Annotated in this window: 51 protein-coding genes and 8 tRNA genes (1 of these 59 cut by a window edge); 18 read left to right on the top strand and 41 right to left on the bottom strand. The window is 73.2% G+C overall.

Annotated elements, in window-relative coordinates; genetic code table 11:
- The 4 genes in view from ruvX to ACFZBX_RS16490 are tightly spaced (at most 16 nt apart) and all read right to left on the bottom strand, a layout consistent with a single transcriptional unit that may run on beyond the window.
- Positions 1-200 carry the 5' portion of a Holliday junction resolvase RuvX gene (gene ruvX / locus ACFZBX_RS16505; protein WP_344325577.1) on the bottom strand. Its footprint begins 280 nt before the window's first position, so the window shows 200 of its 480 coding nt (coding positions 1-200); it begins with the start codon at positions 198-200; its stop codon lies beyond the left edge, outside the window.
- A gap of 16 nt (positions 201-216) precedes the next feature.
- Entirely contained in the window at positions 217-2886 is a 2670-nt protein-coding gene (gene alaS, locus ACFZBX_RS16500) for an alanine--tRNA ligase (protein WP_391534433.1), read from the bottom strand.
- Positions 2886-3329, bottom strand: coding sequence for a DUF6167 family protein (locus ACFZBX_RS16495; protein ID WP_391534432.1), 444 nt, complete (start codon positions 3327-3329; stop codon positions 2886-2888). The genes alaS and ACFZBX_RS16495 overlap by 1 nt, the downstream gene beginning before the upstream one ends.
- A gap of 4 nt (positions 3330-3333) precedes the next feature.
- Positions 3334-3810: a DUF948 domain-containing protein gene (locus tag ACFZBX_RS16490; RefSeq protein ID WP_391534431.1), complete on the bottom strand. Its 477-nt coding sequence runs from the start codon at positions 3808-3810 to the stop codon at positions 3334-3336.
- 248 nt (positions 3811-4058) lie between these two features.
- On the opposite strand from ACFZBX_RS16490, the gene ACFZBX_RS16485 reads away from it, so the two are divergent.
- Both ACFZBX_RS16485 and ACFZBX_RS16480 read left to right on the top strand, forming a co-directional pair.
- Positions 4059-6290 (top strand): ATP-binding protein, encoded by a 2232-nt coding sequence (locus ACFZBX_RS16485; protein ID WP_391534430.1) that lies wholly within the window; start codon positions 4059-4061, stop codon positions 6288-6290.
- Between the two features lie 108 nt (positions 6291-6398).
- A complete protein-coding gene (locus ACFZBX_RS16480) occupies positions 6399-6692 on the top strand; it encodes a tetratricopeptide repeat protein (RefSeq protein ID WP_391534496.1) in 294 nt (97 codons plus the stop codon).
- Between the two features lie 94 nt (positions 6693-6786).
- Here ACFZBX_RS16480 and rpsD read toward each other — a convergent pair whose 3' ends face one another.
- From rpsD to ppk2, 4 genes are all read right to left on the bottom strand, one after another.
- Positions 6787-7401, bottom strand: coding sequence for a 30S ribosomal protein S4 (gene rpsD, locus ACFZBX_RS16475; RefSeq protein WP_350570297.1), 615 nt, complete (start codon positions 7399-7401; stop codon positions 6787-6789).
- A gap of 308 nt (positions 7402-7709) precedes the next feature.
- The gene (locus ACFZBX_RS16470) at positions 7710-9107 is read right to left on the bottom strand and encodes a replication-associated recombination protein A (protein ID WP_391534429.1); all 1398 of its coding nucleotides are present in this window, start codon (positions 9105-9107) and stop codon (positions 7710-7712) included.
- 188 nt (positions 9108-9295) lie between these two features.
- Positions 9296-9907 carry a hypothetical protein gene (locus tag ACFZBX_RS16465; RefSeq protein WP_391534428.1) on the bottom strand — a complete coding sequence of 204 codons (612 nt, stop codon included), beginning with the start codon at positions 9905-9907 and terminating at the stop codon, positions 9296-9298.
- 160 nt (positions 9908-10067) lie between these two features.
- Positions 10068-10853, bottom strand: a complete 786-nt coding sequence (gene ppk2, locus ACFZBX_RS16460; protein ID WP_391534495.1) for a polyphosphate kinase 2 — start codon at positions 10851-10853, stop codon at positions 10068-10070.
- A gap of 273 nt (positions 10854-11126) precedes the next feature.
- On the opposite strand from ppk2, the gene ACFZBX_RS16455 reads away from it, so the two are divergent.
- Positions 11127-12062, top strand: coding sequence for a LysR family transcriptional regulator (locus ACFZBX_RS16455; protein WP_391534427.1), 936 nt, complete (start codon positions 11127-11129; stop codon positions 12060-12062).
- A gap of 39 nt (positions 12063-12101) precedes the next feature.
- Here ACFZBX_RS16455 and ACFZBX_RS16450 read toward each other — a convergent pair whose 3' ends face one another.
- The 4 genes from ACFZBX_RS16450 to ACFZBX_RS16435 all read right to left on the bottom strand — a co-directional run bounded on the left by ACFZBX_RS16450 (position 12102) and on the right by ACFZBX_RS16435 (position 16479).
- Positions 12102-12608, bottom strand: a complete 507-nt coding sequence (locus ACFZBX_RS16450) for a GNAT family N-acetyltransferase (protein ID WP_391534426.1) — start codon at positions 12606-12608, stop codon at positions 12102-12104.
- A 102-nt stretch (positions 12609-12710) separates the two neighbouring features.
- The gene (gene aspS / locus ACFZBX_RS16445) at positions 12711-14501 is read right to left on the bottom strand and encodes an aspartate--tRNA ligase (protein ID WP_391534425.1); all 1791 of its coding nucleotides are present in this window, start codon (positions 14499-14501) and stop codon (positions 12711-12713) included.
- Positions 14498-15760, bottom strand: coding sequence for a histidine--tRNA ligase (hisS, locus tag ACFZBX_RS16440; RefSeq protein WP_391534424.1), 1263 nt, complete (start codon positions 15758-15760; stop codon positions 14498-14500). Before hisS ends, aspS begins: the two co-directional genes overlap by 4 nt.
- A gap of 11 nt (positions 15761-15771) precedes the next feature.
- On the bottom strand, positions 15772-16479 hold the full coding sequence (locus ACFZBX_RS16435; RefSeq protein ID WP_391534423.1) for an MBL fold metallo-hydrolase: 708 nt from the start codon (positions 16477-16479) through the stop codon (positions 15772-15774).
- A gap of 280 nt (positions 16480-16759) precedes the next feature.
- Between ACFZBX_RS16435 and ACFZBX_RS16430 the strand changes: the two genes are divergently transcribed.
- Together ACFZBX_RS16430 and ACFZBX_RS16425 are read left to right on the top strand one after the other, a co-directional pair.
- Entirely contained in the window at positions 16760-17590 is an 831-nt protein-coding gene (locus ACFZBX_RS16430; RefSeq protein WP_391534422.1) for a peptidylprolyl isomerase, read from the top strand.
- 262 nt (positions 17591-17852) lie between these two features.
- Positions 17853-19082 (top strand): DUF349 domain-containing protein, encoded by a 1230-nt coding sequence (locus tag ACFZBX_RS16425; protein ID WP_391534421.1) that lies wholly within the window; start codon positions 17853-17855, stop codon positions 19080-19082.
- A gap of 84 nt (positions 19083-19166) precedes the next feature.
- Here ACFZBX_RS16425 and ACFZBX_RS16420 read toward each other — a convergent pair whose 3' ends face one another.
- The 16 genes from ACFZBX_RS16420 to pgsA form a co-directional block, all read right to left on the bottom strand.
- Entirely contained in the window at positions 19167-21608 is a 2442-nt protein-coding gene (locus tag ACFZBX_RS16420) for a RelA/SpoT family protein (protein WP_391534420.1), read from the bottom strand.
- A gap of 209 nt (positions 21609-21817) precedes the next feature.
- Positions 21818-22369 (bottom strand): adenine phosphoribosyltransferase, encoded by a 552-nt coding sequence (locus tag ACFZBX_RS16415; RefSeq protein ID WP_391534419.1) that lies wholly within the window; start codon positions 22367-22369, stop codon positions 21818-21820.
- Positions 22370-22393: 24 nt separating this feature from the next.
- Complete coding sequence (gene secF, locus ACFZBX_RS16410; protein WP_391534418.1) at positions 22394-23506, bottom strand: protein translocase subunit SecF; 1113 nt, start codon at positions 23504-23506, stop codon at positions 22394-22396.
- A 4-nt stretch (positions 23507-23510) separates the two neighbouring features.
- Positions 23511-25319: a protein translocase subunit SecD gene (secD, locus tag ACFZBX_RS16405; protein ID WP_391534417.1), complete on the bottom strand. Its 1809-nt coding sequence runs from the start codon at positions 25317-25319 to the stop codon at positions 23511-23513.
- Positions 25320-25462: 143 nt separating this feature from the next.
- Positions 25463-25882 carry a preprotein translocase subunit YajC gene (yajC, locus tag ACFZBX_RS16400; protein ID WP_391534416.1) on the bottom strand — a complete coding sequence of 140 codons (420 nt, stop codon included), beginning with the start codon at positions 25880-25882 and terminating at the stop codon, positions 25463-25465.
- Between the two features lie 272 nt (positions 25883-26154).
- Positions 26155-27249, bottom strand: coding sequence for a Holliday junction branch migration DNA helicase RuvB (gene ruvB / locus ACFZBX_RS16395; protein ID WP_391534415.1), 1095 nt, complete (start codon positions 27247-27249; stop codon positions 26155-26157).
- 100 nt (positions 27250-27349) lie between these two features.
- Positions 27350-27961 (bottom strand): Holliday junction branch migration protein RuvA, encoded by a 612-nt coding sequence (ruvA, locus tag ACFZBX_RS16390; RefSeq protein WP_391534414.1) that lies wholly within the window; start codon positions 27959-27961, stop codon positions 27350-27352.
- Entirely contained in the window at positions 27958-28506 is a 549-nt protein-coding gene (ruvC, locus tag ACFZBX_RS16385) for a crossover junction endodeoxyribonuclease RuvC (RefSeq protein WP_391534494.1), read from the bottom strand. Before ruvC ends, ruvA begins: the two co-directional genes overlap by 4 nt.
- A 125-nt stretch (positions 28507-28631) precedes the next feature.
- Positions 28632-29390 (bottom strand): YebC/PmpR family DNA-binding transcriptional regulator, encoded by a 759-nt coding sequence (locus ACFZBX_RS16380; RefSeq protein ID WP_391534413.1) that lies wholly within the window; start codon positions 29388-29390, stop codon positions 28632-28634.
- Between the two features lie 92 nt (positions 29391-29482).
- Positions 29483-30100, bottom strand: coding sequence for a pyridoxal 5'-phosphate synthase glutaminase subunit PdxT (gene pdxT, locus ACFZBX_RS16375; RefSeq protein ID WP_391534412.1), 618 nt, complete (start codon positions 30098-30100; stop codon positions 29483-29485).
- A gap of 88 nt (positions 30101-30188) precedes the next feature.
- The gene (gene pdxS / locus ACFZBX_RS16370; protein ID WP_391534411.1) at positions 30189-31100 is read right to left on the bottom strand and encodes a pyridoxal 5'-phosphate synthase lyase subunit PdxS; all 912 of its coding nucleotides are present in this window, start codon (positions 31098-31100) and stop codon (positions 30189-30191) included.
- A gap of 161 nt (positions 31101-31261) precedes the next feature.
- Complete coding sequence (locus ACFZBX_RS16365) at positions 31262-31762, bottom strand: hypothetical protein (RefSeq protein ID WP_391534493.1); 501 nt, start codon at positions 31760-31762, stop codon at positions 31262-31264.
- Positions 31763-31836: 74 nt separating this feature from the next.
- Positions 31837-32205, bottom strand: coding sequence for a 5-carboxymethyl-2-hydroxymuconate Delta-isomerase (locus ACFZBX_RS16360; protein WP_391534410.1), 369 nt, complete (start codon positions 32203-32205; stop codon positions 31837-31839).
- A 74-nt stretch (positions 32206-32279) separates the two neighbouring features.
- A complete protein-coding gene (locus tag ACFZBX_RS16355) occupies positions 32280-33461 on the bottom strand; it encodes a glycosyltransferase family 4 protein (protein ID WP_380758124.1) in 1182 nt (393 codons plus the stop codon).
- A gap of 95 nt (positions 33462-33556) precedes the next feature.
- Positions 33557-34579, bottom strand: a complete 1023-nt coding sequence (locus ACFZBX_RS16350) for a phosphatidylinositol mannoside acyltransferase (RefSeq protein WP_391534409.1) — start codon at positions 34577-34579, stop codon at positions 33557-33559.
- A gap of 17 nt (positions 34580-34596) precedes the next feature.
- Positions 34597-35244, bottom strand: a complete 648-nt coding sequence (gene pgsA, locus ACFZBX_RS16345) for a phosphatidylinositol phosphate synthase (RefSeq protein ID WP_391534408.1) — start codon at positions 35242-35244, stop codon at positions 34597-34599.
- A gap of 215 nt (positions 35245-35459) precedes the next feature.
- Here pgsA and ACFZBX_RS16340 point away from each other — a divergent pair, with 215 nt between their 5' ends.
- Positions 35460-37517 carry an elongation factor G-like protein EF-G2 gene (locus ACFZBX_RS16340; protein WP_391534407.1) on the top strand — a complete coding sequence of 686 codons (2058 nt, stop codon included), beginning with the start codon at positions 35460-35462 and terminating at the stop codon, positions 37515-37517.
- Positions 37518-37528: 11 nt separating this feature from the next.
- On the opposite strand, the gene ACFZBX_RS16335 is transcribed toward ACFZBX_RS16340, so the two are convergent.
- Positions 37529-37954, bottom strand: coding sequence for a thiol-disulfide oxidoreductase DCC family protein (locus ACFZBX_RS16335; protein WP_391534406.1), 426 nt, complete (start codon positions 37952-37954; stop codon positions 37529-37531).
- A gap of 209 nt (positions 37955-38163) precedes the next feature.
- Here ACFZBX_RS16335 and ACFZBX_RS16330 point away from each other — a divergent pair, with 209 nt between their 5' ends.
- A complete protein-coding gene (locus ACFZBX_RS16330; RefSeq protein ID WP_391534405.1) occupies positions 38164-39807 on the top strand; it encodes a hypothetical protein in 1644 nt (547 codons plus the stop codon).
- A gap of 56 nt (positions 39808-39863) precedes the next feature.
- Here the strand turns inward: ACFZBX_RS16330 and ACFZBX_RS16325 are convergent, their stop codons facing one another.
- The 4 genes from ACFZBX_RS16325 to ACFZBX_RS16310 all read right to left on the bottom strand — a co-directional run bounded on the left by ACFZBX_RS16325 (position 39864) and on the right by ACFZBX_RS16310 (position 44349).
- The gene (locus ACFZBX_RS16325; protein WP_380758139.1) at positions 39864-40424 is read right to left on the bottom strand and encodes an HIT family protein; all 561 of its coding nucleotides are present in this window, start codon (positions 40422-40424) and stop codon (positions 39864-39866) included.
- 81 nt (positions 40425-40505) lie between these two features.
- Positions 40506-42485: a threonine--tRNA ligase gene (gene thrS / locus ACFZBX_RS16320; RefSeq protein ID WP_391534404.1), complete on the bottom strand. Its 1980-nt coding sequence runs from the start codon at positions 42483-42485 to the stop codon at positions 40506-40508.
- A 90-nt stretch (positions 42486-42575) separates the two neighbouring features.
- Positions 42576-43763, bottom strand: coding sequence for a hypothetical protein (locus tag ACFZBX_RS16315; RefSeq protein ID WP_391534403.1), 1188 nt, complete (start codon positions 43761-43763; stop codon positions 42576-42578).
- 31 nt (positions 43764-43794) lie between these two features.
- Positions 43795-44349, bottom strand: a complete 555-nt coding sequence (locus tag ACFZBX_RS16310) for a DUF4365 domain-containing protein (RefSeq protein WP_391534402.1) — start codon at positions 44347-44349, stop codon at positions 43795-43797.
- Between the two features lie 153 nt (positions 44350-44502).
- Between ACFZBX_RS16310 and ACFZBX_RS16305 the strand changes: the two genes are divergently transcribed.
- Entirely contained in the window at positions 44503-45270 is a 768-nt protein-coding gene (locus tag ACFZBX_RS16305; protein WP_391534401.1) for an exonuclease domain-containing protein, read from the top strand.
- A 65-nt stretch (positions 45271-45335) separates the two neighbouring features.
- Here ACFZBX_RS16305 and ACFZBX_RS16300 read toward each other — a convergent pair.
- The 3 genes from ACFZBX_RS16300 to ACFZBX_RS16290 all read right to left on the bottom strand — a co-directional run bounded on the left by ACFZBX_RS16300 (position 45336) and on the right by ACFZBX_RS16290 (position 46319).
- Positions 45336-45407, bottom strand: a tRNA-Val gene (locus ACFZBX_RS16300).
- Between the two features lie 205 nt (positions 45408-45612).
- Positions 45613-45684, bottom strand: a tRNA-Val gene (locus tag ACFZBX_RS16295).
- Positions 45685-45785: 101 nt separating this feature from the next.
- Positions 45786-46319, bottom strand: coding sequence for a TIGR02611 family protein (locus tag ACFZBX_RS16290; RefSeq protein WP_391534400.1), 534 nt, complete (start codon positions 46317-46319; stop codon positions 45786-45788).
- A 194-nt stretch (positions 46320-46513) separates the two neighbouring features.
- Here ACFZBX_RS16290 and ACFZBX_RS16285 point away from each other — a divergent pair, with 194 nt between their 5' ends.
- Positions 46514-46927 (top strand): SsgA family sporulation/cell division regulator, encoded by a 414-nt coding sequence (locus ACFZBX_RS16285; RefSeq protein ID WP_030056266.1) that lies wholly within the window; start codon positions 46514-46516, stop codon positions 46925-46927.
- A gap of 380 nt (positions 46928-47307) precedes the next feature.
- Positions 47308-47877, top strand: coding sequence for a CGNR zinc finger domain-containing protein (locus ACFZBX_RS16280; protein WP_391534399.1), 570 nt, complete (start codon positions 47308-47310; stop codon positions 47875-47877).
- Between the two features lie 37 nt (positions 47878-47914).
- On the opposite strand, the gene ACFZBX_RS16275 is transcribed toward ACFZBX_RS16280, so the two are convergent.
- The gene (locus ACFZBX_RS16275; protein ID WP_391534398.1) at positions 47915-48454 is read right to left on the bottom strand and encodes a hypothetical protein; all 540 of its coding nucleotides are present in this window, start codon (positions 48452-48454) and stop codon (positions 47915-47917) included.
- Between the two features lie 155 nt (positions 48455-48609).
- Between ACFZBX_RS16275 and ACFZBX_RS16270 the strand changes: the two genes are divergently transcribed.
- On the top strand, positions 48610-49110 hold the full coding sequence (locus ACFZBX_RS16270) for a DsbA family protein (protein WP_391534397.1): 501 nt from the start codon (positions 48610-48612) through the stop codon (positions 49108-49110).
- Positions 49111-49141: 31 nt separating this feature from the next.
- Here the strand turns inward: ACFZBX_RS16270 and ACFZBX_RS16265 are convergent, their stop codons facing one another.
- The 3 genes from ACFZBX_RS16265 to ACFZBX_RS16255 all read right to left on the bottom strand — a co-directional run bounded on the left by ACFZBX_RS16265 (position 49142) and on the right by ACFZBX_RS16255 (position 52050).
- Positions 49142-49984, bottom strand: a complete 843-nt coding sequence (locus ACFZBX_RS16265) for a GNAT family N-acetyltransferase (protein WP_391534396.1) — start codon at positions 49982-49984, stop codon at positions 49142-49144.
- A 97-nt stretch (positions 49985-50081) separates the two neighbouring features.
- Positions 50082-50912: an aminotransferase class IV gene (locus ACFZBX_RS16260; protein WP_391534395.1), complete on the bottom strand. Its 831-nt coding sequence runs from the start codon at positions 50910-50912 to the stop codon at positions 50082-50084.
- Positions 50913-50988: 76 nt separating this feature from the next.
- The gene (locus ACFZBX_RS16255; protein WP_391534394.1) at positions 50989-52050 is read right to left on the bottom strand and encodes a chorismate-binding protein; all 1062 of its coding nucleotides are present in this window, start codon (positions 52048-52050) and stop codon (positions 50989-50991) included.
- A 291-nt stretch (positions 52051-52341) separates the two neighbouring features.
- Between ACFZBX_RS16255 and ACFZBX_RS16250 the strand changes: the two genes are divergently transcribed.
- The 6 genes from ACFZBX_RS16250 to ACFZBX_RS16225 all read left to right on the top strand — a co-directional run bounded on the left by ACFZBX_RS16250 (position 52342) and on the right by ACFZBX_RS16225 (position 52972).
- A tRNA-Gly gene (locus ACFZBX_RS16250) sits at positions 52342-52414 on the top strand.
- 40 nt (positions 52415-52454) lie between these two features.
- Positions 52455-52528 (top strand) — tRNA-Cys (locus tag ACFZBX_RS16245).
- A 34-nt stretch (positions 52529-52562) separates the two neighbouring features.
- Positions 52563-52637 (top strand) — tRNA-Val (locus tag ACFZBX_RS16240).
- A gap of 27 nt (positions 52638-52664) precedes the next feature.
- Positions 52665-52736: transfer RNA gene (locus ACFZBX_RS16235), tRNA-Val, on the top strand.
- A gap of 51 nt (positions 52737-52787) precedes the next feature.
- Positions 52788-52859: transfer RNA gene (locus ACFZBX_RS16230), tRNA-Val, on the top strand.
- A 41-nt stretch (positions 52860-52900) separates the two neighbouring features.
- Positions 52901-52972: transfer RNA gene (locus ACFZBX_RS16225), tRNA-Val, on the top strand.
- Positions 52973-53234: 262 nt separating this feature from the next.
- Here the strand turns inward: ACFZBX_RS16225 and ACFZBX_RS16220 are convergent.
- Positions 53235-53435 (bottom strand): hypothetical protein, encoded by a 201-nt coding sequence (locus ACFZBX_RS16220; RefSeq protein ID WP_380764566.1) that lies wholly within the window; start codon positions 53433-53435, stop codon positions 53235-53237.
- Between the two features lie 432 nt (positions 53436-53867).
- Between ACFZBX_RS16220 and ACFZBX_RS16215 the strand changes: the two genes are divergently transcribed.
- Positions 53868-56072: a protein kinase gene (locus ACFZBX_RS16215; protein WP_391534393.1), complete on the top strand. Its 2205-nt coding sequence runs from the start codon at positions 53868-53870 to the stop codon at positions 56070-56072.
- The last annotated feature ends 490 nt before the right edge of the window (positions 56073-56562 follow it).

The raw sequence follows: 56562 nt of genomic DNA, 5'->3' as shown, positions 1-56562 counted from the left end.
AGCCCGACGATCACCTCGATCGCGCCGTACTCCTCGACGATCGCGGCGATCCGGGCCTGCGACTTCACACCGGCCGGAACGGTCTCCACCGGGGTGGCGAGCACCCCGTCGGGGTCACAGGACGCGACCCCGATCCGGGCGTCCCCGACGTCGACGGCGATCCGCCGCCCGCGCCGGAAGGGCTTCTCCTCGAACTCCATCAGAACCCGGGCCCCATCAGGAGGCGCGCTCCGCGACCAGGCCGCGCACCGCGGCGACGGCCGCGTCGATCGCGGCCGGGTTGGTGCCGCCGCCCTGGGCGACGTCGTCCTTGCCGCCACCGCCGCCGCCGAGGGTCTTGGCGGCGGTGCGGACCAGCTCGCCGGCCTTGATGCCGCGGCCGCGGGCGTCCTCGTTGGTGGCGATCACGGTCAGCGGGCGGTCGCCCGCCACGGTGAAGGTGGCGACCACGGCCGGGCGGGAGCCGAGGCGCCCGCGCACGTCCAGGACCAGCTTGCGCAGCTCGTCGGCGCCGGTGCCGTCGGCGACCCGGGCGGCCACCACGGCGATGCCGTGCACGTCCTCGGCCGAGTCGGCCAGGCCCGCGGCGGCCGCGAGCACCTTCTCGGCGCGGAAGCGCTCGATCTCCTTCTCGGCGTCCTTGAGCTTGGCGAGCATGCCGGAGATCTTCTCCGGCAGCTCCTCCGGGCGGCCCTTGACCAGCTCGGTCAGCTGGGCGACCACGGTGTGCTCACGGGCCAGGAAGCGGTACGCGTCGGCGCCGACCAGGGCCTCCACGCGGCGCACGCCGGAGCCGATCGAGGACTCGCCGAGCAGCTTCACCAGGCCCAGCTGGGCGGTGTTGCCGACGTGCGTGCCACCGCACAGCTCCTTGGAGAAGTCGCCGATGGTCACGACCCGGACCTCGTCGCCGTACTTCTCGCCGAACATCGCGATGGCGCCGGCCTTGCGGGCCTGGTCCATCGTCATGACCTCGGCGGTGACCTCCAGCTCACGGGTCAGCACGTCGTTGATCTTCTGCTCGACGTCGGTCAGCACGCTGCCGGGCACGGCGGCGGGCGAGCCGAAGTCGAAGCGGAAGCGGCCCGGGGCGTTCTCCGAACCGGCCTGGGCGGCCGTCGGGCCGAGCGCGTCGCGCAGCGCCTGGTGGGTCAGGTGGGTGGCCGAGTGGGCGCGGGCGATCGCCCGGCGGCGCTCCACGTCGATGGTGGCGTACGCGGAGGAGCCGAGCACGACCTCGCCGAACAGCACGCCGCCGGAGTGCACGATCACGCCCGGGACGGGCTGCTGCACGTCGCGGATCTCGACCACCGCGCCGGAGTCCAGCCGGATCCGGCCGTGGTCGGCGAGCTGGCCGCCGCCCTCGGCGTAGAACGGGGTGCGGTCGAGGATCAGCTCGACCTCGTCGCCCTCGGTGGCGGCCGGCGCCGGGACGCCGTTCACCAGCAGGCCGACCACGGTGGCCTCGCCCTCGGTGAGGGTGTAGCCGGTGAAGACGCTGGCGCCCGACTTGTCGGCGACCTCGCGGTACGCGGCGACATCGGCGTGGCCCATCTTCTTGGCCTTGGCGTCCGCCTTGGCGCGGTCCCGCTGCTCCTGCATCAGGCGGCGGAAGCCGGCCTCGTCGACCTGGAGGCCCTGCTCCTCGGCCATCTCCAGGGTCAGGTCGATCGGGAAGCCGTAGGTGTCGTGCAGCTTGAAGGCCTGGTCGCCGGAGAGCACCGCGCCGCCGGCCTGCTTGGTCTCGGTGACCGCGGCGTCCAGCAGGTTGGTGCCGGCCTTCAGGGTCTGCAGGAAGGCCGCCTCCTCGCCGACGACGACCGTCTCGATGCGCTTGCGGTCGGTCTCCAGCTCCGGGTACTGCGGGGCCATCGCCTTGATCGCGATGTCGGTGAGGTCCTTGGCGACCACCCCGGTGGCGCCCAGCAGGCGCATGTTGCGGATGGCGCGGCGCAGGATGCGGCGCAGCACGTAGCCGCGGCCCTCGTTGCCGGGGGTGACGCCGTCGCCGATCAGCATCAGCGCGGTGCGGATGTGGTCGGTGACCACGCGCAGCGAGACGTCGGCCTTGTGGTCGGCGCCGTAGGTGTGACCGGTCAGCTCTGCGGCCCGGTCCAGGATCATCCGGCTGGTGTCGATCTCGAAGAGGTTGTCGACGCCCTGGAGGATGGCGGCCAGGCGCTCCAGGCCGAGGCCGGTGTCGATGTTCTTGCTCGGCAGGTCGCCGAGGATCTCGAAACCGTCCTTGCCGTCGCCGTGGCCGCGCTCGTACTGCATGAAGACCAGGTTCCAGATCTCCAGGTAGCGCTCGCCGTTGACGGCCGGGCCGCCCTCCTCGCCGTACGCGGGGCCGCGGTCGTAGTTGATCTCCGAGCACGGGCCGCACGGGCCGGGGACGCCCATCGACCAGAAGTTGTCCTTCATGCCGAGGCGCTGGATCCGCTCGGCGGGCACGCCGATGACCTCGCGCCAGATCTGCTCGGCCTCGTCGTCGTCCTGGTAGACGGTGATCCAGAGCTTCTCCTTCTCCAGGCCGTAGCCACCGTCCGCGACGGGCGTGGTGAGCAGCTCCCACGCGAACTTGATGGCTCCTTCCTTGAAGTAGTCACCGAAGGAGAAGTTGCCGCACATCTGGAAGAAGGAGCCGTGCCGGGTGGTCTTCCCGACCTCCTCGATGTCCAGGGTGCGCACGCACTTCTGGACGCTGGTGGCGCGCGAGAACTGCGGCTTGACCTCGCCCAGGAAGTACGGCTTGAACGGGACCATGCCGGCGTTGACGAGCAGCAGGGTGGGGTCGTCGGCGACCAGGGACGCCGACGGAACGACGGTGTGGCCGCGCTCCTCGAAGAAGCGCAGCCAGCGGCGGCGGATCTCTGCCGACTCCATTAGTGGTCCTTCCGGTTGGTGCCGCCCCGCGGCGGAAGCGCGCGCCGGGGCGTTTTCTCGATGGCTTGGGGGGTGGTGCGGGCGTCGTCGGGCGACGACGCGCGGGCGCTGCTGGACGGAGGCAGGGCGGCGGCCGGGCTCCCGGGCGCCGCCGAGATAGCTCGGTACTGGGGCTCGCCGCGCAGGACCCCGCGGCGGCGCGGCTCGACGACGGCGGTGCCGTCCAGTCCGAGGTCCTCGCGCAGCTGCCCCTCGCGCTCGTCCATCCCGGCCCGCACGTCCTGGGCGAACTGCTTGGCCAGGTCGCCCAGGTGGAGGGCGCCGCGGGCGGCGGTGCCGGAGAGGCTGTCCGGGGTGAGCCGGTGCACGGCCTCGTTGGCCTTGTTCATGGCCCAGACGGTGGCTCCGGCGCCGACCGCCATCCAGAAGATGCGTCGCACCATGCCGTCAGCCCCTCACCGCGCGCCGGACCCGGGAGAGCAGACCGCTCCTGGGCGCGGTCGCGGCCCGCACCTCGGCCCGGATCAACCGGGCCAGCTCCTCGCGCTCGGCGGGCTGGGCCGGCAGCGACACGCCGCCCTGCTGCTTGGCGACGGCCTTGCGCACGCCGTAGCTGAACGCCGCGACCTTGACCAGCGGGCCGCCCAGGGTGGCCGCGACGGTGGAGGAGAGCGCGTTGGCGTTGGCCGCCGCGTCCTGCACATTGGCGGTGATCTCGTCCACCCGCTCCAGCTGCTCGTTGGCGCTGCGCACGGCGGCGCCGGCGTCAGTCAGCAGCGGGACGGCCTGCTCGGTGACGGCGGAGACCAGGACGGTGGCCTCCTTGAGCACCCGCGACAGCCGGACCAGCACGACGGCGAGCAGGGTGACCAGGACCGCCCAGAACACGGCGACGAGCAGGCCGGCCAGCTCTCCCACGGACACCTTTGCGCGCTCCCTCGCCTTGCGTTCCCTCAGGGCATACACGCCCTAGGGAACCCTATCGCGACCGCACGGACTTTCCGGACCGGGTTTCCCGCGCGGGGCGCGCGGCGATCCGACCGGGTGTGCGATGCGCGCGCGTAACCTACCCGCCGGTCACCTCGTTCTGCCAGGCAGGCCGCCACCCACGCGGCCCAGACGGACGGACGCCCGGGCCGGCCTGGCCCGGGCCTCGAAGCGGGGAGCAGGGTTTGGACGGGGAATCGACACCACGGCCGGACCGGCCGGTGCCGGGGCGGCTCCCGGCGGAGGTCACCAGCTTCGTCGGCCGGCGGCGGGAGCTGACCGAACTGGCCCTGCTGCTGGCCGGGCACCGGCTGGTGACGGTCACCGGCCCCGGCGGCGTCGGCAAGAGCCGGCTGGCGCTGCGGGCGGCGGCCCGGGCCGCGGGGGCGTTCCCGGACGGCGGCTGGCTGGTCGAGCTGGCGCCGGTGCGGGACGGGCGGCTGCTCGGGCACGCCGTGCTGGAGGCGCTGCGGCTGACCGACGGCACCGCGCGGGCCCCGCTCGAGGTGCTGGCCGAGCAGCTGGCCGGGCGCCGGCTGCTGCTGGTGCTGGACGGCTGCGAGCACCTGGCGGAGGCCTGCGCCGAGCTGGCCGTGGCGCTGCTGCGGGCCGTGCCGGGGCTGCGGGTGCTGGCCACCAGCCGGGTGGCGCTGCGCACGGCCGGCGAGCACCTGCTGACCCTGGCCCCGCTGTCGGCCGGGCCCGTGGAACCCGACGGCCCGACGGCCGTCCTGCCGGACGCGGTGCGGCTGTTCGCCGACCGGGCCCGGGCGGTGCTGCCGTCCTTCGAGGTCACCGCCGCGAACGCCGGGGCGATCGCCCGGCTGTGCCGCCGGCTGGACGGCATCCCGCTGGCCGTGGAGCTGGCCGCCGGGCGGCTGCGGGCGCTGTCGGTGGAACAGATCGGCGCCCGGCTGGACGACCGGTTCCGGCTGCTGACCGGCGGCGACCCGGCGGCCCTGCCGCGCCACCGGACGCTGCGCACGGCCATCGGCTGGAGCCATGAGCTCTGCACAATGCAGGAACGTTTACTCTGGGCCCGCCTCGCCGTCTTCGCCGGCGACTTCGACCTGGACGCGGCCGAGTACGTCTGCACCGGCGAGGGCGTCGACCCGGACGAACTGCTCGACCACCTCACCGAACTCGTCGCCAAGTCCGTCGTCCTGCGCGTGGGGGCACCTCCCGGCCGCCAGGCCGACGGAGAGTCCCCCCACGGCGTGCGGTTCCGGCTGCTGGACACCGTCCGCGAGTACGGGCTGCAGTGGCTGCGGGCGGGCGGCGAGGAGCCCCGGCTGCTGCGCCGGCACCGGGACTGGTACCTGGGCGTGGCCACCTGGGGCGAGGTCGAATGGTTCGGCCCCCGCCAGGCGGAGACCGCCGAACGCACCGCGCTGGCGCACGCCGACCTGCGGGCCGCCCTGGAGTTCAGCCTGGCCGAGCCCGGCGAGGAGCAGATCGCCCTGCTGATGGCCGGCACCCTCTGGTTCTACTGGGTCGGCTGCGGCCACCTCGGCGAGGGCCGGTACTGGCTGGAGCGGGCGCTGGCACTCGACGCCGAACCCACCGAGGCCCGCGCCAAGGCCCTCTGGGTGACCGGCTACACCGCCACCCTCCAGGGCGACCTGGCGGCCGCCCGGCCCGCCCTGGAGGAGTGCCGCCACCAGGCGCTCACCACCGGCGACGACCGGGCGCTGGCCTACGCCGTGCACCGGCAGGGCTGCGCCGCGCTGATCGACGACGAGCCGGCCCGCGCCACCGAACTGTTCGAGGAGGCGCTCTGGCACTACCGCGCCGTCGGCGAGCTCAACAGCAACGTGCTGATGGCGATGTTCGAACTCGCCCTCGCCCACCTCTTCCAGGGCGACCGGGAGAGCGGCGGGCTCTGGCTCGGCCAGGTCCGCGAGCTGTGCGAGGAGCACGGCGAGCAGTGGGCGTACGCGTACGGGCTCTACGCGCTGGCGTACTCGCACTGGCTGAACGGCGAGATCCGCCCGGCCCGGACGCTGGCCCGGGAGAGCGTGCGGCTCAACCACCTCTTCAACGACCTACTGGGGATCGTGCTGGCGATCGACCTGCTGGCGCTGCTGGAGACCGAGCCGGCCGGCCCCGGGCAGCCGGGCGACCTGCGCGAGGCCCGGGTGCTGCAGGGCGCCGCGCACCGGATCTGGCGCGCGGTCGGCAAGCCGTTCTTCGGCTCCCGCACCTTCAACGGCCCGCACCGGGCCTGCGAGGAGCGCGCCGTCGCCGGGCTGACCGAGCAGGAGTTCACCGACTTCTTCGCCACCGGCACCCGGCTCGGCCTGGACGCCGCCGTGCACCGGGCGCTGGGCGGCGACGGCCGCCCGGACGGTCCGGGCCGCAGGCCCGGACCCGGACCGCTGCCGCCGGCGCCCCGGCCCTCCCCCGTGGGGCGCTGAGGGGCGCCGGGCGGGGCCGGGAATAGTTGAATCTTGTCCATTGCTGGAGCGGGCGGAACCACCGTACGGAAGGAGCCCACCGTGGCCAACATCGCCGACGAGTACCGCATGGCGAACTTCTACTTCGAGTCCAAGGCGTACACCGACGCCGCCCGGATGCTCGAAGGCGTGCTCGCCGAGGAGCCGGCCAACCTGTCGGTCCGGCTGCTGCTGGCCCGCAGCTACTTCCACTCCGCCCAGCTGCGCAAGGCCGAGGCCGAGCTGCGCCGGGTCCTGGAGGCCGACCCGACCGAGGACTACGCCCGCCTGATGCTCGGCCGCACCCTGGAGCGCCAGGGCCGCGCCGAGGAGGCCCGCCCGCACCTGCGGCTCGCCTCCGCCATGACCGGCGAGTCGTACTGACCCCGCTCCACCGGAGCCGGGAAAAGGGGCGAGCCCCCGTCGCCACGAGGGCGACGGGGGCTCGCTGGGTACCGCAGGTGATACCGCTCGCGGGTCAGCGCGAGTAGTACTCGACGACGAGCTGCTCGTCGCAGATCACCGGGACCTCCTTGCGCTGCGGCGCGCGGTCCAGGCGGAAGGCCAGGGCCTTCAGGTTGACCTCGAGGTACTTCGGGGTCTGGCCCTCGCCCGCGTTGCCACCCTCACGGGCGACCTGGAACGGGACCTTCTCCTTGCTGCGCTCGCGGACGGTGACCACGAAGCCCGGCTTCATCTGGTACGACGGCTTGTTGACCTTGCCGCCGTTGACCTCGATGTGGCCGTGGACGACCATCTGACGGGCCTGGTAGATGGTGCGGGCGATGCCCGAACGCAGGACCAGGGCGTCGAGGCGGGTCTCCAGCTCGGCGACGAGCGCCTCACCGGTCTTGCCCTCGGCCTTCTTCGCGCGGTCGAACGCGCGCGCCATCTGCTTCTCGCTCAGGTCGTACTGAGCGCGCAGACGCTGCTTCTCGACCAGACGGACCTTGTAGTCCGAGTTCTGCTTGCGACCACGGCCGTGCTGGCCGGGCGGGTACGGGCGGGCCTCGAAGTACTTGACGGACTTCGGGGTCAGCGGCACGCCGAGCGCACGCGCGATCTTGACCTTGGGACGCTTCTGGTTCGCCATGAACCAAACCTTCCTTGCTTACGAATACGGCTTCACCAGGTGTTGACGGAGGTCGCATGTCGCGGCCCGGAGAAAACCCCACCGCCCGGGGGCAGTGCGATCAGCCGCTCTCCGGAGCCGGGCACGAGATGTGCTTGTCACACGGATCGAACCGGAAACCGGGTCACCCGCGACACCGAGACGGTGCACGACGCTCCTGGGTCCCCGTAAGGGGACCGTCACCGTTCTCCCGCTGGTGTGGCCGGTCGGTCAGGGTCTCCCCTGCCGCCGTCCCGGGACACGGCACTCCGCACGAGTATACCGGCCGATCACTCGGCCTTTGACCCGGGCTTCCCGCCGCCCTTCGGCTCCCGCTTCGGCTCCCCCCGCAGGCGCGCCCTGGTCCACTCCACCGCGTCCGCGTAGCGGGCCTCGCCGCCGTGGCGGGTCGGCTGGTAGTACACCTTGCCGTGCACCGTGTCCGGCGCGTACTGCTGGGCCGCGATGCCCTCCGGCAGGTCGTGCGGGTAGCGGTACCCCTTGCCGTGCCCCAGCTTGCCCGCGCCGCCGTAGTGCGCGTCCCGCAGGGCCGGCGGCACCGGCCCGGCCAGCCCCTGCCGGACGTCCGCGAGCGCCGCGTCGATCGCCAGGTAGGCCGCGTTGGACTTGGGCGCCAGGGCGAGCGCGATGGCCGCCTGGGAGAGGATGATCCGCGCCTCCGGGAAGCCGATCAGCGCCACCGCCTGGGCCGCCGACACCGCCGTCTGCAGCGCCGTCGGATCGGCCAGGCCGACGTCCTCGCTGGCCGAGATCATCAGCCGCCGGGCGATGAACCGCGGGTCCTCCCCCGCCTCGATCATCCGGGCCAGGTAGTGCAGCGTGGCATCCACGTCGCTGCCCCGGATCGACTTGATCAGCGCGCTGGCCACGTCGTAGTGCTGGTCGCCGTCCCGGTCGTAGCGGACCGCCGCGTGGTTGACGGCGGTCTCGGTGGTGGCCAGCGTGATGCTCGCCTCGCCCTTCTCCAGCGCCGCGCCGGCCGCCGCCTCCAGCGTGGTGAGCGCCTTGCGGGCGTCGCCGCCGGCCAGCCGCACCAGGTGGTCCTCGGCCTCGGCGCTCAGCTCGACCGCGCCCTCCAGGCCTCGCTCGTCGGCGACCGCGCGGCGCAGCAGCGCCCGGACGTCGTCGTCGGTCAGCGACTCCAGGGTGAGCAGCAGCGAGCGGGACAGCAGCGGGGAGATCACCGAGAAGTACGGGTTCTCGGTGGTCGCGGCGATCAGGGTGACCCAGCGGTTCTCCACGGCGGGCAGCAGGGAGTCCTGCTGGGCCTTGGAGAAGCGGTGGATCTCGTCGAGGAAGAGCACCGTCTCCCGGCCGGTCATGCCGACCGCGCGGCGGGCGCCGTCGATGACCGCGCGCACCTCCTTGACCCCGGCGGTGATCGCGGACAGCTCGACGAACCGGCCCTCCACCGCCTGGCTGATGACGTGCGCGAGCGTGGTCTTGCCGGTGCCGGGCGGGCCCCAGAGGATCACCGAACTGGTCGCCGCCGGGCCGCGCGCGCCCGCGACCAGCCGGCGCAGCGGCGAGCCGTCCTTGAGCAGCTGCCGCTGGCCGGCCACCTCGTCGAGGGTGCGCGGACGCATCCGCACGGCGAGCGGCGCCCGGCCGGGCTCCTTGCTCTGGCGTTCCTCGGCGGCGGCGGTGAAGAGGTCCGGTTCGTCCACACCGGAAGCCTATGCGAGCCCGCCGACAGCCCCGCGGTCCCGGGGTCCGGCTTCGAACCCCCGTCGTCCGCCCGCAGGGCGGACCGGGCGGCGTCCGGGTGCGTGCATCGCAAGGCGGAGGTGGGGGCACCTCCCGGCCGCCAGGCCGGGGGCGCACCGCCCGGCAGGCGGGGGTTCGAAGACGGGGCCTACGACTCCCGGACGTCCAGCAGTACCGTCTCGAACTCCTCCAGCGAGCGCAGGGTCAGCCCGCCGGCCGAGACGCCCCGGGCACGGATCTCCGCGGCGGGGCCGCGGGAGGCGTCCAGGGCGGCCCGGTCGGCGAACAGGATTCCCACCGAGCCGCGCTCGTCCTCGGCGTTCAGCAGCATCGAGCCGCCGAGGCAGCCGTCGAGCCGCCGCTGGGCCGGCAGGCCGTCCTCCCGGAAGCGGGCGGCGATCCGCTCGGCGTCCGCCCCCGCGAAGTCGAACCGCGCCAGCCGGAACCACGACCCCGATGCGACCGCCGCCGCCTGGGCCACCTCGGCGGCCTCCCAGACGTCGACGGCCGCCGTCCCGGCGAACGGGGCCAGCAGCTCGTCGCGCCGCCGGCGCAGGTGCTCGGCGCTGTCCCGCTCGTCCTGCCGGGTCGCCCACCACGAGCCCATCGTGAGGACGCCGAGCCCCCGGTTCGCGAACAGCCCGTAGCCGACGTAGCCGGGCCTCGCCGAGAGCAGGCCGACCGCCTCGGCACGGAGGCCGTCGAGCGCCCGGTCGATCAGCGCGGGATCGCCGGTGAAGTAGCCGGTGCGAACGAACATGGGCGGTCTCCTGACCTCGTCCGGGCGCCCCGGGGCGCCGGGGCCGTCCCGAGCACCTCCATCGGACGGCCGGGCGGCGGTGGCGGCAACGCCGCACGGCCGTTCGGAGGAGGCCCGGCACGGCCCCGGCACGGCCCCGGCACGGCCCCGGGGCGGGCCGCTACGCGCCGAGGCCCGCCGCATGGTCCGGGACGTACCGCTGGAGGTCCCGCGGCGGCCGCTGGTAGCCGCGCGAGGCCGGGCGCTCCGGCAGCTCGATCGTCGGCGGCTTCACCTCGCGGTACGGGACGGTGGAGAGCAGGTGGGCGATCATGTTGATCCGGGCCCGCCGCTTGTCGTCGCTCTCCACCACGTGCCACGGCGACTCGGGGGTGTCGGTGTGCAGGAACATCTCGTCCTTGGCCCGCGAGTAGTCCTCCCAGCGGGTGATCGACTCGACGTCCATCGGCGAGAGCTTCCAGCGCTTCATCGGGTCCTCCAGCCGGTCCTGGAAGCGCCGCTGCTGCTCGGTGTCGCTGACCGAGAACCAGTACTTGCGCAGCAGCACACCGGACTCGGTGAGCATCCGCTCGAAGGTCGGGCACTGCTGGAGGAACTGCCAGTACTCCTCCTCGGTGCAGAAGCCCATCACCTTCTCCACCCCGGCGCGGTTGTACCAGCTGCGGTCGAACAGCACGATCTCCCCGGCGGCGGGCAGGTGCTCGACGTAGCGCTGGAAGTACCACTGGGTGCGCTGCCGCTCGGTGGGCGCGGGCAGGGCGGCGACCCGGGCGATGCGCGGGTTCAGAAACTCCGTCACCCGCTTGATCGCGCCGCCCTTGCCGGCCGCGTCGCGCCCCTCGAAGACCACCACCAGCCGGGCGCCCTCGGCGCGCACCCATTCCTGGAGCTTCACCAGCTCCTGCTGGAGCCGCAGCAGTTCCTGCTCGTAGGGCTTCTTCGCCAGGCGCTCGCCCGGACCGCTCCGCCGGTCCGCCGCGTTCCGCCCGCGCTGGGCCTTCGCTGCCACCCGGGTGCCTCCGTTCGATGGGGTGCTGATGACCCTTCACCGTACGTCCTGGCACGGGTTCCCGCAGGTCCGGGGGGTTCCGGCCGGGCAGCGGCGGCCCCCTGAACCGCCGCTGCCCGGCTCCCCCGTCAACCGGTCCGAAGACCGAACGATCAACCATGACCCAGACCTGCCGGACGGGTCCAATTTCCGGTTCCATAACCTTGGGGCATGGATGTCGACACCCGCCTGCTGCGCAGCTTCGCCGCGGTCTGCGAGGAGGGCCAGCTGACCGCGGCGGCGGCCCGGCTGTTCGTCTCCCAGCCGACGCTGACCAAGCAGATCCGTCAGCTGGAGAGCCTGCTCGGGGTGGAGCTGTTCGAACGGTCGCGGCGCGGCATGGCCCCCACCCGGGCCGGCTGGGCGCTGGCCGCGCACGCCGGGCCGCTGCTGGCCGACTGGGATGAGGCGCTGCGCGCCACCCGGGCGGCCGCGGCGGACCAGGGCTCGACGCTGCGGGTGGGGTTCGAGGGCGGCATCATCAACCTGATGACCCGGCGCACGGTGGCGGACTTCACCCGCCGGATGCCGGGCTGGCAGGTGGAGCTGCGGCAGAACAACTGGTTCGACCCGACCTCGGGCCTGGCCGCCGGGGAGATAGACCTGACGCTCTGGCACGCGCCGCCGTCGATCTCCGAGCGGTACAACGTGGCCGTGCTGGGCGAGGAGGCGCGCTGCGCGGCGCTGCCGGCCGGGCACCGGCTGGCCGCCCGTGCGGTGATCGACTTCGAGGAGCTGCTCGACGAGCCCTTCGTGGCGATCCCGCACGAGGCCGGGCACTGGCGCGACTACTGGCTGGCGGTCCGGGAGCGGGGCGGGCGACCTGTGCGGATCGGCGCGGTGGCGCACAACACCGACGAGTGGCTGGCCGCGGTGGTGTGCGGCCAGGGCGTCGGTTTCGCCCCGGAGACGATGAGCCGGCTGGCACCGCGCGAGGATGTCGCGTACCGGCCGGTGCGAGGGTTGAGCCCGAGCCAGGTCGGGCTGTACTGGCCGAAGGACCGGGAGCCGACGCCCGCCATGACCGCGTTCGTGCGCAGCTGCCGCGCCACGATAGGCCTCGGCGGGAAGCCGGCCCGGCCGGCCCGGACGGCACCGTCGATCTGACGGGCTCGGGCGGACTGGCGGGCTTGGGCGGACTGGCGGCTAGACCGCCTCGAAGGGCTCGGGGTAGTGGCACAGGCCCCGCGGGGAGCCGTCGTAGGCGGGCAGCGCGAGCGCCTGGAAGTACCCCTCGGGCACCTCGAACGGGCCGCTGACCTCGTGCCCCTGGGCGGGGACGAAGCCGAAGCGGCCGTAGTAGTCGGGATCGCCGAGCACGATGACCAGCTTCTCGCCGGCGCCCTCAGCCGCCGTCAGCGCGGCCCTGACCACCAGCTCGCCGACGCCCTTGCGCTGCCACTCGGGGGCGACGGCGACCGGCGCGAGCGCCAGCCCCTTGCCCTCGCCGACCCGCAGCCGGGTGAGCAGCGCGTGGCCCACCACCAGCCCGGAGTCGTCGACCGCCACCAGCGACAGGTCCGGCAGCCAGGCCGGGTCGCGGCGCAGCGCGTCGACCAGGTCGGCCTCGTCGGGGCCGGGGAAGGCGGCCATGTGGACACGTCTGGTGGCGGGGGCGTCCTCGGGACACTCGATCCTGGTACTGACCTTCACAGCGGGACCCTCTCTCTGTCGCACACCGTTGTGGACCGGCCCCGGACAGCGGAAATGCCGTCCGAGGCCGTGAAAGGTTAGCCGATGTCGGCCGACGGGGTGTCAGGCCTTCGGCTGGCCCTCGGACTTGCCGTCCTCGCGGACCTTCGGCTGGGCGTCGACGCCGGCCTCGCGCCGCTGCGCCGGGGTGATCGGGGTGGGCGCACCGGTCAGCGGGTCGCCGCCGGTGGAGGTCTTCGGGAAGGCGATGACGTCCCGGATGGTGTCGTACCCGCCGAGCAGGGTGACGATCCGGTCCAGGCCGAAGGCGACGCCGCCGTGCGGCGGCGGGCCGTAGTTGAAGGCGTCCAGCAGGAAGCCGAACTGCGAGGCGGCCTCCTCCTCGGACAGGCCGATCGCGTCGAACGCCCGCTTCTGCACGTCCCGCTGGTGGATACGGATCGAACCACCGCCCAGCTCGGAGCCGTTGAGCACCAGGTCGTAGGCGTTGGACAGGGCGCTGCCCGGGTCGGTGTCGAAGGTGGCCAGCGACTGGGCGGTGGGGGCGGTGAAGGGGTGGTGCACGGCGTGCCAGCCCTGGAACGCGCCCTTGTCGTCCTCGATCGGCTCGAACATCGGGAAGTCGACGACCCACAGGAACGCCCACTGGGACTCGTCGATCAGCTCGCAGCGGCGGCCGATCTCCAGGCGGGCGGCGCCGAGCAGCTCCTGGGAGGCGCGCTCCTTGCCGGCCGCGAAGAAGATCGCGTCGCCGTTCTTAGCACCGGCGGCGGCGGCCAGGCCGGCCAGGTGCTCCTCGGAGAGGTTCTTGGCGACGGGGCCGCGCAGCTCGCCGGTCTCGGCGTCGATGAGCACGTAGGCGAGGCCGCGGGCGCCGCGCGCCTTGGCCCAGTCCTGCCAGGCGTCGAGCTGCTTGCGCGGCTGCGAGGCGCCGCCGGGCATGACCACGGCGCCGACGTACGGGGCCTGGAAGACCCGGAAGTCGGTGCCCTTGAAGTACGCGGTGAGGTCGGTGAGCTCCTGGCCGAAGCGGACGTCCGGCTTGTCCGAGCCGTAGCGGCCCATGGCGTCGGCGTAGGTCATCCGCGGCAGCGGGTCGGGGATCTCGTAGCCGTGGACCTCGCGCCAGATGGCGCCGATGATCTTCTCGCCGAGGGCCAGGATGTCCTCCTGGTCGACGAAGGAGGCCTCGATGTCCAGCTGGGTGAACTCCGGCTGGCGGTCGGCGCGGAAGTCCTCGTCGCGGAAGCAGCGGGCGATCTGGTAGTAGCGCTCCATGCCGGCCACCATCAGCAGCTGCTTGAACAGCTGGGGCGACTGCGGCAGGGCGTACCAGTGGCCGGGCTGGAGGCGGACCGGGACGAGGAAGTCGCGGGCGCCCTCGGGGGTGGAGCGGGTGAGGTACGGCGTCTCGATGTCGAGGTAGTCGTTCTCCTCCATCACCCGGCGGATGATGTTGTTGACCTTGGAGCGCAGGCGCAGGCCCTTGGCGGGGCCCTCGCGGCGCAGGTCGAGGTAGCGGTAGCGCAGGCGCACCTCCTCGTTGACCGTGCCGGGCTCGTACTCGGCGACCGGGAAGGGCAGCGGCGCGGCCTCGGAGAGCACCTCGATCGCGCTGACCACGACCTCGACGGCGCCGGTCGGGATGTCCGGGTTCTCGTTGCCCTCGGGCCGCACGCGGACGTCGCCGACCACCTTGACGCAGTACTCGGCGCGCAGGCCGTGCACCGAGTCGAGGTCGCGGACCACGATCTGCACGGTGCCGGAGGCGTCGCGCAGGTCGATGAAGGCCACGCCGCCGTGGTCGCGGCGGCGGGCGACCCAGCCGGCCAGGGTGACGGTGGTGCCTGCGTGCTCCGGGCGGAGCGTGCCCGCGTCGTGCGTGCGGATCACAGCTGCTTCTCCTTCAGGGTGGTGACGAGTGCGTCGAGGGCGACGGGGTTCTGCTCGCCGGTGGTGAGGTCCTTGAGCTGGACGACGCCCTCGGCGAGGTCGCGGTCCCCGGCGACGAGGGCGAAGCGGGCGCCGGAACGGTCCGCGGACTTCATGGCGTTCTTGATGCTCTTGACGCCGAAGGCGAGGTCGGTGGCGACGCCGGCCCGGCGCAGCTCGACCACCTTGGCGAACAGGACGTTCTTGGCCTCCTCGCCGAGCGCGACGGCGTAGACGGAGGTGGCGGCCGGCAGGTCGAGGGTGACGCCCTCGGCCTCCAGGGCCAGGTAGGTGCGGTCCACGCCGAGCGCCCAGCCGACCGAGGGCAGCGCCGGGCCGCCGATCATCTCGGACAGGCCGTCGTAGCGGCCGCCGCCGCCGATCGCGGACTGGGCGCCGAGGCCGTTGTGCACGAACTCGAAGGTGGTGCGGGTGTAGTAGTCGAGGCCGCGGACCAGCTTGGGGTCGTCGACGAAGTCGACGCCGTTGGCGGTGAGCAGCTCGCGGACCTTCTCGTCGTAGGCCTTGCAGTCCTCGCAGAGGTAGTCGCGCAGCTTCGGGGCGCCGCCGAGCTGGGCCTGCACCGACTCGCGCTTGTCGTCGAGCACCCGCAGCGGGTTGATCCCGGCGCGCCGGCGGGTGTCCTCGTCGAGGTCGAGGCCGGCCAGGAACTCGACCAGGGCGGCGCGGTAGACCGGGCGGCACTGCTTGTCGCCGAGGCTGTTGAGCAGCAGGCGGTAGTCGCTCAGGCCGAGCGCGCGGAAGGCGTCGTCGGCCAGGATGATCAGCTCGGCGTCCAGCGCCGGGTCCTCGGCGCCGATCGCCTCCGCGCCGACCTGCGAGAACTGGCGGTAGCGGCCCTTCTGGGCGCGCTCGTAGCGGTAGTAGGAGCCGGAGTACCAGAGCTTGACCGGCAGGTTGCCCTGCTTGTGCAGGTTGGCCTGGAGGGCCGCGCGCAGCACGGAGGCGGTGCCCTCGGGACGCAGCGCGAGCTCGTCGCCGCCCTTGGTGGTGAGGGTGTACATCTCCTTGGTGACGATGTCGGTCGACTCGCCGACGCCCCGGGAGAACAGCTTGACGTCCTCGAAGACCGGGGTCTCGATGTACCCGTAGCCGGCCCGGCGGGCCGGTGCGGCGATCGCCTCGCGGACCGCCAGGAAGGTCGCCGAGCTGGGCGGCAGCAGGTCGTAGGTGCCCTTGGGGGCGGTGAAGGTGCTCAACTTCTCTTCCGTCACATTCCTCGTCGCGGGAAGGCCGGGGCGCCGGCCGCCCCCGCTGCCTGCCTGAGGTAGGGGTTGGTGGCGCGCTCGCGGCCGATGGTGGTCTGTCCGCCGTGGCCGGAGAGGACCACGGTGGCGTCGTCGAGGGGCAGGCACACCCGGGCCAGCGAGCGCATGATCGCCGCGCTGTCCCCGCCCGGGAGGTCGGTTCGCCCTATGGAGCCGGCGAAGAGCAGGTCGCCCGAGAAGAGCACCGGGGGAAGGTCCTCGGCGCCGGGCGTCCGGAACGTCACCGACCCCCCGGTATGGCCGGGGGCGTGGTCGACGGTGAGGGACAGGCCGGCCAGCTCCAGCACGCTGCCGTCGGTGAGCTCGCGCACGTCGTCGGGTTCGCCGACGGTCAGCTCCCCCATCAGCTGGGTGCCCAGGGAGCGGCCGAGCGCCCGCTCCGGGTCGCTCATCATGTACCGGTCCTCGGGGTGGATCCAGGCCGGGACGCCCTTGGCGCCGCAGACCGGGACCACGGAGGCGACGTGGTCGATGTGGCCGTGGGTGAGCAGCACGGCGACCGGCTTGAGCCGGTGCTCGCGGACCATCTCCTCGACGCCGGCGGCGGCCTGGTGGCCCGGGTCGACGATGACGCACTCCTCGCCCGCCGCCGGCGCGACCAGGTAGCAGTTGGTGCCCCAGGCTCCAGCGGGGAATCCGGCGATGAACACGCGCGTCCTTCGGTGTCGGTCTTCGGGTCCTCGGCGTCGGTCGGCTTGGCGGCCTCGGCTGCGGCTACGAACTGTGATGTAGGGGCAGCCTACCGGCGGTGCGGGTCCGGTTGCGAACCAGATGGGCGTGACAGGTTCACTTCGAGCAGAACGGTTCACCCCGTTCTTACGGTCGCGGTCCCTACACTTGGCCGCCGATGGGTGCGATGATCCGCATCGGCGTCGCACACAGACGAAGCCCCCACATCCGCGATCAGCACATCCGTAGGAGACAGAGCCGGTGGTCAGCAGCGAACAGCGACGGCGGCAGCTCGCCCGGGACAAGTACGAGCGCCAGATGGAGCGCCGGGTCGCGGCGGCGGCCGCCCGCAAGCGGCGCAACACGATCCTCGGCGCCGCGCTCGCCGTGGTCGTGCTGGCCGGTGGCGGCACCCTCTTCGCGACCGGCGCGTTCGACTCGGACGACAAGAAGGACGGCACCACCGCGCAGGCCGCGCCGACCCCCACCGAGCCCAGCGTGCCGACCCGCAAGCCGGTCGAGGGCTGCGGCGAGGCCGCCGCCGGCACCCCGAACGGCAAGCAGTGGCAGGCCGAGCCGGCGATGACCGTGGACGCCAAGGCCACCTACGCCGTGACCATGGACACCAACTGCGGCAAGGTGACGCTGTCGCTGGACGCCGCCAAGGCGCCGCACACGGTGAACTCCTTCGCCTTCCTGGCCGGCGAGCAGTACTTCGACCACACCAAGTGCCACCGCCTCACCACCGACGGCATCTTCGTGCTGCAGTGCGGCGACCCGACCGCCAGCGCCACCGCCCCGGGCGGCACCGGCGGCCCCGGCTACAAGTTCGCCGACGAGAACCTCACCGGCGCCACCTACCCGGCCGGCACCGTGGCGATGGCCAACGCCGGCCCGGGCACCAACGGCAGCCAGTTCTTCCTGGTCTACAAGGACACCGAGCTGCCGCCGAACTACACCCCGTTCGGCAAGATCACCGGCGGCCTGGACGTGGTCCAGAAGATCGCCGCCGCGGGCACCCTGGAGGGCGGCACGGACGGCCACCCGATGGCCGACGTCACCCTCAACTCGGTGACCGCCGCCAAGGGTTGACCCGCTCCGGGGCCGCCCTGACGCGCCACCGCGGCGCTCCGGGGCGGCCCCGGCCCGAAATCGCCCGGCCCGGATGCGGACAGCACCGGTCCTGGTCGCCTATGTTGGCGTTGTGTAGGGTGCCCAGACCCGCCGGCCGTCACCCTCGGCAGCAAGACACGGCGGACGGGGACGGCGGACTCATCGGTCCGCCGCACATCAACTGTGGACGACGGACGCGTACCGCCCCGGCGCGGGCGCGACGTCATGTGGAGGACGCGCTATGAGCAGCGACCCGTGGGGCCGTGTGGACGAGCAGGGCACGGTCTACGTCAGGACGGCCGACGGCGAACGCGTCGTGGGTTCCTGGCAGGCCGGCTCGCCCGAGGAGGCGCTCGCCTACTTCGAGCGCAAGTACCAGGGCATCGAGGTGGAGATCGGCCTGCTGGAGAAGCGGGTGCGCACCACCGACCTGGCCGCGAAGGACGCCCAGGCCGCCCTGGAGCACCTGCGCGAGCAGGTCACCGAGGGGCACGCGGTGGGCGACCTGGCGGCGCTGGCCCAGCGGCTGGACGCGCTCGCCGGCGAGATCGAGAGCCGTCGCGAGGAGCGCAAGGCCGCCCGGGCCAAGGCCCAGGACGAGACCCGCGCCGCCAAGGAGGCGCTGGTCGCCGAGGCCGAGCAGCTCGCCGAGTCCACCCAGTGGCGGGAGGCCGGCGACCGGCTGCGCGCCCTGGTGGACACCTGGAAGGGCCTGCCCCGTCTGGACCGCAAGAGCGACGACGAGCTGTGGCACCGCTTCTCGCACGCCCGCTCGGTCTTCTCCAAGCACCGCAAGTCGCACTTCGCGGCGCTGGACGCCGAGCGCGAGCAGGCCCGGCTCACCAAGGAGCAGCTGGTCTCCGAGGCCGAGGCGCTCTCCTCCTCGACCGAGTGGGGCGACACCGCGGCCCGCTACCGCGACCTGATGGCGCGCTGGAAGGCCGCCGGCCGCGCCCAGCGCGACATCGAGGACGAGCTGTGGGCGCGGTTCCGCGGCGCCCAGGACGTCTTCTTCCAGGCGCGCTCCGCGGTGTTCAGCGAGCGTGACGCCGAGCAGGTCGCCAACCAGAAGCTCAAGGAGGCGCTGGCGGCCGAGGCCGAGACGATCCTGCCGATCACCGACCTGAAGGCGGCCAAGGCGGCGCTGCGCGAGGTGAACGAGCGCTGGGAGGCGATCGGCCACGTTCCGCGCGACGTCCGCCCGAAGCTGGACGGCCGGCTGAACGCGGTCGAGCGGGCCATCCGCGAGGCCGAGGACGCCGAGTGGAAGCGCTCCAACCCGGAGGCCAAGGCCCGCGCGGCCGGCATGGTCGGGCTGTTCCAGGCCAAGGCCGACAAGCTGCGCACCGACCTGGACAAGGCCCGCGCGGCCGGCAACGCCTCCAAGACGGCGAAGCTGGAGTCGGAGCTGGCCGGCGTCCAGGAGCTGCTGGAGCAGGCGCACCGCAGCCAGGAGGAGTTCAGCGGCTGATCCCGCCCGCGGACGACACGCGAAAGGGCCCCCGGGGAGCGCTCCCCGGGGGCCCTTTCGCGTCCGCCGTGCGGGCCGGCCCGGCTACTTGCGGGCCGAGGTGACGCGGTAGACGTCGTAGACGCCCTCGACGCCGCGGACCGCCTTGAGGACGTGGCCCAGGTGCTTGGGGTCGCCCATCTCGAAGGTGAAGCGGCTCATCGCCACCCGGTCGCGGGAGGTCTGCACCGCCGCCGACAGGATGTTGACGTGCTGGTCCGACAGCACCCGGGTGACGTCCGAGAGCAGCCGGGAGCGGTCCAGCGCCTCGACCTGGATGGCCACCAGGAAGACCGAGGACTGGGTGGCCGCCCACTCCACGTCGATCATCCGCTCGGGCTGCTGGCTGAGCGCCTCCACGTTGACGCAGTCGGCGCGGTGCACCGAGACGCCGTTGCCACGGGTGACGAAGCCGACGATGGCGTCGCCCGGCACCGGGGTGCAGCAGCGCGACAGCTTCACCCAGACGTCCTCGACGCCCTTGACGATCACGCCCGGGTCGCCCTTGGCCCGGCGGCGCACCGCACGCCGGTTGTCGTGGGTCGGGGTGGCCGTCTCGGCGAGGTCCTCGGTGGCGCCCTCCTCGCCGCCCAGCGCCTGCACCAGCTTCTGGACGATGTTCTGCGCGGCGACGTGGCCCTCACCGATCGCCGCGTACAGCGAGGAGATGTCCGGGTAGCGCATCTCGTGGGCGAGGGTGACCAGCGAGTCGCCGGTGAGGATCCGCTGGATCGGCAGACCCTGCTTGCGCATCGCGCGGGCGATGGCCTCCTTGCCCTGCTCGATCGCCTCCTCGCGGCGCTCCTTGGAGAACCAGGCGCGGATCTTGTTGCGGGCGCGCGGGGACTTGACGAAGCCCAGCCAGTCGCGGGACGGTCCGGCGTTCTCCGCCTTGGAGGTGAAGACCTCGACGGTGTCGCCGTTCTCCAGGGTCGACTCCAGCGGCACCAGCCGCCCGTTCACCCGGGCCCCGATGGTGCGGTAGCCGACCTCGGTGTGCACCGCGAACGCGAAGTCCACCGGGGTGGCCCCGGCCGGGAGGGCTATGACGTCTCCCTTGGGGGTGAAGACGAAGACCTCGTTGCTGGCCAGGTCGAAGCGGAGCGACTCCAGGAACTCGCTGGGGTCGGCGGTCTCCTTCTGCCAGTCCAGCAGCTGCCGCAGCCAGGCCATCTCGTTGACGGCGCCGGCCTTGTCGTCCTTGCGGGTCTGGGTCGGGGTGTCGGTGCGCACCTTGGAGGCGCCGGCCACCGCGCGCTGCTTGTACTTCCAGTGCGCGGCGATGCCGTACTCGGCGCGGCGGTGCATGTCGAAGGTGCGGATCTGCAGCTCGACGGGCTTGCCCCCGGGACCGATCACCGTGGTGTGCAGCGACTGGTACATGTTGAACTTGGGCATCGCGATGTAGTCCTTGAACCGCCCCGGCACCGGGTTCCACCGCGCGTGGATGGTGCCCAGCGCCGCGTAGCAGTCGCGGACGGTGTCGACCAGGACCCGGATGCCCACCAGGTCGTAGATCTCGGCGAAGTCCCGGCCCCGGACGATCATCTTCTGGTAGACCGAGTAGTAGTGCTTCGGCCGGCCGGTGACGGAGGCGGTGATCCGGGCGCCGCGCAGGTCGCCCTGGACCTGGTCGATGACGGTCGCCAGGTACTCGTCGCGCTTGGGGGCGCGCTCGGCGACCAGCCGCACGATCTCGTCGTACATCTTGGGGTAGAGGATCGCGAAGGCGAGGTCCTCCAGCTCCCACTTGATGGTGTTCATGCCCAGCCGGTGCGCCAGCGGGGCGTAGATCTCCAGCGTCTCGCGGGCCTTCTTCTCCTGCTTCTCCCGCTTGAGGTAGCGCATGGTGCGCATGTTGTGCAGGCGGTCGGCCAGCTTGATCACCAGGACCCGGGGGTCCTTGGCCATCGCGACGACCATCTTGCGGACCGTCTCGGCCTGCGCGGCCTCGCCGAACTTGACCCGGTCCAGCTTGGTGACGCCGTCCACCAGCAGGGCCACCGAGTCGCCGAAGTCCTTGCGCAGGGTCTCCAGGCCGTAGTCGGTGTCCTCGACCGTGTCGTGCAGCAGTCCGGCCATCAGCGTCGGAGCGTCCATGCCGAGCTCGGCCAGGATGGTCGCGACCGCCAGCGGGTGGGTGATGTAGGGGTCGCCGCTCTTGCGCTTCTGCCCGCGGTGCCACTTCTCGGCGACCGCGTACGCCTTCTCGATGTCCCGTAGCAGTGCCGGGTCGGCCTTGGGGTCGTTGGACCGGATGGAGCGGAAGAGCGGCTCCAGGACGGGGTTGAGGACGCTGGAGCGCTGGCCGCCGAGGCGGGCCAGCCGGGCCCGCATGCCACCGCCGCCGGCGGAGCCGCGGCCGGCCGGGGCGGACGGGCGGGACGGGGTCGGCGCCGGACGTGCCGGGGTGGCCCCCGAGGGCGTGGGCCGGTTCTCGGGGGCGGCCGCAGCCGCCGTGGGCACAACCTCGTCGGGCAAGGACACTCCTCAGGGCGCTCGGCCTGCCCCCCGCGGGCGCCGTGCGGCTCGGGCCGCGGCTCGCGCAACCGGGAGGGGATGAATCTTCATGGTACCGAGCCCGGCGCCAGGACGTTCGGTCGGCCGGGCCCGCACACGCGGCGGACACACGCCTGACACAACAGCGGGCGGCGGCCGGAATGTTCCGGCCGCCGCCCGCCAGGGGTCGTGCGTACTCAGACCGTGACCAGCGTCTCCAGCGGAGCGCCGCCCAGGTGCGGGGCGAGCCGCTCGCGGCCGTCGAGGAAGCCGAGCTCCATCAGCACGACCACCCCGGCCAGCTCCGCGCCGGCCTCCTTGACCAGGTCCAGCGAGGCGCCGATGGTCCCGCCGGTGGCGAGCACGTCGTCCACCACCAGCACCCGCTCACCGGGCGCGAAGGCGTCGCACTGCACCTCCAGCGTCGCCGAGCCGTACTCCAGCTCGTACGAGCGGCGGAACACCTCGCCGGGCAGCTTGCCCTGCTTGCGGATCGGCACGAAGCCGACCCCGGCCGCGAAGGCCGCCGGGGCGGCCAGCACGAAGCCGCGCGCCTCCAGGCCGACCACCTTGGTGGCCCCGAGCTCCGCGGCCCGGTCCGCCAGCGCCCGGGTGAGCGCGGCGAAGGCCTCGGCGTCGGCGAGCAGCGGCGCGATGTCCTTGAACAGCACGCCCGGCTTCGGGTAGTCCTGGACGTCCCGGATCCGGCTGGTGAGCAGCTCGGCCAGTGCGGTGTCGGCGGTGGTCACGAAGGGTCCTTAAGGTCGGCGGGGTCAGCGCTTGGTGGACGGACGGCCCTTGGCACGCGTGGTACCGGCCGCCCGGCCGCGCTGACCGACCATACCCGCCGGCAGGTCCTCGTCGGCGATCTCCTCCTCCTCGCCGGCCTCCTTGGCCGCGGCCTTGGCCTCGGCGGCCTTGGCGTCGGCGGCGCGGCGCTGGGCCACCCGCTTGGCCAGGGCCTTCATCTCCGGCGCCTCCTCCTTCAGCTGCGCGAGCAGCGGGGTGGCGACGCAGATCGAGGAGTAGGCACCGGCGGCGAGGCCGATGAACAGCGCCAGCGAGATGTCGTTCAGGGTGCCGGCACCGAGCAGACCGCCACCGATGAACAGCAGCGCCGCCACCGGGAGCAGGGCGACCACGGTGGTGTTGAGCGAGCGGACCAGGGTCTGGTTGAGGCCCGCGTTGGCCGCCTCGCTGTAGGTGAGCCTGTTCTGCTTGGTGAGGTCCTTGGTGTTCTCCTTCACGGTGTCGAAGACGACGACCGTGTCGTAGAGGGAGTAACCGAGGATCGTCAGGAAGCCGATCACCGTACCGGGGGTGACCTCGAAGCCCACCAGGGCGTAGACGCCGATGGTGATCAGGAGGTCGTGGATGAGGGCGACCAGGGCCGCCACCGCCATCCGCCACTCGAAGGCGATCGCCAGATAGACCGTCACCAGGATCATGAAGATGATCAGGCCGGTGAGTGCCTTGTTGGAGATCTGCTCACCCCAACTGGGGCCGATCACCTGGGCGCCGATCTCCTCGACCGGGACGCCGATCTCCTGGGACAGCTTGCCGGTGAACTCCGAGGAGGTGGTCTTGTCCTCCGAGGAGACCTGGATGCGGATCTCACCGTTGTCGGTGGACTGCACCAGCGGGTGCGAGGAGACGATCTTGTTGACCGCGTCCTGCGCCTGCGACACCGAGAGCCCGGGCTTGGTCACGGTGTAGACCGAGCCGCCCTTGAACTCGATGCCCAGGTGCAGGCCCATCGCCAGGCCGATCCCGGCGACCAGGACGATCACCGCGGAGATGCTGTACCAGAGCTTGCGGCGGCCGACGAAGTCGAAGCTGACTTCGCCCTGGTAGAGCTTGTGGCCCAGATTGGAGAAGCGCGACACGGTGTCAGGCCCCCTTCACGGCGGCGGAGGACGAGGGGGTGCGGCGGCGGGTGCTGCGCAGCGGCGGGCGGGCGCCCAGCCGCTTCGGGTCCAGGCCGGACCACGGGTGGCCGTCGGAGAAGAACTTCCGGCGGGCCAGCAGCGTGATCAGCGGCTTGGTGAACAGGAAGATGACGACGACGTCGAGCGCCGTGGTCAGGCCGAGCGTGAAGGCGAAGCCCTGGACCTTGCCGACCGAGACCAGGTAGAGCACGGCGGCACAGAGGAAGGACACGAAGTCCGAGACCAGGATGGTGCGCCGGGCGCGCGGCCAGGCCCGCTGGACGGCCGGGCGCAGCGGCGCGCCCTCACGGACCTCGTCGCGGATGCGCTCGAAGTACACGATGAAGGAGTCGGCGGTGATGCCGATCGCGACGATGGCGCCGCAGACCGCCGGCAGGTTCAGCGCGAAGCCGATGCCGGGGCCGAGCAGGCTCATGATCGAGTAGGTCAGCGCCGCCGAGACGAGCAGACCGGCGATCGAGACCAGACCGAGGCCGCGGTAGTAGACCAGCGAGTACGCGACCACCAGGACCATGCCGATCAGACCGGCGATCAGGCCGGCCTTCAGCTGGTCGCCGCCGAGCTGCGGGGAGACGGTGGTGACGTCGCTGGTGGTGAACTCCAGGGGCAGGGCGCCGAAGCTCAGCACGTTCGCGAGGTTCTGCGCCTCGGACTGCTTGAAGTTGCCGGAGATCACGGCCGAGCCGCCGGGGATGGCGCTCTTCACCTCCGGGTGGGAGACGACCTGGCCGTCCAGCACGATGGCGAACTGGTTGGCCGGGCTCACCTGGGAGGCCAGCTGGCCGGTGACGGCGGTGAAGGCGTCGGTGCCGGTGCCGTCGAACTGCAGCTGGACCTGCCAGCCGCCGCCCTGCTGGGTGTCGATGGTGGCCTGGGCCTTGTCGACGTTCGCGCCGAAGACCGCGACCGGGCCGAGGGCGAGCTTGTAGTAGAGCCCGTTCTCGTCCTTCTGGGTGCAGGCGACGGTCGGCGCGCCCTCGGCGCTCTGGTAGTTCTTGTTCCGCTGGTCCGGCTTGGAGCAGTCCAGCGCGGCGAACTGGGCGGCCAGCTCCGGCGGGACGGTGCCGGAGGTCATCGCCGCGGACAGGTCCTGCGGGGCGGGCGCCGCCGGGTCGGGCGCGGGGGCGCTCGGGGCGCCGGTGGCGGGGGTGGTGGCGGCGGGCGTGGCCGGGTCGTCGGCCGCGAGGGCCTCGCCGGCCGGACGGCCCTGCTTGGTGGCGCTCGCGCTCGGGGCGGCGGACGCGGCGGCGCCCGGGGTGCCGGTGGCGGCCGGGGTCCCGCTCGGGGTGGCGGCGGCGCTCGGGGTGCCGCTCGCGCCCGCCGACGGGGTCTCGGTCGGGGCCGGGGCCTGGAGGCCGCTGGGAGCCAGGGCGAGGACGGGGCGGAAGTACAGCTTCGCGGTGGTGCCGACCTGGTCGACCGCGCTCTGCTTGTCACCGCCCTTGGGGATGTTCACGATGATGTTGCGGTCGCCCTGGGTCTGGACCTCCGCCTCGGAGACGCCCATACCGTTGACGCGCTGCTCGATGATCCCGGTGGCGATGTCCATGTTGGACTTGTTGATCGCCTTGGGGTCGGTCGACTTCGCGCTCAGCGTGATGCTGGTGCCGCCGGCGAGGTCGATCCCGAGGCGGGGCTTGGTGGTGCCCGTCCCGAACATGAGGGCGACCAGTCCGACGGTGACGACCAGGATGAGGGCCAGCGCCCGCCCTGGGTAACCGTCGCGCGGGCGCGACTTGGGTGTTGCCACCTTGCTCGTTTCTCCCTGTCCATGCCACTTCCCCCCACCGACCCCCGCCCGGCACGCGGCTGGGCGGGGTGTGGCGGACTGCGGCCCTGAGTCCTGTGGGCTCGCGGCAGAACGCCGCGCGGCCGGGCGGGTGCCCGACCGTACTACTTGCTCGCGGGAGCCCCGCCCTCGGCCTTGGCGTCACCCTCGGCGGCGTCGTCCTTGCTGAACGACAGCGGCTTCGCGTCGGCCGACGCGCCCTCGACCTCGGCGTCCTCGTCCGAGGCGTCGACGCTCTCGTCCCCGTCCGGACGGCCGTTGATGATCGCGTCGTACTCGGCGGGCTCCAGGACCGCGGCGACCGCGCTCTTGGTGAAGTGGGTGACCACGCCCGGCGCGATCTCCAGCTCGACGGTCTCGTCGTTGACCGCCTTCACCTTCGCGTACAGGCCGCCGATGGTCCGCACGCCCGCCCCCGGCTCCAGCGACGTCTGCATCTTCTGCATCTGCTGCTGGCGCTTCTTCTGCGACCGGAACATGAGCACGATCGCGAGGATCGGGAGGAGAAGGATGATGAGGTTCACTGCAGCCAGGGTCCTTTACGGGCCGCCGGCCGGCGGCCTGTGTGGTAATGGTCGTCCCGTCGGGTGAGAGGGGCGGTCCGGCGGAGTCTAGGCGACCCCGAACTGATCGGACAACGCCAAGCATCGCATCCTGCCGCCGAAAGTGGCGACCCTCCGCCTGCACAGTTTCCCCGGACTTCTTCCCCGGCTTCCGCAGGCGCCCCACGCAATGGGCGCGCATGATCCGCACACGCTCCGCCCTCACCCGTTCGGCCCAGCGCGACGGCGCGTCGTCATCCTTGGTCCGCGGCACGCTCCCCGTCGGGGGCGAAGAGCTCCGGCTGGGCGGGCACCGCACCGCGTCCGACCTGCACCGGAGGGGTGAGACCCAGGTGCGCCCAGGCCGCGGCGGTGGCGATCCGCCCGCGCGGGGTGCGGGCCAGCAGGCCCTCGCGGACCAGGAACGGCTCGGCGACCTCCTCGACCGTCTCGGCCTCCTCCCCCACCGCGACCGCCAGGGTGGACAGCCCGACCGGGCCGCCGCCGAACAGCCGCAGCAGCGCGTCCAGCACCGCCCGGTCCAACCGGTCCAGACCACGCGCGTCCACCTCGTAGACGTGCAGCGCCTGGCCCGCGATCGCGGCGGTGACCACGCCGTCGTGCCGCACCTGCGCGTAGTCGCGCACCCGGCGCAGCAGCCGGTTGGCGATCCGCGGCGTGCCCCGGGAGCGGCCGGCGATCTCGGCGGCGCCGGCCGGGTCTATCTCCACGTCCAGCAGCGCGGCCGAACGGTGCACCACCCGCTGGAGCTCGGCGGGCGCGTAGAACTCCATGTGCCCGGTGAAGCCGAACCGGTCGCGCAGCGGCGGCGGCAGCAGGCCGGCCCTGGTGGTCGCGCCGACCAGGGTGAACGGCGGCAGCTCCAGCGGGATGGCGGTCGCCCCGGGCCCCTTGCCGACGATCACGTCGACCCGGAAGTCCTCCATCGCCATGTAGAGCATCTCCTCGGCGGGCCGCGACATCCGGTGGATCTCGTCGAGGAACAGCACCTCGCCCTCGCTGAGCGAGGAGAGGATCGCCGCCAGGTCGCCCGCGTGCTGGATCGCCGGGCCGGAGGTGATCCGGATCGGGGCGCCCATCTCGGCCGCGATGATCATCGACAGGGTGGTCTTGCCGAGCCCGGGCGGGCCGCTGAGCAGCACGTGGTCGGGGGTGGCACCGCGCTGGCGGGCGGCCTGGAGCACCAGCGACAGCTGCTCGCGCACCCGCTCCTGGCCGATGAACTCGTCCAGCTGCCGGGGGCGCAGCGCCGCCTCGACGGCCTGGTCCTCGCCGTCGGCGGCGGCGGTCACCAGCCGGTCGGCGGGCTCGGAGTCGTACGGGCTCATCGGAGGCTGCTCCCGGATCGGTGTCGTGGGTGTCGTCGGTGTCGTCGTCGTTGTCGTCAGTGTCGTCGGTGTCGACAAAAGGACAGGTCGTCAGATGGCTTCAGCGAGAGCGGTTGAGCCCGCGCAGCGCCAGCCGCAGCAGCGCGCCCACGTCCGGCACCGGCTGGGCCTCGGCCTCCGGGGTGACGGCGGCGACCGCGTCGTCCGCCTCGCGGGGCGCGTAGCCGAGGCCGACCAGCGCGGAGTGCAGTTGCTCGCTCCACGGCGCCGGCCCGGTGGCGACCGGCTTCTGCGCCGGGACCACGCCGTGCGGGGCGCCCAGCTTGTCCTTGTACTCCAGCAGCAGCTTGGCGGCCTTGGCCTTGCCGATGCCGGGCACCGCCACCAGCGCCTTCTCGTCGCCGTTGGCCACCGCGAGGCGCAGCGCGTCGGGGCTGTGCACGCCGAGGATCGCCTGCGCCAGCTTCGGTCCGACGCCGGGCGCCGCCTGGAGGATCTCGAAGATCCCCCGCTCGTCGTCGTCCGCGAAGCCGAACAGGGTCAGCGAGTCCTCCCGGACCACCAGCGAGGTCGCCAGCCGGGCCGGCTCCCCCAGCCGCAGGCCGGCCATCGTGTTCGGGGTGCACTGCACGGCCATGCCGACCCCGCCGACCTCGACCACCGCGACACCGCCGGACAGCGCGGCCACGGGTCCTTGCACGAAGGCGATCATCGGGTGGTTCCTTTCAGGCCCTGCGGGGTGGTGGTACGGGCCGCCCGGATCGCGGCCTCCAGGCGGTTGGCGGCGCCGCCGCGCCAGATGTGGCAGATGGCCAGCGCCAGCGCGTCGGCCGCGTCGGCCGGCTTCGGCGGTGCGTCGAGCCGCAGCAGCCGCTGCACCATGGCGGTGACCTGGGCCTTGTCGGCCCGGCCGGAACCGGTGACGGCGGCCTTGACCTCGCTCGGGGTGTGCAACGTGACCGGTATGCCGCGCCGGGTCGCGCAGAGCATCGCCACCGCGCTGGCCTGCGCCGTGCCCATCACGGTGCGGACGTTGTGCTGGGCGAAGACCCGCTCGACCGCCACCAGGTCGGGGCGGTGCTCGTCCAGCCAGGCCTCCAGACCCTGCTCGACCAGCAGCAGCCGCTGCCCGATCTCCGCCTCGGCGGGGGTGCGCACCACGCCGACCCCGGCCATCCGCAACGGCCGGCCCGGCGCGCCCTCGACCACGCCGACCCCGCACCTGGTCAGCCCCGGGTCGACACCCAGCACCCGCACCACGGCATTCCCGCCCCTTCTGGATTCGAGCACCGACCTGCGAAGGCTACCGCCCACCACCGACAGCGCCCCGAACGACACCGGCCCGGCGGTCCTGGGGACCGCCGGGCCGGGAGGGGGCACGATCACTCGGCGTCGAGCTGCGCACCGACCTCGTCGCTGATGTCGAAGTTGGCGAAGACGTTCTGCACGTCGTCGCTGTCCTCCAGGGCGTCGATCAGCTTCAGGATCTTGCGGGCGCCGTCGACGTCCAGCTCGACCTGCATGCTCGGCAGGAAGTTGGCCTCGGCCGAGTCGTAGTCGACGCCGGCGTCCACCAGGGCGGTGCGCACCGCGACCATCTTGGAGGCCTCGGAGACGATCTCGAAGGAGTCGCCGAGGTCGTTGATCTCCTCGGGCTCCTGGTCCAGGACGACCTCGAAGAGCTTGTCCTCGTCCACGCCGTCCGCCTTGGGGACGATGACGACGCCCTTGCGGGCGAACAGGTAGGACACCGAGCCCGGGTCGGCCATCGAGCCGCCGTTGCGGGTCATCGCCACGCGCACGTCGGAGGCGGCGCGGTTGCGGTTGTCGGTGAGGCACTCGATGAGCACCGCGACGCCGTTCGGGCCGTAGCCCTCGTACATGATCGTCTGGTAGTCGGCGCCGCCGGCCTCCAGGCCGCCACCGCGCTTGATCGCGCGGTTGATGTTGTCGATCGGGACGGAGCTCTTCTTGGCCTTCTGCACGGCGTCGTACAGGGTCGGGTTACCGCTCAGGTCCGGACCGCCGGTGCGCGCCGCCACCTCGATGTTCTTGATCATCTTGGCGAAGAGCTTGCCGCGCTTGGCGTCGATCACGGCCTTCTTGTGCTTGGTGGTAGCCCACTTAGAGTGGCCGGACATCGCCAGCTCCTTTACGTCGCCAAAGGGAAATGAACAGATGAGATCTTACCGGTGCGGCCGCCGCCCGACCGCACACGGTCATGCACGCGCGGTCACGCGGCGGCGAGGTGCTCCTCGACCATCCGCACGAAGTAGCCGTGCACCCGGTGGTCGCCGGTGAGCTCCGGGTGGAACGAGGTGGCCAGCAGGTTGCCCTGGCGGACCGCCACGATCCGGCTCTCCGGGCCGTCGGCGGCCGGCAGCTCGGCCAGCACCTCGACGCCCGCGCCGACCGACTCCACCCAGGGGGCGCGGATGAACACGCCGTGCACCGGGTCGTCGTCCAGGCCGCGGAAGGCGATGCCGGACTCGAAGGACTCGTTCTGGCGGCCGAAGGCGTTGCGGCGCACCGTCATGTCGATGCCGCCCACCGTCTCCTGGTCCTCGCGCCCGTCCAGGATCTTGTCCGCCAGCATGATCATCCCGGCGCAGGTCCCGTACACCGGCATGCCGGCGGCGACCCGCTCGCGCAGCGGGTCCATCACGCCGAACAGCAGCGCCAGCTTGGACATCGTGGTGGACTCCCCGCCGGGGATCACCAGCGCGTCGACCTCGGCCAGCTCCTCCGCGCGGCGGACCGGGCGGGCGAGCGCGTCGGCCTCGGCCAGCGCGATCAGGTGCTCGCGGACATCACCCTGCAGCGCGAGGACGCCGATGACTGGAGTGGACACTTCTCGTACCTCTTGACTCTCGAACGGACGACGCACGGCGGCCCGCCGCGCCGATGATCTCACCGCGCGGCGGGCCGTCCAAGGCGCATTACCAGCCGCGGTTGGCGTACCGCTCGCTCTCCGGCAGGGTGTCGCAGTTGATGCCGACCATGGCCTCGCCCAGGTTGCGGGAGGCGTCGGCGATGATCTTCGGGTCGTCGAAGAAGGTGGTGGCCTTGACGATCGCGGCGGCGCGCTTGGCCGGGTCGCCCGACTTGAAGATGCCCGAGCCGACGAAGACGCCCTCGGCACCCAGCTGGCGCATCAGCGCGGCGTCGGCCGGGGTGGCCACGCCACCGGCGGAGAACAGCACGACCGGCAGCTTGCCGAGCTCGGCGACCTCCTTGACCAGCTCGTACGGGGCGCGCAGCTCCTTGGCGGCGGCGAACAGCTCGTTGTGGTCCAGCGCGCGCAGGTGGCCGATCTCGTTCTTGATCTGGCGCAGGTGGCGGACCGCCTCGACGACGTTGCCGGTGCCGGCCTCGCCCTTGGAGCGGATCATGGCCGCACCCTCGGCGATGCGGCGCAGCGCCTCGCCCAGGTTGGTGGCACCGCAGACGAAGGGGGTGGTGAAGGCCCACTTGTCGGAGTGGTTGACCTCGTCGGCCGGGGTCAGCACCTCGGACTCGTCGATGTAGTCGACGCCCAGCGACTGCAGGACCTGGGCCTCGACGAAGTGGCCGATGCGGGACTTGGCCATCACCGGGATCGAGACCGCGGCGATGATCTCCTCGATCATGTTCGGGTCCGACATGCGGGCCACGCCGCCGTCCTTGCGGATGTCGGCGGGCACCCGCTCCAGGGCCATGACGGCCACAGCGCCGGCGTCCTCGGCGATCTTGGCCTGCTCGGCGTTGACCACGTCCATGATCACACCGCCCTTGAGCTGCTCGGCCATGCCGCGCTTCACCCGGGCGGTGCCGATCTGCGGCTGGTCTGCGGTGGTGGGGGTGGTGGACACGTGAGACCTCACTCGAAGATGAACCAGTGCTATCGCCCTATGGTAGGCGGAAGGGACGGGCCCTCCATGCGCCACCAAGTCCAGCCGGTCCGGCGGGATACGACAAACAGGCCGTATCCGGGCGCCGTCAGGGCGGGTGAAAACCGCGCCCCGAGCACGCGCTAGGCGGGCGCGCCCTCGGGAGTGAGCGCCGGCGGCGGCGCGTCGTCCATCTCGAAGGCCATCGGGAACGGCGCCTTGCCCGCCAGCCGGAAGTAGCGCACCAGCCGGTGCTCGCGCACCGCCCGCGCCGCCCGCACCGCGTCGTTGTGGAAGCGCCGCGCCATCGGCACCCGGCGCACCGCCGCCGTCAGGTCCCGCACCGCCTCCTCGCCGCCCGGCTCCGCCACCAGCGCCGCCACCTGCTCCGGCTCCGCGAACACCGCCCGCAGCGCCAGGCTCAACTGGCTCTCCGCCACCTCGCGCTGCTCGTCCTCCGTCTGCCGCGCCGCGTGCGCCGCGTCCAGCAGCAGCAGCGAGGCCGCCGGGTCCAGCAGCGAGGACGTCGCCAGCTCCATCGCCACCGACGCCCGGCGGACCAGCTGCGCGTCCAGCGCCGCGCGGGCGGCGTCGATCCGGGCGTGCAGCCGGTCCAGCCTTCCGGCCGTCCAGCTCAGGTACATGCCGAACAGCACCACGGCCACGCCGGCCCAGATCCAGGTAGTCACGGGGCGCTACGCTACCGGGTGCCCCCGGTTCACCCCTCGATCGCGGTGTTCCGGTAGGCGTCGCGGTCTATGTCGCGCACGTCCACCGCCAGGTGCAGCCGCTCCCCCGGCGCCGGCTTCACCCGCTCCGCCAGCAGCGCCAGCACCCCCTCGGTGAGCGCCGACTTCGCCTCCGGGCTGCGGCCGGGGAAGATCTGGAACTGCACGAACACCTGCGCCTCGGAGCGCTCCCCGAAGGCCACCACGACCTCCGGGTCGGTCGCCCGGAAGATCGTCTTGCACCCCTCGGGCTCGGCGTTGATGGTCTCCACCGCCAGCCGGTTGATCGCCACCCCCAGCTCACGGCGGTCGAAGGAGCCGGCCAGGCTCGGGGAGTAGTCGACGGAGATCTGCGGCATCGGGCCCTCCAGGGACGGACACGGGAACTGCGGACGGGAGAACCGTCCGACCTTAACCGCGCCCGCCGCCCGGCTCAGTCCCGGGCCAGCCCGAACCGGCCACGCCGCCCGCTGCGCTCGTCCTCCACCACCGCGGCCTCCCCCGCCGTCACCGTCTCGTACACGGCGAGGATGTCCGCGCCCACCGTCGACCAGTCGAAGCGCCGCACGTGCCGGGACGCCGCCTTGCGCAGCTCCTCCAGCCGCGCCGGGTCCCCCAGCAGCCGCAGCGCCGTGCGCGCCAGCGCGTCCGCGTCCTCCACCGGGAACAGCTCGCCCGCGTCCCCGCCGTCCAGCACCTGCTTGAACGCGTCCAGGTCGCTCGCCAGCACCGGCGCCCCCGCCGACATCGCCTCGACCAGGATGATCCCGAAGCTCTCGCCGCCGGTGTTCGGCGCCACGTACAGGTCGACGCTGCGCAGCAGCCGGGCCTTGTCCCGGTCGCTCACCATGCCGAGGAACTCCACCTGGGCACGGACCTCCGGCGCCAGCCCGGCGACCGCCTCCTCCTCGTCGCCCTTGCCCGCCACCAGCAGCCGCACCCCGGGACGCTCCGCGAGGATCCGCGGCAGCGCCGCCAGCAGGGTCGGCAGCCCCTTGCGCGGCTCGTTGATCCGGCCGATGAAGCCGATCGTCCCCGGCCGACCCTCGGCCGCCCCGCCGGTCCACCGCCCGTCCGGCTCGGCCCCCGCGAAGAAGCCCACGTCCACGCCGTTGGGGATCACCACCGCGTCACCGCCCAGGTGCTCCACCAGGGTGCGCCGGGCGTACTCGCTCACCGCGATCCGCGCCCGCATCTTCTCCAGCCCCGGCTGGAGGATCGGCGAGGCCGCGATCATCGCCCGCGAGCGCGGGTTGGAGGTGTGGAAGGTGCCCACCATCGGCCCCGACGCCGACCAGGCCGCCAGCATCGACAGGCTCGGCGAGGCCGGCTCGTGCACGTGCAGGATGTCGAACCGTCCCTCGTGCAGCCACCGCCGCACCCGGGCCGCCGACAGGATCCCGAAGCTCAGCCGCGCCACCGAGCCGTTGTACGGCACCGCCACCGCCCGCCCCGCCGACACCACGTACGGCGGCAGCGCGTCGTCGTCCTCGGCCGGCGCCAGCACCGACACCTCGTGGCCCAGGCCGATCAGGTGCTCGGCGAGGTCCCGGATGTGGAACTGCACGCCTCCGGGGACGTCCCAGTCGTACGGGCAGACGATGCCGATCTTCACGGGTCTCCTCGAAATCCTGCGGACGGGACGGGACGGGGCGGTGCGGCGGGGCGATGGCGGTGCGACGGCGCGGACGGCGGTCCGGCGGCGGGCCCTCAGGCCCCCGACGCCTCGGCCGCCGGCTCCCCGGCCGCCTCCGCCGGCGGCCGGGCGGCGGGCTCCCGGACGGCCCGCCCGGCGGTGCCACCGGACCGGGCGGCCCCCGCCTCCACCGTCTCACGGACCGGGAGGTCGGCCAGCCAGAAGCGCTGCAGCATGTGCCAGTCCTCCGGGTGCTCCCGGATCGCCGACTCCCACACCGCCGCCATCGCCTGCGTCATCGCCCGGGTCTTCTCCGCCCGGTCGCCCTCGGCCGGCACCACGACCTCCGGGTGCACCCGCCCCCGCATGGTCCGCCCCTCGTACCAGAGCGACACCGGCAGCAGCGCCGCCCCGGTCCGCTGGCACAGCGCCGCCGGACCGGCCGGCATCCGCGTCGCCTCGCCGAAGAACGTCACCTCGATGCCCGCGTCCGACAGGTCCCGGTCCCCCACCAGGCAGACCAGCCCGCCCGCCCGCAGCCGCCGCGCCAGCGTGCCGACCACGCTCACCGAGCCGCCGGTCAGCGCCAGCACCTCCATGCCCAGGCTCTCCCGGAACGCCACGAACCGGTCGAACAGCCGCTCCGGCTTCAACCGCTCCGCCACCGTCGTGAACGGGTACCCCCGGCTCGCCACCCAGGCGCCCGCCAGGTCCCAGTTGCCCATGTGCGGCAGCGCTATCACCGCGCCCCGCCCGGACTCCAGCACCTCCTGCAGCAGCTCGAAGCCGTCCACCCGCACATCGCGCAGCACCCGCCCGCGGCCCCACACCGGCAGCCGGAACGACTCCTGCCAGTACCGCATGTACGAGCGCATCCCCGCCCGCGACAGCTCCCGCAGCCGGGCCTCGTCCGCCTCGGGGCACACCCGCAGCAGGTTCGCCTCCAGCTGCAGCACCCGCTTGCCGCGCCGCCGCCACGCAGAGTCCGCCAGCCGGTCGAACAGCGCCCGCGCCGCCGGCTCGGGCAGGTGCTTGAGCGCCCCCCAGCCCGCCGCGTACGCCGTGTACACCAGCCGGTCCACCACTCGGTCCTTCACCGCGGGACCGCCCCCTCTCAGCTCCCGGCCGCCACGCGGTCCGCCTCGAACGCCTCACGGCGCACCGTCAGCATCCGCTGGAACACCGTCACCAGACTTCCGGCCGCCACCAGCCACAGCGCCACCGGCAGCAGCCACTCCACGTACGGGACCCCGAACGTGTGCAGACCCGCCACACCGGCCGCCACCAGGCTGATCACCAGCCGCTCGGCGCGCTCCACCAGCCCCGACACGTCGCACGGCAGCCCCTGGCTCTCCGCCCGCGCCTTGGTGTACGACACCACCAGCCCGCTCGCCAGGCAGAACACCGCCACCGCGCACAGCAGGTTGTTGTCACCCTTGCCCGCGTACCACATGGCGATACCGCCGAAGATCGCCGCGTCCGCGACCCGGTCCAGCGTCGAGTCCAGGAACGCCCCCCACTTGGAGGTCCGCCCCAGCTGCCGCGCCATGTTCCCGTCCACCAGGTCCGAGAAGATGAACAGCGTGATCGTGATGGTGCCCCAGAAGAACTCCCCGCGCGGGAAGAACACCAGCGCACCCGCCACCGAACCGGCCGTACCGACCAGCGTCACGGTGTCCGGACTCACACCCAGACGGATGAGGAACGCGGCGAACGGGGTCAGGACACGTGTGAAGAAGGCACGCGCGTATTTGTTGAGCATGGCCTTCCCGACCGCTCCGATCTCCCTGGTACCCGCCTGCGGCCAGAGTGCGCGGCAGACGACCGCGTGGATCAGCCCACCCGGCGCACCCATCGTAGCCACGCCCGCCGACCGACCCCGCCCACGCACCACCCCCGCATGCCGCTCGCGCGCCCGCCGACCCCTCCGCCCCTAGACTTTCACCGACAGCCTCGGCGCGACGGGAGGAGACCCCGATGCCCGACCGCAGCACCGCCAGAGCCGGCCAGGCCCCCGCCGTCGCCGGACCGGGCGACCTGCGCAACGTCGTCCTCATCGGCTGCGCCGGCGTGGGCAAGACCACCCTCGCCGAATCCCTTGCCCACGCCGCCGGCGCCGTCGGCCGCCCCGGCCGGGTCACCGACGGCACCACCGTCTCCGACCACGAGCCCATCGAGCACCAGCAGCAACGCTCCGTACAGCTCTCCGTACTCCCCCTCGAATGGCGCGGCACCAAGATCAACCTGCTCGACCCGCCCGGCCACCCCGACTTCGCCGCCGACCTGCGCGCCGCCCTCCACGCCGCCGACGCCGCCGTCTTCGTCGTCTCCGCCACCGACCCCGTCACCGCGCCCACCCGCGCCCTGTGGCGCGAGTGCGCCGCCGAGAACATCCCCCGCGCCATCGCCGTCGCCAAACTCGACATCGCCCGCGGCAGCCTCGACGACATCCTCACCGCCTGCCACGACGCCTTCGACCTCGGCCCCGACACCCTGCGCCCGCTCTTCCTGCCCGTCCACCACGACGGCCGCCCCGACGGCAGCGTCGACCTCCTCACCGGCCACACCTACGGCCAGGCCGACCCCCTGCCCGACACCGCCCCCGCCCGCGAGAGCCTCGTCGAGGCCATCGCCGGCCAGGACGACACCCTGATGGAGCAGTACCTCACCGGCGAAACCCCCGACACCGACTCCCTCGAAGCCGGCATGCGCCGCGAGGTCCTCGACTGCACCCTCCACCCCGCCGTCCCCACCAGCGAACACGGCCTCGGCGCCACCGAACTCCTCGACCTCATCGCCACCACCTTCCCCACCCCCGCCGAACGCACCCGCCCCGCCCCCGCCTGCGACCCCGACGCCCCCCTCGCCGCCCAGGTCGTCCGCGTCACCGGCGACGCCTACGTCGGCCGCGTCAGCCTGCTGCGCCTCTACGCCGGCACCCTGCGCCCCGACACCCGCATCCGCCTCACCGGCCCCGGACACCCCGCCGGCCAGGACGCCGAGGAACGCGTCACCGGCCTCACCAGCCCCTTCGGCAAACTCCAGCGGCCCGTCCCGCACGCCGTCGCCGGCGACCTCGTCTGCGCCGCCAAACTCACCACCGCCCGCTCCGGCGACACCGTCCAGGAACCCGGCCACGTGGCCGAACTCGACACCTGGACCCTCCCCGAACCCCTGCTGCCCATCGCCGTCGAGGCCCACAGCAAGGCCGACGACGACAAGCTCTCCCAGGCCCTCTCCCGGCTCGCCGCCGAGGACCCCGCGCTACGCCTCGAACAGAACCCCGACACCCACCAGCTCGTCCTCTGGTGCACCGGTGAGGCCCACGCCGACGCCGTCCTCGACCGGCTCCGCAACCGCCACGGCGTCCACGTCGACACCGTCGAGCACCGGGTCGCCCTGCGCGAGACCTTCGGCACCGCCGCCGCCGGCCACGGCCGCCTCGTCAAACAGTCCGGCGGCCACGGCCAGTACGCCATCTGCGACCTGGAGGTCGAACCCCTCCCGGCCGGCTCCGGCTTCGAGTTCCAGGAGCACGTCGTCGGCGGCGCCGTCCCCAAGAACTTCATCCCCTCCGTCGAGAAGGGCGTCCGCGCCCAGCTCGCCAAGGGCGTCGCCACCGGCCACCCGCTCGTCGACATCCGGGTCACCCTCACCGACGGCAAGGCGCACTCCGTCGACTCCTCCGACTCCGCCTTCCAGACCGCCGCCGCCCTCGCCCTGCGCGACGCCGCCGAACACGCCGTCATCCGGCTCCTCGAACCCGTCGCCGCCGTCGGCGTCCTGCTGCCCGACGACTACCTCGGCGCCGTCCTCGGCGACCTCTCCGCCCGCCGCGGCCGCGTCCTCGGCACCGAGACCGGCGGCCCCGGCCTCACCCTGCTGCGGGCCGAGGTCCCCGAACTCGAACTCACCCGCTACCCCGTCGACCTGCGCTCCCTCACCCACGGCACCGCCGAGTTCACCCGCGCCCATCTGCGCCACGAACCCATGCCCGCCGCCCTCGCCGCCCGCTTCACCGACCGCGAGGGCTGAGACTCACCGGCTCACCGCCGCGGCAGCGCACAGGCCGGCGTACCGCCCGGCATCCGGTGCCGGTTGCACGCCACCCACCGGTACACCAGCGCCGCCACTGGCCGCACCGGCGCCGACGCCAGCACCCCGCCCAGGTACGCCCACACCCCGCCCGACCGCATCAGCAACCGCGCCACCGCCTGCGCCCCGCCGTACACCCGGCCCGCCGGCGTCACCCACAGCACTTCGCGCTCCGCGCGCCCCCAGGACACCTCACCGCGCCCCCCGGCCACCGCGTCCAGCTCCGCCAGGTCCGCGAACTGGAACGGCACCGCCTCCCAGCCCCCCGACGCCAGCGTCTGCCGCAGATAGCGCTCCGCCCAGGTCGCGCACGTCGTGCAGAACCCGCAGTCCCCGTCGAACACCAGCACCGGATCCGTCAGCCCACCGCTCTCCATGCCGCCATCGTGCACCATCCCGCCCACCCGCCCTCCCGCAGGCCCGCCCACCGGCCCCCGGCCGGGTGCGTCGGACCCCCGAAACGTGGGCATCATGCCCCACGGGCCCACCGTGGCCCGTTCGTGACGGCACTTCAGACGATCATGCCCGCGCCGGTGCCCCGGCGCGGTAACCTGCCGCAGGACAAAGGGGAGGAGGGGACGCCACCGTGACCACACTCGACATGACCCCGGGTGCGCAGATACCCCGGACCGACACCGGCCCGCAGACCGCCGGCACCCAGGCGATCTCCTCGGTGGCGTACCGCGACACCACGCTGCAGGAGGGCGCCTCCAAACTCGCCGGGACCACCGCCAAGAAGGGCCGCTTCGCCCTCTTCGGGCCCAACCTCGGCGAGGCCTGGAGCAAGGCGCTCATCTCCCGCACCCTCGGCGGCGACCGCAAGCCCCTGGTGCCCTCCTTCGGCATCGAAACGCGCCAGATCGTCGAGCACGCCCTCGCCGCCGAGGAGATCCGCAACACCCGCGACCGGCAGCTGTCCACCATCTCCGTCGTCACCGGCCTGCTCTGCCTGCCCGGCGCCCTGGTCTGGCTCGGCGTCTTCCAGCTGCGCGCCTGGCTGCGGCGGGACAACCCCAAGAACGCCGGCGCCTACGGGGCCGTCGTCCTCATCCTCGCCGCCGCCCTCGCCGTGCTGCTCGCCGTCAAGCCCCCGGCCGGCGGCGTCCTCGGCCTCTACCTGCGCGTCGTCATGCTCGCCCCGGTCATCGGCTGGTACCTCGCCAGGCGCATCGTCGAGCGCACCGCCGTCGACCTGCGCGCCCGCTGGCTCGCCCTCGCCGAGGGCAACGCCGTCGCCGCGACCGTCCCGATGGCCGTCCCCCGCGACGACCTCGACAAGAAGGCGGCCGACCTGCGCGCCAAGCTCGGCCGGCTCGAAGCCGAGCAGGAGACCAACGTCCAGCACTACGCCGGCCCCAAGGGCATCCTCGGCGCCGGCCGCCGCTGGGGCGAGTGGAAGCTCGTCGACACCCTGCGCCCCGCCGAGGGCCAGATCGACTTCCGCCAGTTCCACCCCTGGGACCTCGTCCGCAAGATCTCCGGCCACCTCAAGGCCCTCGGCATCAGCGAGGTCGCCAACAGCGGCATGCCCAACGTCCAGGTCAAGCAGTGGGTCGTCTACGAGGTCGGCGAGAGCGCCGACGAGATCAGCCGCCCCGGCAACGCCGACATGGACGGCGACCACATGCGCGACTTCGCCGTCCAGGCCATCGCCGACAAGCAGACCTTCGGCGGCGGACCCCGGCACTACCTCGCCACCCAGTTCATCACCCACGACGGCAAGCTCATCCTGACCTTCACCGTCACCGTCGTCCTGCTCGCCAACACCCTCAACATCACCGTCGCCGGCTACGCCCTCGGCCCCATCGACGGCTTCTTCGGCGACAAGCCCAAGGACAAGGAGAAGTCCGTCTCCAAGACCTTCCGGTTCTGGGAGGAGCGCACGGTCAAGCTCCCGCTGATCGACAACGACGAGGTCGTCCGGCAGGCCGTCCGCGCCCCCTTCTACCGGATGCCCGGCCTGCTCTCCTGGCTCGGCGGCGGCCTCGGCCTGCCCGAGCCCTTCGGCCTGCGGCACACCTGGGCCGGCCAGCCCTGGGGCACCCGCACCATGGCGGACAACGCGCTCAACGCCTCCCACCCGGTGCTCGCCGCCGTCCACACCGCCACCCTGGAGTTCCTCGCCGAGCACGACCTCGACACCGAGCGCGCCTTCAAGGGCCGCGCGGCCGGCCTCAAGGCCGAGGCCCAGGGCGGCCGGCCGTTCAAGGTCGACCAGTACGACGCCTGAGCACGAACGACGGAGGGCCCCGCCGACTCCCGGCGGGGCCCTCCTCGTTGTGCGCGTCAGTCCTGCGGCCAGGCCTCGGACAGCATCTTCCGGGTGTCCGCCAGCAACTGCGGCAGCACCTTGGTGTGGCCGACCACCGGCATGAAGTTGGTGTCCCCGCCCCAGCGCGGCACCACGTGCTGGTGCAGGTGGGCCGCGATGCCGGCACCGGCCGCCGCACCCTGGTTCATGCCGATGTTGAAGCCGTGCGCGCCCGAGGCCGCGCGCAGCGCCGTCATCGCCTTCTTGGTGAACACGGCCAGCTCGGCCGTCTCCGCCTCGTCCAGCTCGGTGTAGTCCGCCGCGTGCCGGAACGGGACCACCATGAGGTGCCCGCCGTTGTACGGGTACAGGTTGAGCACCGCGTACACGGTGTTGCCGCGCGCGACGACCAGCCCGTCCTCGTCGCTCAGCGACGGGATCGAGCAGAACGGGCAGCCGTCGTCCGGAGCCGGGCCGGTGGGCTTGTTCTCGCCCTGGATGTAGGCCATCCGATGGGGGGTCCACAGGCGGCGGAAGCCGTCCGGCTCTCCGACGCCCCGCTGCAGTTCCGGCTCAGTCGTCATGCTGATCAGCATATTCGCCCAACCGGGCTTGCAAAGCCGTGCGGGGCGGACTCCTTGAGGAGCCCGCCCCGCGACCACGTACGAGTGACGGCGTCAGACCTGGATCCGGCGCTCCACCGCGTCCACGATCTCCTGGACGGCGTCGGCCACCGGCACGCCGTTCTTCTGCTCGCCGTTGCGGTAGCGGAAGGAGACCGCGCCCGCCTCGACGTCGTCGTTGCCGGCGATCAGCATGAACGGGACCTTGGTCTTCTGGGCGTTGCGGATCTTCTTCTGCATCCGGTCGTCCGAGGTGTCCACCTCGACCCGGATGCCGCGCTTCTTCAGCTCGGCCGCGACCTCCAGCAGGTACGGCACGTGCTCGTCGGTGATCGGGATGCCGGTCACGGTGACCGGGGCCAGCCACGGCGGCATGGCACCGGCGTAGTGCTCCAGCAGCACCGCGAAGAACCGCTCGATCGAGCCGAACAGCGCGCGGTGGATCATGACCGGCCGCTGGCGCGAGCCGTCCGCGGCCGTGTACTCCAGGTCGAAGCGCTGGGGCAGGTTGAAATCCAGCTGGATGGTCGACATCTGCCAGGTCCGGCCGATGGCGTCCTTCGCCTGCACCGAGATCTTCGGGCCGTAGAAGGCCGCGCCGCCCGGGTCCGGGACCAGCGGCAGGCCCTGCTTCTCGGCCACGGCGGCGAGGACGGCGGTGGCCTCCTCCCACGTCTCGTCGTCACCGACGTACTTCTCCGGGTCCTTGGTGGACAGCTCCAGGTAGAAGTCGGTCAGGCCGTAGTCGCGCAGCAGGTTGAGCACGAAGGTGAGCGTCGAGTCGAGCTCGTCCGCCATCTGCTCGCGGGTGCAGTAGATGTGCGCGTCGTCCTGGGTGAAGCCGCGGGCGCGGGTCAGGCCGTGCACCACGCCGGACTTCTCGTACCGGTACACCGTGCCGAACTCGAACAGGCGCAGCGGCAGCTCACGGTACGAGCGGCCGCGCGCGTCGAAGATCAGGTTGTGCATCGGGCAGTTCATCGGCTTGAGGTAGTAGTCCACGCCCTCGTCGAGCTGCATGGGCGGGTACATACCGTCCGCGTACCAGTCCAGGTGGCCGCTCTTCTCGAAGAGCTTCCCCTTGGTGGCGTGCGGGGTGTAGACGAACTCGTAGCCCTCCTCCTCGTGCCGGCGGCGCGAGTAGTCCTCCATGGCGCGGCGGATGATGCCGCCCTTGGGGTGGAAGACGGCGAGGCCGGAGCCGATCTCCTCGGGGATGGAGAAGAGGTCGAGCTCGTTGCCGAGCTTGCGGTGGTCGCGCTTGGCGGCCTCCTCCAGGAACTCCAGGTGCGCCTTGAGCTCGTCCTTGCTCGGCCAGGCGGTGCCGTAGAGGCGCTGGAGCATCGGGTTCTTCTCGCTGCCGCGCCAGTAGGCGGCGGCCGAGCGCATGATCTTGAACGCCGGGATCATCCGGGTGCTGGGCAGGTGCGGGCCGCGGCAGAGGTCGCCCCAGCACAGCTCACCGGACTTGGCGTCCAGGTTGTCGTAGATGGTGAGCTCGCCGGCGCCGACCTCGACGTCGGCGCCCTCGCCGGCGGTCGCGGCGGAGCCCTTGAGGCCGATCAGCTCCAGCTTGTACGGCTCGCGGGCCAGCTCCTCGCGGGCGGCCTCGTCGGTGACCACCCGGCGGGAGAACTTCTGCCCGCGCTTGATGATCTCCTGCATGCGCTTCTCGATGGCCTTGAGGTCATCGGGGTGGAACGGCGTCGCGACGTCGAAGTCGTAGTAGAAGCCGTCCTTGACCGGCGGGCCGATGCCGAGCTTGGCCTCCGGGAAGAGCTGCTGCACGGCCTGGGCCATGACGTGCGCGGTGGAGTGGCGCAGGATGTCGAGGCCGTCCGGGCTGGAGATCGCGACCGGCTCGACCTCGTCGCCGTCCTGGAGGGCGTGAGCGAGGTCCTTCAGCTGGCCGCCGACCCGGGCGGCGATGATCGAGCGGTCGTCGGCGAAGAGCTCGGCGGCCGTAGTGCCCGTGGTCACCACGCGCTCTTCCCGATCGGGTTCGCGGTTGATGATTACCCGGACGTCCGTCACCGGTCTCTCCTGACGTGCTGGATTCAGAGGGCGCAGCACAGCGCTGCGCCTGACGATGGTACCGAGACCGGTGGCCCCACCGTCACCTCCCTACTCCCCCCGCCCCTCCCCCAGGGTCTTGAGCAGGCGCTCGCGCTCGGCGTCCTCCAGTCCGCACGGTTCCAGGCCGGTGGGGCGGGTGAGCCGCCGGAAGCCGCCGCGCCGCTCCAGGCGGCCGCTGATCCGCACGGGGGTGCCGGCCAGGTGCGCCTCGGCGGCGAGCCGGTAGGCGGGGTCGGGCAGCCGGACCTTGATCTCGTCGACCTCGGCGCCGCCGAGCACCCGCAGGCGGATGCCGCCCGGGCCGGCGGGGTCGGCGCGCTTGAGGCGGACGACCAGGCCGACGACGGTGACGGCGACGGCGGGCTCGATGCGTTCGAGGAGGTCGGCGGCCTCGTCGAGGGCGGGCAGGTCGCCGGGGGAGAACTCGACGGCGATCCGGCGGTCGCCGAAGCCGCCGGGGGTGCCGGCGGCGGCCGACCAGGCGACGGTGATCCGGCCGGCGGTGGCGCCGCGCACCAGTTCCTGGACGGATTCGACCAGTTCGCGGCTGACGCCGGACTGGACGGCGTTCTCGAAGGCCTCGCCGCCCCCGCTGACCCGCCGGTAGTCGACGGCGTCGCGCAGCGCCTCCAGGGCGCGGACCAGGGTGGTGACCGCAGCCCGGCCCTCGGGGGCGGGGGTGTAGGCGGTCAGGCCGGGGGCGCCCCCGACGACCAGGACCCGGTCGAGGAAGTCGCCGGCCCAGGCGTCGAGGCGGGCGCCGAAGTAGGCGGCGCGGGTGCGGCCGGCCTTGGCGCCGGCGGCGAGCATGGCGCGGGCGGCGTGCTGGAGCCGTTCGGCGTCCTCCCAGGGCGCGGCGCCCGGGGTGGTGGCGGCGGCGGGCGCCGCGAGGTCGCGGTGCCACTGGAGCTCGTCGCCGGGCAGGGCGAGGGCGAGCAGGATGGCGCGGGCGGAGGGGGCGGCGGAGCGGGCGAGCGCGGTGACGGCGTCGGTGAGCAGTTCGACCGCGTCGTCGAAGCCGTCGCCGGCGGGCACGAGCAGGCTGACGCCGGGGTCGGTGCCCTCGGGGGGCGTCCAGCGGCCGTAGCGGGCGGTGGGTCCGCCGCGCCGGACCCAGCCGTGCCGGGCGAGCAGGGTGGCGAGCACCGCGGGGTCGACGGCGGCCGGATCGGGCAGCGGCCCGGTCTGCGGCGGTTCGCCGAGCGTGGGACGCATCGGCCCGTGGGGCAGTGTCATGGGGCGGCTCCTCCCGGCCGGGGCCGGGCCGTCACGGGCTGCCGCCCGCACCGACCCGGGCCATGATGTCGCACAGGGCGCGGTCGTCGAAGACCTTCGCGGTGGGGACGCGGACGTTGGTGCGGCGCCGGCCGGTGACGGGGTGGCCGGCCAGGTTGACCCAGTAGCAGCAGTGCCGCAGTTCCAGGGCGTCGGGGCGGGCGGCGAGCCAGCGGTCGACGCGGCGGGGCAGCAGCATGACGACCAGGATCCGGGGCACGGCGACCCGGGGGCGGGCGAGCTTGCGCAGGTGGTCGTTGTCCAGGGTGAAGGAGAAGAACGCGCCACGCGGGTCGGCCGCGATCTGCTGGGTGGCCTTCAGCTGGATCTTGACGGTGACCTCGTCGTCGACCTCGTGGCTGCGCGAGCCGTGGCTGACGTGCCAGTCGATGCCGTTGTCGGGGAACGGCTGGGAGAGCGAGCAGCCGGCCGCGGCGGCGACCGCGTGCAGATAGCCGACCTGCAAGGTCTCCATGCAGGCGGTCACCGCGAGGTCGCCCCGCAGGACGGCCGCCGCCTCCTCGGGCTGCGGCTGCGTCAGCGCCATGGCCGTCCGTCCTCCCCCGTCCCCCCGGGCCCGTCCGGATTCGAACAGAGCGCCCGTGGGCAGGGTGCCCGGCCGGTGCTGCGCCAAACGGTTGAGGGGGCGTCAGGGGCGGGTATCACCGGGGCGGGAACGCGCTGTTTTCGAAGGGCAGTCATGCAGCAGCACTGGTTCACCGGCCCGCTCGCCTCCTTCGACACCGAGACCACCGGCGTGGACGTCGAGACCGATCGCATCGTCTCGGCCGCCCTGGTCGTCCAATCCGCCCCGGGCACGGTCCCGGTGGCCCGCAACTGGCTCGCCGATCCCGGCGTGCCGATACCCGACGGCGCCCGGGCGGTGCACGGGATCAGTGACGAGACGGTGCGGGCGCACGGGAGGCCCGCGCCGGTGGTGGTGGCGGAGGTGGCCGCCGCGCTCGCCGCGCAGGCGCGGGCCGGGCGGCCGGTGGTGGTGATGAACGCGCCGTACGACCTGACGCTGCTGGACCGGGAGCTGCGCCGGCACCGGGGGATGTCGCTGACCGACGCGATCGGTTCGGCGGCGCTGCTGGTGCTCGACCCTCGGGTTCTGGACAAATACGTGGACCGCTACCGCCGGGGCCGGCGGACGCTGACCGACCTCTGCGCGCACTACGGGGTGGAGCTGGCCGGGGCGCACGACGCGGGGGCCGACGCGACGGCGGCGCTGGAGGTGGTGCGGGCGATCGGCGCCCGCCACCCGGGGGCGCTGGGCGGGCTGACCGTGGCGGAGCTGCATCTGCGGCAGGCGGTCTGGCACGCGGCGCAGGCCCGGGGGCTCCAGGCGTGGTTCGACCGGTCGGGGGCGGACGAGCGGGTGGACCTGTCGTGGCCGCTGCGGCCGGCCCGGTGCGGTTGCGGGCGGCGGCTGTCGCCGGAGCACGAGTGCGAGGTGGCCGCGTAGCGGCCGGGTCCGGGAACGCCGCAGGCCCTGACCGGTCTCCCGATCAGGGCCTGCGTGCTGTCCGGTGGGCGATACTGGGATCGAACCAGTGACCCCTTCGGTGTGAACGAAGTGCTCTCCCGCTGAGCTAATCGCCCGGGCAACGAGAAGAACTGTAGCACCATTCGGGGGGTGCCGTACAACTCGTTCGGGGAACGCCCCGACGCATCCGCAGAACTCCTGCGCGACGCGGAAGGTGACTGTGTCTCAGCACATTCCCCGGCACGGTTCGCCGGATTGCGGAAATACATGTGAGGCCCAGCCGATAATCGGCTGGGCCTCACATATCACAATGCATTCCGGTGGGCGATACTGGGATCGAACCAGTGACCCCTTCGGTGTGAACGAAGTGCTCTCCCGCTGAGCTAATCGCCCGGGTGCAGGGAAAACATTACCGCATCCCGGGGGGTGGTCCGAACACTCCGCCTCCCCCGGACGGCCCCGCCCGGGTCGCCGGCGGGCGGGGAGCGGGTGGCTCAGTCCTCGTCGATCTTCCAGGGCATGACCAGCCCGTACTTCCACAGGTACCAGCCGCCGAGCGCGGCGATCAGCGCCACGCCGATCACGGTGAGCGTCAGGTTGCGGCGCCGGACCCGCGGGTCCAGGGCCTTCTGCGCGGCCTCGGCCACCTTGCGGCGGGTCCAGCGCAGGGCCAGCTGGGCCCAGACGAACTCGGTCGCCCAGATGCCCATGCCGAGGAAGATGACCACCCAGCCGGGGCCGGGCAGCGGAAGCATGATCACTCCGAGCACCACCACGGCGAGGCCGACCAGGAAGACGGCCACCTGCCAGCTCAGGTGCAGCGGGCGGGAGCGGCGGATGAAGTGCGGCGCGCGCGAGCCGAGCGGCTTCTCTCCGTCCGCGGCGCCCTCCGTCCCGCCCCGGGCGTCCGGCTCCCCGCCGCCGTCACCCGCACCCGTCGGCACCCCCGTGTCGTCCCGCACGATCGCATCCCCCGTTCCGGTGTTCCCGCCCGCGTCCCCGCGTGCCTCGTCGCTTCGCACAGTCATGCCAGGAAACTAACCGAGAAGGGCTCCGGTTATCGCCCCGCGGGCACTCTGTGGCGATTCCGCAATGCGCCGTAAGGGGTACGACTCGCGCCCGAATCGGGACAGAGGGGTTTACATCGGTCGTTGAGGTGGGATGGTCCGTTCGCCGACGTGCGATTCCCCGAGCGCACACTGAGCGAAAGGCCATGGCGCTTATGAACACCACGGTCAGCTGCGAGCTGCACCTGCGCCTCATCGTGTCCAGCGAGTCCTCACTGCCCGTCCCCGCGGGCCTGCGCTACGACACCGCCGACCCCTATGCCGTGCACGCCACCTTCCACACCGGCGCCGACGAGACCGTGGAGTGGGTGTTCGCCCGAGATCTCCTTGCGGAGGGGCTGCACCGACCCACCGGTACGGGCGACGTACGGGTGTGGCCCTCGCGCAGCCACGGACAAGGGGTGGTCTGCATCGCCCTGAGCTCTCCGGAAGGAGAAGCCCTGCTGGAGGCCCCGGCCCGGGCGCTTGAGTCGTTCCTCAAGCGGACCGACGCCGCCGTGCCGCCCGGCACCGAACACCGTCACTTCGACCTCGACCGGGAGCTGTCCCACATCCTCGCCGAAAGCTGACCCCGACCGGAGGCGGTCACACCCCGCTGTCGGCGGGGTCGTAGCCCCTGCCGTCAACCGCAGCCGTCCTACTCGGGGGCACGGCAGCAGACTCAGCCGCGCACGACGCGGTCTCGGGGCCGGTGACGAAACGGTTCTCTCCCGAACGGAGGGGGCCCGCGGCACCGAAGGCGCCCGGCACCGGAGCCGGCCATCCCACGGATGGCCGGCCTCCGTGCCGGGCGCGGCCGTTTCTCCGGCCGGAACCCCGCACAGAGTGACGGAATCCGTACGCATCTTCGACACAAGCCACCGCCGCACGCCGCACCGCCCCGGTAAGGTCTGGGAATGACCCGTAGTCGCGGGGTGCCCACGGCCCCCTCCGCACGAGGAGCCTCCACGTGCTGATCACCCATGACACCGAGTGCGCGCTGAGCATCCTCGTCGAGCTCCTCAACACCGCACCCGAGGTGTGCGGCACCGAGCTGCTGCCCGACGTGCCCGCACTCGACGCCTTCGTGGTCCGGCAGGAGATCAGCGAGATCGACTCGCTGACCGACGACGACCTGCGCCAGGTGCACCTGCTGCGCTCGCGGCTGCGCGAGGTCTTCGGCACGGAGTCCACCGAGGAGGCCGCCGAGCTGGTCAACGCCCTGGTCGCGGCGGCCGGCACCACGCCCCGGCTGACCAACCACGACCACCACGGGTGGCACATCCACTACTTCGCGCCGCATGCCGCCCTCGGCGACCACCTGGCCGCCGAACTCGGCATGGCACTGGCGTTCATCCTCACCGCGGGCGAGCGCGAACGGCTGCGCCGCTGCGAGGCGCCGGACTGCGCGCGGGTCTTCGTCGACCTCTCGCGCAACCGCTCGCGCCGCTACTGCGACAGCCGGACCTGCGGGAACCGGCTGCACGTGGCCGCCTACCGGGCCCGCCAGCGCTCGGCCGACGCGGTCCCCTCGGCCTGAGCGACCGGACGCCCGAGCGGTCCGCGGCCCCGGGCGCTCAGATGCCGCGGCGGCGCAGGATCTCCTCGATGTCGGCGAACTCGCCGAGGCCGTCGTCGCTCTTGCCCTTCCCGGCCTTGCCCTGCCCGTCCTTGCCCTGCCCGCCCTTGGTCTTCCCGGCGCGCTCGGCCTGCTCGGCGCGCTTCGGCGCTGCCTGGGCGGCCGGGGCGCCGGCGGCGGGGGCCACCGCCGGGCGGGCCGGGGCGGGCCCGGCGGCGGGGGTGGCGCTCTCCCGTCCCTCGGTCACGGCGCCGCGCCGGCCCACCCAGCGGGTGGTGACGAAGAGCCCCGCCGAGACCGCCAGCAGCACGATGCCGGTCCACACCCGGGGGTCGAAGACCAGCTTGACCGCCCAGTCGGCGATCTCGTCACCGATCGTCCGGGCCACCGGGAACAGGCCGGTCAGGTAGAGGCCGGCGGGGAGCAGCGCGACGGCGAACCAGCGGGTCGCGGAGAGGAAGCGCCGGCGGTAGGCGCGCAGGCCGGCCACGGCCACGCCTCCCGCGGTGAGGGCGAAGGCGACCGCCGCCGTCAGCACGGCCGCCTCCCCTCGGTCCCCGCGGCTGTCGCCGCGGCCGTCGGACTGCTGGTCGGACTGATCATCTCGTCGGACCTCCCAAGGCTCCGGTCTGGCGAACTGGCCGGGCCCGGTCCCCGGAACGGCACAGGGCCCACTGATGGAACACTGGGGGCATGATCGAAGGTTCCCTCCCCCGTCTTGAGTTCTGGTGCGAGCTCCAGTGCCCGGACTGCCGCACCGCCCTGGACGACGTCCGCGCGCTGCGCGCCCGCTACGGCGACGCGCTGGTGATCGAGCTGCGGCACTTCCCGCTGGAGAAGCACAAGTACGCCTACCCCGCTGCCGAGGCCGCCGAGGAGGCGTTCGCGCAGGGCCTCGGCTGGCCGTTCGTCGAGGCGCTGCTGGAGCGGGTCGCGGACCTGGAGGCGCGCGGCACGGAGGTGCTGCTGGAGGTGGCCCGGGAGGTCGGGGTGGACGCCGAGGAGGTGGACACCGCGCTGGTGGACGGCCGGCACATGCTGACCGTGGACGCCGACCAGGCCGAGGGCCGGGCGATCGGGGTGAGCGGCACGCCGACGTACGTGATCGCCGGGCAGCGCCTCGACGGCGGGAAGAGCCAGGACGGGCTGCTGGAGCGCATCGTCGCCGCCGTCGAGGCCGCGAAGGCCTCCTGACCCCCGGCGGGCCGCCGGCCGCCGTCGCCGGTCACAGCAGCGGCTTGCCGTAGACGCGGTTGGTGACGCGGTAGCCGAGCGACTCGTAGAGGCGGATCGCGACCTCGTTGCCGCTGAAGACGTTCAGCCCGAGGTCGTGGACGCCCGCCGCGAGGCACGCCTGCTCGGCGAGGCGCATCAGCGTCCGGCCGTGGCCGCGGCCCCGGTGGGCGTCGGCCACCTCGACCACCATGACCCAGGCCAGCGGGTCGCCGTCGGGCAGGTCGCGCAGCCGCAGCGCCAGCCAGAGCGAGCCCAGCGGCTCCCCCTCGGGTCCGTACAGGCGGCGCAGCGCGACGCCGGGGGTGTCCGCGCCCTGTGGCAGCAGTCTCGCGTGGTCGGCGTCGGACTTGGCGCGGGCCTGCGCCTCGCCGAGGCCGGAGGAGCGCAGGTCGTACAGGTAGCCGGCCTTGGCCTCGGCGAGCCAGGCCGGGAACTCGGCGGCGCCGATCGCGCGGGCGGTGGCGCCGGGCGGCAGGGCGGGCGGTGCGTCCAGCCGTTTGACCATGTTCCGCATCCGCTCGGTGTAGCCGAGGGTGACCGCGAGCGAGCGGGCGACGCGGGCGGTCTCGGGGATGTCGGCGTCCACCCGGATGCAGCCCCAGCCGCGCAGCACCTCCTCGGCGGCCAGCGCGCCGATCGTCCCGCGCCCCCGGCCGCGTCCGCTGTGGACCTCCAACTCCGCTATCTCACCCCAGAGTTGGCTGCCACGGGGGACGGCGGTGGTGCGCAGGCCGCCGACCGGGCGGCCGTTGACGCAGATCTGCCAGCGCCGGGTGCGGCCGCCGGCGGGGGTGGGGGTCTCCGGGCTCTCGGGGCGCAGCGTGGTGGTCATGTCGGGGTCCCTTCCCCGCCGTCCGGGTCTTCTACCGGCCCGGACGGCGCGTCCCCGCCGCGGGTTTTCGCGGGCGGGCTCCCCGGGGGGCGGGTGCTCAGGGGTCGAGGTCGTCGCCGCTGCGCTGGGCGAAGACGGCCATGGCCTTGGCAGTGACCGGGCCGGGGCCGGGCAGTTCGCGGTCGTCGACGCGGGTGACGGCCTGGACGTCGCGCAGGGAGGAGGTCAGGAAGATCTCCTCGGCCTCCTGGAGGGCGTCGAGCGGGAGGTCGGCCTCCTCGGCGCCGCACCAGTCGACGACGAGCTGCCGGGTGATGCCGGCCAGGCAGCCGGAGGCGAGCGGCGGGGTGAGCAGGCGGCCGCCGAGGACGACGAAGACGTTGGAGCCGGTGCCTTCGCAGAGCCGGCCGGCGGTGTTGGCGAGCAGGGCCTCGGAGGCGCCGGCGCGGTGGGCGGCGGCGAGGGCGACGACGTTCTCGGCGTAGGAGGTGGTCTTGAGGCCGGCGACGGCGCTGTGCTCGTTGCGGCGCCAGGGGACGACGGTGACGGCGGTGGTGTCGGGGCGGCGGGTGGCGGTGCCGATGGAGGCGACCAGGGTGGGGCCGGTGTCGCCGCGCTCGGAGCCGAGCGGCGCGGTGCCGCCGGTGTAGGTGATGCGCAGGCGCCCGAGCGGCATCGGGTTGGCGGCGAGGACGGCGCCGCAGGCCTCGCGGACCCGCTCGTGGTCGGGGTCGGGCAGGCCGAGGCCGCGGGCGGAGCGGGTGAGGCGCTCCAGGTGCCGGGTGACGGCGAAGGCCTTGCCGTCGACGGCCTTCATGGTCTCGAAGACGCCGTCGCCGGTGGTGAGTCCGTGGTCCAGGACGGACAGGGCCGGGTCGGCGGAGTCGACGAGGGTGCCGTTGACCCAGCTGGTGGTCGGGTGCTGCATCGCGGGGTGCTCCTCGCGGGACGGGCGCGGGCCGGCCGGCCGCGGGTGGTGGGGCCGGGCCGGTCCGTGTCGGGGTTCAGTCGGTGTCGGGGCGGATGCCGGTGCCCGACGCTATCGCGACCAGGCGGGCGGCCTTCAGTTCGGTTTCCGCCCATTCGCGGTAGGGGTCGGAGCCCCAGGTGATGCCGGCGCCGGTGCCGAAGCGCAGTTCGGGCGCCGCGGGGTCGGTCCGGTCGATCCAGAAGGTGCGGATGCCGACAGCGAGTTCGCCCTCGCCGCGGTCGGCGTCGACCCAGCCGACGGCGCCGCAGTAGGGGCCGCGCGGGGCGGTCTCCAGGGCGTCGATGATCCGCAGGGCGCTGGACTTGGGGGCGCCGGTGACGGAGCCGGGCGGGAAGGTGGCGGCGAGCAGCTCGGGCCAGCCGGCGTCCGGGCGCAGGGTGCCCTCGACGGTGGAGACCAGGTGGACCAGGCCGGGGTGCTTCTCGACCGCGCACAGGTCGGGGACGGTGACGGTGCCGGTGGCGCAGACCCGGCCGAGGTCGTTGCGGACGAGGTCGACGATCATCACGTTCTCGGCGTGGTCCTTGTCGAGCAGGTCGTGCTCGGTGCGGCCGGTGCCCTTGATCGGTCCCGAGGAGACGGTGCGGCCGGTGCGGCGCAGGTAGAGCTCGGGCGAGGCGGTGGCGATCTCGACGCCGTGGGCGGGCAGCCGGATCGTTCCTGCGTAGGGGGCCGGGTTGCCGTGCGCGAGCAGGCCGGTGAGGGCGTCGATGTCGGAGCGGGCGGGGTCGGGCAGCGGTGCGGAGAGCACCCGGCAGAGGTTGGCCTGGTAGACCTCGCCGGCCGCGATGTGCTCGCGGACGCGGCGCACGCCCGCGGTGTAGGCGGCGCGGTCGAGCGAGCTGCGCCAGTCGCCGGCGGCCGGGCCGAGCCAGCCGGCGCCGGAGGGCGGGGCGGGGGCCTGGCGGACGTCGTCGAAGCGGGCGCAGGTGAGCCGGCCCTCGAAGTCGTAGGCGACGGCCCACCAGCCGGCGGAGTCCAGCGCGGCCGGGTCGGAGGTGACGTCGCGCAGTCCGGTCGCGAGGCGGCCGCCGAAGCGGGCGAGGGGGTGCTGGGGGTCGAGGTGGCCGGACACGGTTCTCCTGCACGGGGGCTTTGCTCGGGTTGCGGTGCCTGAAGTGTAGGTCGGGGGGCGCGAGCAGAGCCGGGCGTCGCGCGGGCGTACGCCGGGTGACCTGCGGGTGTCACTCACGGTGTCGAACCGCCCGCCCCGGGCACGTCCGGGCCGGTCCGCGCCGGGGCGGGCGGGGGGCGTCCGGCGGGCACGCTGCGGGAACGGATTTTTAGCTGGCCCGGGAATCCGCTAGAGTTCAACACGTCGCCAGGGAGCGCAGCCGGGAAAACCGGTGAAGATCCCGGCAGACAGGCGGACGTGGCTCAGTTGGTAGAGCATCACCTTGCCAAGGTGAGGGTCGCGAGTTCGAATCTCGTCGTCCGCTCGACGAAGGACAGTGTAAGATCGTCCTTCGAGTGTTGCCTGGTGGAGTGGCCGAGAGGCGAGGCAACGGCCTGCAAAGCCGTCTACACGGGTTCAAATCCCGTCTCCACCTCCAAGAGGCTCACCCGGCTCCGCCGGGTGGCCTCCCCGCGCGATTAGCTCAGCGGGAGAGCACTACCTTGACACGGTAGGGGTCACTGGTTCAATCCCAGTATCGCGCACCATGGCCGGCTCCGCCGGACACCTGCCCCGCGCGATTAGCTCAGCGGGAGAGCACCACCTTGACACGGTGGGGGTCACTGGTTCAATCCCAGTATCGCGCACGTTGATCTTCGGGTCCTGGATCCGGGGTTCACTGCGGTAGCACCGCACCAGCGCGATTAGCTCAGCGGGAGAGCACTACCTTGACACGGTAGGGGTCACTGGTTCAATCCCAGTATCGCGCACGTCGGACCCTCCGGGGTCTGCTGCACAACCGCCTTACCAGGCGCGATTAGCTCAGCGGGAGAGCACTACCTTGACACGGTAGGGGTCACTGGTTCAATCCCAGTATCGCGCACAGTGACGGCCGGGGCCGCGACTCGTAACGGGTCGCGGCCCCGGCCGTTTTGGCGTTCCAGGGGTGGCGGGGACAGCAGAAGAGCCGCGTACGGTCGCCCTCACCGACGTCCGTACGCGGCGTCTCCGCCTGCCGGGGCGCTCTGCGCGCCGCTCCTCGCCCGTCCGCGTGTCATCGCGGGCGCGGCCTCCCCGGCGGCACTGGCTCCCCGTCCCCAGGGGATCAGTGCCCGTTCAGGTGGGCACCCTCGGTGCCCGCGCGGTCAGTGGCCGAGCAACTCGGCCACCGCCTGCGCCTGGTTCGCCATCTGCTCCCAGCCTCCGAACAGGACGGCCAGCAGCACCGCACAGGGCAGCGCCATGGCCACCGCCACCGCGGGGTGCCGGGTGGGCTCCGCGGCGCCGGGCTGGGTGAAGGCCGGCCGACGACGTCGGGAGGTGGATCCCGGGGGCTGCGGTGCCATGCCCTTGACTCCTCTTTCGTGAGCTCGGCCGGTGGATGGACGGTGGTGCACGTGGACGCGGTGGACGGCTTACCTCGGGGGACGAGCTCCCCGTCCACCGCTGGGAACAACGGTATGGCGGGAGGGGGTTGGCGGGCGTCATGCCCTCGTACTGTTCTCCGGGCCTCCCGGAGGATGACGATCAGACCTGGGGAGTACTACCGCAGGGGGAGACGTCCGCGACCCGGTCCCAGGGGGAACCCTGAGAGCCGACCCCGAGAAACGATTCGGCGGCAGACCGTCGATTGTCAGTCCAAGATCGGACAATCGGACGGTGGCTTCAGGTGTTGCGTATCAGCACACCGCAGCGGGCAGTCCGTAAGCTGTGCCAGACAGGAACTGACGACGCCCCATCCGACGGGGCCTCACCCACAGTCTGACGGGGAAACGAGAATGGCGATGATGCGGCTGCGGCGTGAGGACCCCCGCATCGTCGGGCCGTACCGCCTGCACCGGCGGCTGGGAGCCGGCGGCATGGGCGTGGTCTACCTCGGGTCGGACCGCCGGGGGCAGCGCGTCGCGCTCAAGCTGATCCGGTCCGAGCTGGCCGAGGACGTCGAGTTCCGCACCCGCTTCGCCCGCGAGATCGCCGCCGCCTCCCGGATCCGCGGCGGCTGCACCGCCCGCGTCATGGGCTCCGACATCGAGGCCGACCGGCCCTGGCTGGCCACCGCGTACGTCCCCGGGCCGTCGCTCTACAAGCGGGTCGGCGACGAGGGGGCGCTCGGCTGGCCCGAGGTCGCCCGGATCGGGGCCGCGCTCGCCGACGGGCTGGTGAAGGTGCACGAGGCCGGTGTCGTCCACCGCGACCTCAAGCCGTCCAACATCCTGCTCTCCCCGCGCGGGCCGCGGATCATCGACTTCGGCATCGCCTGGTCGCGCGGGGCCAGCACGCTCACCCACGTCGGCACCGCCGTCGGCTCGCCCGGCTTCCTCGCGCCCGAGCAGGTCCGGGGGGCCGCCGTCACGCCCGCGACCGACGTCTTCGCGTTCGGCGCGACCCTCGCGTACGCGCTCACCGGGGACAGCCCGTTCGGCTCCGGGGCCTCCTCGGAGGTCATGCTCTACCGCGTCGTCCACGAGGAGCCCGACCTATCGGCGGTGCCGCCGCAGCTGGCGCCGCTGATCCGGGCCTGCCTGGCCAAGGAGCCCGCCGAGCGGCCCGGCGCGGCCGCGCTGCACGAGCGGCTCAGCGAACTGGCGGCGCGCGGCGCGGCCGGCGGGGCGACCGGCCCGGTGCCGGGCGGCGGGGCGGGCCAGGGCTCCGGCGGGCCGTTCGGCCGTGGGCGCGGGGCCGCGCGCGGCCCGGCACCGGCCGGGGCCGCCGGGGCGGCGGGTACGGCGGGCGCGGGCGCGGGCCGGGCGGGGGGTGTCCGGGGCGTCCGGGGCGCGGGGGCCGGAGTCGCGCCCGCGGCTCCTGGGCATCCGGGGCACCCAGGACACCCGGTGCACCCAGGGCACCCGGTGCGTCCGGCCGGGCCGGCCCCGGCCGCGCCGCCGACCGCCGCACCGCGCGGCGTCCCGGCGCCCGGGCGCGCGCCCGAGCAGGCACCCGCCTCCGTCCGGGCCCGGGCGGGCGCGCCCGGCGGCGCGCCGCGGCGGGCCCCAGGCCCCGCCGACGGGCAGGCGGCCACCGCACCACTCCCCCGGCCCGAGGCCGCCCAGGCCACCCGGCCGATGCGCGAGCGCCAGCAGACCCCGCCGCCCGCGCGCGACCGCGCGCCACGGCCCGGCGGGCCGCGCGGCCGGGCGGGCGACCGGCAGCACACACCCGTGCCCGGCGGACGCCCCGGGACGGCGCGGCAGCGGCTGCTGCGGCAGCGGCTGGTGGTGTTCGTGACGGTGACGGTGGGCGTGGCGCTGGCCATCGCGGCGGCGCAGGGGTGCGAGAACCGGGACAAGCAGGCGCTGCGGGCCCCCGCGACCTCCGCGGCCGCGTCCGCCTCGCCGGGGGCGGCGGGAGTGGCGGGGGCCGGCTCCGGGCCGGCATCGGAGGCGCCGGGCGGGGCGGGGCTCTCGGCGGACGGGCTCGCGCCGTCGACCACCCCGCTGGCAGCCGCACACGGTGCCCCCGTCGGCGGCGGCGCGGAGGACACGCTGCTGCCCGCCCAGGGCGCCGGGCCGGCGGTCGACTGGCCGAACCGCTCCTACGCCGACCCTGCGGGCGGTCAGGCGATCACCCTGCGGGACGGCCGCTCGGCGGCGGGCGCGGGGCCGCAGGTCGTGCTCAGCGCGGTGCTCCCGGCGCGGTACAAGGGCGCGCCGGCGGCACTGGTCGTACTGCGGCGCTCGGAGGGCTCGGTGCCGGTCGACCTGGTGCAACTGTTCGCCTTCAACGGGGACGCCCCGGTCGCCCTGACCTCCCGCTCCTCGGCGGCCGACCCACAGGCGACGGCGGCGGCCTGGCGACTGGAGAACGGCGCACTGGTGCGGGAGGAGCGGACCACCCAGACCGGCGCCGCCACCTCCACCCGCTACACGCTGCGCGCGGACGGCACCCTTGAGGAGTCCTGGCCCGGCTCCCCCACCATGACTCCCCCAGTCACCACCCCACCCCCCGCCGCCGCCCCCGCGCCCCCCACCGCCCCCACCGGCTGACCGGGGCGGACGGGAGCAGGAAGCCGGCCGGTCCGACCTTCCACCCCGCGGCACGCTGCGCTCCAGGAGCAGCCAGCGGAGGAATCAGCACAGAGCGGACCTGCCGGAGCAGGAAGTCGACCGGTCCGACTTCCCACGCCCAACGGCACGCTGCGCCACCGGAGGCACGCCCCGGCGGGCCGGGCGGCGCAGGAAGTCGGCCAGTCCGACCTTCCACCCGACGGCACACCGGACCGCCAGAAGCCGACGCGGCGCGGGTGGCCCGGAGCAGGAAGTCGACCGGTCCGCCCTCCCGCGCAGCAAGGCTCTGCGCCACCGAGGATCAGCCGCGCGCCAAGAGAACCCACTGGCGAAGAAGGTCAGCCGGTTCGGCTCTCCGCCAGGCGGCACGGAAGCACGCCCCGGCGGGCCGGGCGGAGCAGGAAGTCGGCAGGGCCGACTTTCCACCCCGCGACACACTGCGCTCCGGGAGCGGCCACCGGCGGAACCA

The sequence above is a fragment of the Kitasatospora sp. NPDC008115 genome (assembly GCF_042957205.1).
Taxonomy (GTDB): Bacteria; Actinomycetota; Actinomycetes; order Streptomycetales; family Streptomycetaceae; genus Kitasatospora.
The sequence above is the reverse complement of the archived record's forward strand: the minus strand, read 5'-3'. Positions and strand labels throughout refer to the sequence as shown.

Excerpts from the sequence above, each read along its gene's own strand:
- alaS (WP_391534433.1), bottom strand. The coding sequence starts at position 2,886 with ATGGAGTCGGCAGAGATCCGCCGCCGCTGGCTGCGCTTCTTCGAGGAG.
- ACFZBX_RS16495 (WP_391534432.1), bottom strand. The coding sequence starts at position 3,329 with ATGGTGCGACGCATCTTCTGGATGGCGGTCGGCGCCGGAGCCACCGTC.
- ACFZBX_RS16480 (WP_391534496.1), top strand. The coding sequence starts at position 6,399 with ATGGCGAACTTCTACTTCGAGTCCAAGGCGTACACCGACGCCGCCCGG.
- rpsD (WP_350570297.1), bottom strand. The coding sequence starts at position 7,401 with ATGGCGAACCAGAAGCGTCCCAAGGTCAAGATCGCGCGTGCGCTCGGC.
- ACFZBX_RS16465 (WP_391534428.1), bottom strand. The coding sequence starts at position 9,907 with ATGTTCGTTCGCACCGGCTACTTCACCGGCGATCCCGCGCTGATCGAC.
- ACFZBX_RS16455 (WP_391534427.1), top strand. The coding sequence starts at position 11,127 with ATGGATGTCGACACCCGCCTGCTGCGCAGCTTCGCCGCGGTCTGCGAG.
- ACFZBX_RS16425 (WP_391534421.1), top strand. The coding sequence starts at position 17,853 with ATGAGCAGCGACCCGTGGGGCCGTGTGGACGAGCAGGGCACGGTCTAC.
- ruvB (WP_391534415.1), bottom strand. The coding sequence starts at position 27,249 with ATGAGCCCGTACGACTCCGAGCCCGCCGACCGGCTGGTGACCGCCGCC.
- ruvA (WP_391534414.1), bottom strand. The coding sequence starts at position 27,961 with ATGATCGCCTTCGTGCAAGGACCCGTGGCCGCGCTGTCCGGCGGTGTC.
- ACFZBX_RS16380 (WP_391534413.1), bottom strand. The coding sequence starts at position 29,390 with ATGTCCGGCCACTCTAAGTGGGCTACCACCAAGCACAAGAAGGCCGTG.
- ACFZBX_RS16365 (WP_391534493.1), bottom strand. The coding sequence starts at position 31,762 with ATGTACCTGAGCTGGACGGCCGGAAGGCTGGACCGGCTGCACGCCCGG.
- ACFZBX_RS16360 (WP_391534410.1), bottom strand. The coding sequence starts at position 32,205 with ATGCCGCAGATCTCCGTCGACTACTCCCCGAGCCTGGCCGGCTCCTTC.
- pgsA (WP_391534408.1), bottom strand. The coding sequence starts at position 35,244 with ATGCTCAACAAATACGCGCGTGCCTTCTTCACACGTGTCCTGACCCCG.
- ACFZBX_RS16340 (WP_391534407.1), top strand. The coding sequence starts at position 35,460 with ATGCCCGACCGCAGCACCGCCAGAGCCGGCCAGGCCCCCGCCGTCGCC.
- ACFZBX_RS16335 (WP_391534406.1), bottom strand. The coding sequence starts at position 37,954 with ATGGAGAGCGGTGGGCTGACGGATCCGGTGCTGGTGTTCGACGGGGAC.
- ACFZBX_RS16325 (WP_380758139.1), bottom strand. The coding sequence starts at position 40,424 with ATGCTGATCAGCATGACGACTGAGCCGGAACTGCAGCGGGGCGTCGGA.
- ACFZBX_RS16315 (WP_391534403.1), bottom strand. The coding sequence starts at position 43,763 with ATGACACTGCCCCACGGGCCGATGCGTCCCACGCTCGGCGAACCGCCG.
- ACFZBX_RS16310 (WP_391534402.1), bottom strand. The coding sequence starts at position 44,349 with ATGGCGCTGACGCAGCCGCAGCCCGAGGAGGCGGCGGCCGTCCTGCGG.
- ACFZBX_RS16305 (WP_391534401.1), top strand. The coding sequence starts at position 44,503 with ATGCAGCAGCACTGGTTCACCGGCCCGCTCGCCTCCTTCGACACCGAG.
- ACFZBX_RS16290 (WP_391534400.1), bottom strand. The coding sequence starts at position 46,319 with ATGACTGTGCGAAGCGACGAGGCACGCGGGGACGCGGGCGGGAACACC.
- ACFZBX_RS16285 (WP_030056266.1), top strand. The coding sequence starts at position 46,514 with ATGAACACCACGGTCAGCTGCGAGCTGCACCTGCGCCTCATCGTGTCC.
- ACFZBX_RS16270 (WP_391534397.1), top strand. The coding sequence starts at position 48,610 with ATGATCGAAGGTTCCCTCCCCCGTCTTGAGTTCTGGTGCGAGCTCCAG.
- ACFZBX_RS16265 (WP_391534396.1), bottom strand. The coding sequence starts at position 49,984 with ATGACCACCACGCTGCGCCCCGAGAGCCCGGAGACCCCCACCCCCGCC.
- ACFZBX_RS16260 (WP_391534395.1), bottom strand. The coding sequence starts at position 50,912 with ATGCAGCACCCGACCACCAGCTGGGTCAACGGCACCCTCGTCGACTCC.
- ACFZBX_RS16220 (WP_380764566.1), bottom strand. The coding sequence starts at position 53,435 with ATGGCACCGCAGCCCCCGGGATCCACCTCCCGACGTCGTCGGCCGGCC.
- ACFZBX_RS16215 (WP_391534393.1), top strand. The coding sequence starts at position 53,868 with ATGGCGATGATGCGGCTGCGGCGTGAGGACCCCCGCATCGTCGGGCCG.